The 42,747-nt window shown below is 68.3% G+C and carries 37 protein-coding genes and 1 other RNA gene; 16 read left to right on the forward strand and 22 right to left on the reverse strand.

Annotated elements, in window-relative coordinates; genetic code table 11:
* The first annotated feature begins 137 nt into the window (after positions 1-137).
* The 5 genes from C3Y15_RS23235 (at position 138) to C3Y15_RS23255 (ending at position 4,794) form a co-directional block, all read left to right on the forward strand.
* Positions 138-1,424, forward strand: a complete 1,287-nt coding sequence (locus tag C3Y15_RS23235) for a Glu/Leu/Phe/Val dehydrogenase (protein WP_011883273.1) — start codon at positions 138-140, stop codon at positions 1,422-1,424.
* A gap of 252 nt (positions 1,425-1,676) precedes the next feature.
* Positions 1,677-2,570 carry a glutamate/aspartate ABC transporter substrate-binding protein gene (locus C3Y15_RS23240; RefSeq protein ID WP_011883274.1) on the forward strand — a complete coding sequence of 298 codons (894 nt, stop codon included), beginning with the start codon at positions 1,677-1,679 and terminating at the stop codon, positions 2,568-2,570.
* Positions 2,571-2,654: 84 nt separating this feature from the next.
* Positions 2,655-3,395, forward strand: coding sequence for an amino acid ABC transporter permease (locus C3Y15_RS23245; protein WP_045578534.1), 741 nt, complete (start codon positions 2,655-2,657; stop codon positions 3,393-3,395).
* Positions 3,395-4,072: a glutamate/aspartate ABC transporter permease GltK gene (gene gltK / locus C3Y15_RS23250; protein WP_011883276.1), complete on the forward strand. Its 678-nt coding sequence runs from the start codon at positions 3,395-3,397 to the stop codon at positions 4,070-4,072. The genes C3Y15_RS23245 and gltK overlap by 1 nt, the downstream gene beginning before the upstream one ends.
* A complete protein-coding gene (locus tag C3Y15_RS23255) occupies positions 4,069-4,794 on the forward strand; it encodes an amino acid ABC transporter ATP-binding protein (protein ID WP_011883277.1) in 726 nt (241 codons plus the stop codon). The genes gltK and C3Y15_RS23255 overlap by 4 nt, the downstream gene beginning before the upstream one ends.
* 116 nt (positions 4,795-4,910) lie before the next feature.
* On the opposite strand, the gene C3Y15_RS23260 is transcribed toward C3Y15_RS23255, so the two are convergent.
* Both C3Y15_RS23260 and C3Y15_RS23265 read right to left on the reverse strand, forming a co-directional pair.
* Positions 4,911-10,160, reverse strand: a complete 5,250-nt coding sequence (locus tag C3Y15_RS23260; protein ID WP_069246135.1) for an autotransporter outer membrane beta-barrel domain-containing protein — start codon at positions 10,158-10,160, stop codon at positions 4,911-4,913.
* Between the two features lie 618 nt (positions 10,161-10,778).
* Entirely contained in the window at positions 10,779-11,690 is a 912-nt protein-coding gene (locus C3Y15_RS23265) for a class II glutamine amidotransferase (RefSeq protein ID WP_059455117.1), read from the reverse strand.
* A gap of 209 nt (positions 11,691-11,899) precedes the next feature.
* Between C3Y15_RS23265 and pyrC the strand changes: the two genes are divergently transcribed.
* From pyrC to rnpB, 3 genes are all read left to right on the forward strand, one after another.
* Positions 11,900-12,964: a dihydroorotase gene (gene pyrC, locus C3Y15_RS23270; protein WP_034194154.1), complete on the forward strand. Its 1,065-nt coding sequence runs from the start codon at positions 11,900-11,902 to the stop codon at positions 12,962-12,964.
* A complete protein-coding gene (locus C3Y15_RS23275) occupies positions 12,961-13,842 on the forward strand; it encodes a DUF3025 domain-containing protein (RefSeq protein ID WP_014722450.1) in 882 nt (293 codons plus the stop codon). Before pyrC ends, C3Y15_RS23275 begins: the two co-directional genes overlap by 4 nt.
* A gap of 12 nt (positions 13,843-13,854) precedes the next feature.
* An RNA gene (gene rnpB, locus C3Y15_RS23280) (RNase P RNA component class A) lies at positions 13,855-14,266 on the forward strand.
* Between the two features lie 68 nt (positions 14,267-14,334).
* Here rnpB and C3Y15_RS23285 read toward each other — a convergent pair.
* Both C3Y15_RS23285 and C3Y15_RS23295 read right to left on the reverse strand, forming a co-directional pair.
* A complete protein-coding gene (locus tag C3Y15_RS23285) occupies positions 14,335-14,799 on the reverse strand; it encodes an OsmC family protein (RefSeq protein WP_072465471.1) in 465 nt (154 codons plus the stop codon).
* A gap of 575 nt (positions 14,800-15,374) precedes the next feature.
* A complete protein-coding gene (locus C3Y15_RS23295) occupies positions 15,375-15,680 on the reverse strand; it encodes a DUF1090 family protein (protein ID WP_124260229.1) in 306 nt (101 codons plus the stop codon).
* Between the two features lie 311 nt (positions 15,681-15,991).
* Here C3Y15_RS23295 and rplM point away from each other — a divergent pair, with 311 nt between their 5' ends.
* The 3 genes from rplM (at position 15,992) to erpA (ending at position 17,403) form a co-directional block, all read left to right on the forward strand.
* Positions 15,992-16,420 (forward strand): 50S ribosomal protein L13, encoded by a 429-nt coding sequence (gene rplM, locus C3Y15_RS23300; protein ID WP_009687896.1) that lies wholly within the window; start codon positions 15,992-15,994, stop codon positions 16,418-16,420.
* Positions 16,421-16,431: 11 nt separating this feature from the next.
* Positions 16,432-16,824 (forward strand): 30S ribosomal protein S9, encoded by a 393-nt coding sequence (gene rpsI, locus C3Y15_RS23305; RefSeq protein WP_011883283.1) that lies wholly within the window; start codon positions 16,432-16,434, stop codon positions 16,822-16,824.
* 207 nt (positions 16,825-17,031) lie between these two features.
* A complete protein-coding gene (erpA, locus tag C3Y15_RS23310) occupies positions 17,032-17,403 on the forward strand; it encodes an iron-sulfur cluster insertion protein ErpA (RefSeq protein ID WP_011883284.1) in 372 nt (123 codons plus the stop codon).
* Positions 17,404-17,493: 90 nt separating this feature from the next.
* On the opposite strand, the gene C3Y15_RS23315 is transcribed toward erpA, so the two are convergent.
* A complete protein-coding gene (locus tag C3Y15_RS23315) occupies positions 17,494-18,642 on the reverse strand; it encodes an anhydro-N-acetylmuramic acid kinase (protein WP_034194153.1) in 1,149 nt (382 codons plus the stop codon).
* Positions 18,643-18,784: 142 nt separating this feature from the next.
* Here C3Y15_RS23315 and tyrS point away from each other — a divergent pair, with 142 nt between their 5' ends.
* Genes tyrS through C3Y15_RS23330 form a run of 3 tightly spaced genes read left to right on the forward strand, consistent with a single transcriptional unit; the run spans position 18,785 to position 21,167 of the window.
* Complete coding sequence (tyrS, locus tag C3Y15_RS23320; RefSeq protein WP_011883286.1) at positions 18,785-20,026, forward strand: tyrosine--tRNA ligase; 1,242 nt, start codon at positions 18,785-18,787, stop codon at positions 20,024-20,026.
* Positions 20,023-20,481 carry a D-aminoacyl-tRNA deacylase gene (dtd, locus tag C3Y15_RS23325; RefSeq protein ID WP_034194152.1) on the forward strand — a complete coding sequence of 153 codons (459 nt, stop codon included), beginning with the start codon at positions 20,023-20,025 and terminating at the stop codon, positions 20,479-20,481. The genes tyrS and dtd overlap by 4 nt, the downstream gene beginning before the upstream one ends.
* A gap of 23 nt (positions 20,482-20,504) precedes the next feature.
* Entirely contained in the window at positions 20,505-21,167 is a 663-nt protein-coding gene (locus C3Y15_RS23330; protein WP_059622005.1) for a histidine phosphatase family protein, read from the forward strand.
* A gap of 110 nt (positions 21,168-21,277) precedes the next feature.
* Here the strand turns inward: C3Y15_RS23330 and C3Y15_RS23335 are convergent, their stop codons facing one another.
* The 9 genes from C3Y15_RS23335 to C3Y15_RS23380 all read right to left on the reverse strand — a co-directional run bounded on the left by C3Y15_RS23335 (position 21,278) and on the right by C3Y15_RS23380 (position 31,009).
* A complete protein-coding gene (locus tag C3Y15_RS23335) occupies positions 21,278-22,231 on the reverse strand; it encodes an oxygenase MpaB family protein (RefSeq protein ID WP_046425598.1) in 954 nt (317 codons plus the stop codon).
* A 29-nt stretch (positions 22,232-22,260) separates the two neighbouring features.
* Positions 22,261-23,328, reverse strand: coding sequence for a Holliday junction branch migration DNA helicase RuvB (gene ruvB / locus C3Y15_RS23340; RefSeq protein ID WP_011883290.1), 1,068 nt, complete (start codon positions 23,326-23,328; stop codon positions 22,261-22,263).
* Between the two features lie 108 nt (positions 23,329-23,436).
* Positions 23,437-24,018 carry a Holliday junction branch migration protein RuvA gene (gene ruvA / locus C3Y15_RS23345; RefSeq protein WP_011883291.1) on the reverse strand — a complete coding sequence of 194 codons (582 nt, stop codon included), beginning with the start codon at positions 24,016-24,018 and terminating at the stop codon, positions 23,437-23,439.
* A 217-nt stretch (positions 24,019-24,235) separates the two neighbouring features.
* On the reverse strand, positions 24,236-24,778 hold the full coding sequence (gene ruvC / locus C3Y15_RS23350) for a crossover junction endodeoxyribonuclease RuvC (protein WP_011883292.1): 543 nt from the start codon (positions 24,776-24,778) through the stop codon (positions 24,236-24,238).
* Between the two features lie 151 nt (positions 24,779-24,929).
* Entirely contained in the window at positions 24,930-26,495 is a 1,566-nt protein-coding gene (gene purH / locus C3Y15_RS23355; RefSeq protein WP_014722454.1) for a bifunctional phosphoribosylaminoimidazolecarboxamide formyltransferase/IMP cyclohydrolase, read from the reverse strand.
* Between the two features lie 44 nt (positions 26,496-26,539).
* Positions 26,540-26,773 (reverse strand): Fis family transcriptional regulator, encoded by a 234-nt coding sequence (locus tag C3Y15_RS23360; protein WP_006476892.1) that lies wholly within the window; start codon positions 26,771-26,773, stop codon positions 26,540-26,542.
* Positions 26,770-27,837, reverse strand: a complete 1,068-nt coding sequence (dusB, locus tag C3Y15_RS23365) for a tRNA dihydrouridine synthase DusB (RefSeq protein WP_011883294.1) — start codon at positions 27,835-27,837, stop codon at positions 26,770-26,772. Before dusB ends, C3Y15_RS23360 begins: the two co-directional genes overlap by 4 nt.
* Positions 27,838-28,250: 413 nt before the next feature.
* Positions 28,251-29,438, reverse strand: a complete 1,188-nt coding sequence (locus tag C3Y15_RS23375) for a UbiH/UbiF/VisC/COQ6 family ubiquinone biosynthesis hydroxylase (RefSeq protein WP_011883295.1) — start codon at positions 29,436-29,438, stop codon at positions 28,251-28,253.
* Between the two features lie 173 nt (positions 29,439-29,611).
* Complete coding sequence (locus C3Y15_RS23380) at positions 29,612-31,009, reverse strand: aminopeptidase P N-terminal domain-containing protein (protein WP_059474737.1); 1,398 nt, start codon at positions 31,007-31,009, stop codon at positions 29,612-29,614.
* A gap of 172 nt (positions 31,010-31,181) precedes the next feature.
* Here C3Y15_RS23380 and C3Y15_RS23390 point away from each other — a divergent pair, with 172 nt between their 5' ends.
* Positions 31,182-31,796 carry a glutathione S-transferase N-terminal domain-containing protein gene (locus C3Y15_RS23390; RefSeq protein ID WP_069246138.1) on the forward strand — a complete coding sequence of 205 codons (615 nt, stop codon included), beginning with the start codon at positions 31,182-31,184 and terminating at the stop codon, positions 31,794-31,796.
* Between the two features lie 147 nt (positions 31,797-31,943).
* Here the strand turns inward: C3Y15_RS23390 and C3Y15_RS23395 are convergent, their stop codons facing one another.
* The 4 genes from C3Y15_RS23395 to C3Y15_RS23410 all read right to left on the reverse strand — a co-directional run bounded on the left by C3Y15_RS23395 (position 31,944) and on the right by C3Y15_RS23410 (position 36,366).
* Positions 31,944-33,563, reverse strand: a complete 1,620-nt coding sequence (locus C3Y15_RS23395; RefSeq protein WP_059896307.1) for an FMN-binding glutamate synthase family protein — start codon at positions 33,561-33,563, stop codon at positions 31,944-31,946.
* Between the two features lie 115 nt (positions 33,564-33,678).
* Positions 33,679-34,833 carry a tRNA 2-thiouridine(34) synthase MnmA gene (gene mnmA / locus C3Y15_RS23400; RefSeq protein ID WP_011883299.1) on the reverse strand — a complete coding sequence of 385 codons (1,155 nt, stop codon included), beginning with the start codon at positions 34,831-34,833 and terminating at the stop codon, positions 33,679-33,681.
* A complete protein-coding gene (locus C3Y15_RS23405; protein ID WP_011883300.1) occupies positions 34,830-35,339 on the reverse strand; it encodes an NUDIX hydrolase in 510 nt (169 codons plus the stop codon). The genes mnmA and C3Y15_RS23405 overlap by 4 nt, the downstream gene beginning before the upstream one ends.
* Before the next feature lie 106 nt (positions 35,340-35,445).
* Positions 35,446-36,366 carry a LysR family transcriptional regulator gene (locus C3Y15_RS23410; protein ID WP_059474736.1) on the reverse strand — a complete coding sequence of 307 codons (921 nt, stop codon included), beginning with the start codon at positions 36,364-36,366 and terminating at the stop codon, positions 35,446-35,448.
* 108 nt (positions 36,367-36,474) lie between these two features.
* On the opposite strand from C3Y15_RS23410, the gene C3Y15_RS23415 reads away from it, so the two are divergent.
* Positions 36,475-37,398 (forward strand): carbon-nitrogen hydrolase family protein, encoded by a 924-nt coding sequence (locus C3Y15_RS23415; RefSeq protein WP_011883302.1) that lies wholly within the window; start codon positions 36,475-36,477, stop codon positions 37,396-37,398.
* A 193-nt stretch (positions 37,399-37,591) separates the two neighbouring features.
* On the opposite strand, the gene C3Y15_RS23420 is transcribed toward C3Y15_RS23415, so the two are convergent.
* The 4 genes from C3Y15_RS23420 to C3Y15_RS23435 all read right to left on the reverse strand — a co-directional run bounded on the left by C3Y15_RS23420 (position 37,592) and on the right by C3Y15_RS23435 (position 42,722).
* Entirely contained in the window at positions 37,592-38,278 is a 687-nt protein-coding gene (locus tag C3Y15_RS23420) for a YafY family protein (protein ID WP_069246139.1), read from the reverse strand.
* A 73-nt stretch (positions 38,279-38,351) separates the two neighbouring features.
* Positions 38,352-38,768, reverse strand: coding sequence for a VOC family protein (locus tag C3Y15_RS23425; protein ID WP_011883304.1), 417 nt, complete (start codon positions 38,766-38,768; stop codon positions 38,352-38,354).
* 342 nt (positions 38,769-39,110) lie between these two features.
* The gene (locus tag C3Y15_RS23430) at positions 39,111-40,409 is read right to left on the reverse strand and encodes a class I SAM-dependent RNA methyltransferase (RefSeq protein WP_014722460.1); all 1,299 of its coding nucleotides are present in this window, start codon (positions 40,407-40,409) and stop codon (positions 39,111-39,113) included.
* A gap of 189 nt (positions 40,410-40,598) precedes the next feature.
* A complete protein-coding gene (locus tag C3Y15_RS23435; protein ID WP_034194437.1) occupies positions 40,599-42,722 on the reverse strand; it encodes a site-specific recombinase in 2,124 nt (707 codons plus the stop codon).
* Positions 42,723-42,747: the final 25 nt, after the last annotated feature.

A 42,747-nucleotide genomic window follows, 5' to 3' on the forward strand; every position in this document is an offset into this window, starting at 1 on the left:
TTCTTGCGCAAATCGCCCGTGGATTTGCGCAAAATCGCGATCATGCAAGAAACGCATAATCGAATAAGCAAACGGCATTGGATAAAAAAAACGGGTTTTTCGACAATGTGCGCAATCCGTTGAACGTTGGAGCATCCATGTCTTCGCAATTGCAGTCCATCCCGTCCTACCTGCACGCCGACGATCTCGGCCCGTGGGGCAACTATCTTCAGCAGGTCGATCGCGTCGCGCCGTACCTCGGTTCGCTGTCGCGCTGGCTCGAAACGCTGAAGCGTCCGAAGCGCATCCTGATCGTCGACGTGCCCATCGAGCTCGACAACGGCACCGTCGCGCACTTCGAAGGCTATCGCGTGCAGCACAACGTGTCGCGCGGTCCGGGCAAGGGCGGCGTGCGCTACCACCAGGACGTGACGCTGTCGGAAGTGATGGCGCTGTCGGCATGGATGTCGGTGAAGAACGCGGCCGTGAACGTGCCGTACGGCGGTGCGAAGGGCGGCATCCGCGTCGACCCGCGCAAGCTGTCGCGCGGTGAGCTCGAGCGCGTGACGCGCCGCTACACCAGCGAGATCGGCATCATCATCGGCCCGAACACCGACATTCCGGCGCCGGACGTCAACACCAACGAACAGGTGATGGCGTGGATGATGGACACGTATTCGATGAACCAGGGCCAGACGTCGACCGGCGTCGTGACCGGCAAGCCGATCTCGCTCGGCGGTTCGCTCGGCCGCAAGGAAGCGACGGGCCGCGGCGTGTTCGTGGTCGGCTGCGAAGCGGCGAAGAAGAAGGGCCTCGAAATCGAAGGCGCGCGCATCGCGGTGCAGGGCTTCGGCAACGTCGGCGGCATCGCGGCGAAGCTGTTCCAGGAAGCGGGCGCGAAGGTGATCGCGGTGCAGGATCACACGGGCACGATCTATCAGCCGGCCGGCCTCGACGCGAACAAGCTGCTCGACCACGTGGCGCGCACGGGCGGCGTCGCGGGTTTCGAGGGCACGGAGCCGATGCCGAACGACGAGTTCTGGACGGTCGAAACCGACATCCTGATCCCGGCGGCGCTGGAAAACCAGATCACCGAGAAGAACGCGTCGAAGATCCGCACGAAGATCATCGTCGAAGGCGCGAACGGTCCGACCACGACCGCGGCCGACGACATCCTGAGCGCGAACGGCGTGCTGGTGATCCCCGACGTGATCGCCAACGCGGGCGGCGTGACCGTGTCGTACTTCGAGTGGGTGCAGGATTTCTCGAGCTTCTTCTGGACCGAAGACGAGATCAACCATCGCCTCGAGCGCGTGATGCGCGAAGCGTTCGCCGGCGTGTGGGCGGTCGCGGAAGAGCACAACGTGTCGGTGCGCACGGCGGCGTTCATCGTCGCGTGCAAGCGCATCCTGATGGCGCGCGAAATGCGCGGTCTGTACCCCTGATCGTGCGTGGCCGAGCGTCGCTCGGCCCACTATGAACGATACATGACGCAATCGACCCGATTGCGTACATGAACCCTCGCGGGCGATGCCGAATCCGGCGTCGCCCGCGTGCGCATTCGGGCGCGCAAAGCGCCGCGCGAAGCCGGGAGGACGGCGACGCACAGGACGATTCGTAGTGCGGTAAACAACCAGTACTTTCAAAAATATTACTTTGATACACTGGCGCGGGTTTTAGCCAAGGAGATGACCAAAATGAAATACCAGAAGGCAGTCCTGATGATCGCGGCGCTGTGCGCGTTCGCGAGCGGCGCGCATGCACAGGAGACCGGCACGCTGAAGAAGATCAAGGACACGGGCGTGATCGCGCTGGGCCACCGCGAATCGTCGATTCCGTTCTCCTACTATGACCAGAACCAGCAGGTCGTCGGCTATTCGCGCGACTTCCAGATGAAGGTCGTGGATGCCGTGAAGAAGAAGCTGAACCTGCCGAACCTGCAGGTGAAGAACATCCCGGTCACGTCGCAGAACCGCATCCCGCTCGTGCAGAACGGCACGGTCGACATCGAGTGCGGCTCGACCACCAACAACCTCGAGCGTCAGCAGCAGGCCGCGTTCTCCGACACGATCTTCGTGATCGGCACGCGTCTGATGACGAAGAAGGATTCCGGTGTGAAGGACTTCGCCGACCTGAAGGGCAAGACGGTCGTGACGACCGCGGGCACGACGTCCGAGCGCCTGCTGCGCAAGATGAACAACGACAAGCAGCTCGGCATGAGCATCATCAGCGCGAAGGACCACGGCGACTCGTTCAACACGCTCGAATCGGGCCGCGCGGTCGCGTTCATGATGGACGACGCGCTGCTCGCAGGCGAGCGCGCGAAGGCGAAGCAGCCGGGCGAATGGGTGATCGTCGGCACGCCGCAGTCGGAAGAGGCGTACGGCTGCATGATGCGCAAGGGCGATGCGGACTTCAAGAAGGTCGTCGACGAGGCGATCTCGCAAGTCGAGAAGTCGGGCGAAGCCGCGAAGATCTACGCGAAGTGGTTCGAGAACCCGATCCCGCCGAAGGGGCTGAACCTGAACTTCCCGCTGTCCGATTCGATGAAGAAGCTGTACGCGAACCCGAACGACAAGGCGCTCGACTGACCACGCCGCCGTTGACGCAGAAATGACGCTACTGAAACGGAAGAGGCCACGCTTCTTCCGTTTCTTTTTGCTGGAGTCTTGCCCATGTCTTACCACTGGAACTGGGGCGTCTTCCTGAGCCCCGTCTCGACCGGCGAGCCGACGACTTACTTCGGATGGCTGATGTCCGGCTTCTGGGTGACGATCGAAGTGTCGCTGGTCGCCTGGGTCATCGCGCTGATCGTCGGTTCGCTGTTCGGCGTGCTGCGCACCGTGCCGAACCAATGGCTCGCCGCGCTCGGCACCGTCTACGTGTCGATCTTCCGCAACATCCCGCTGATCGTGCAGTTCTTCGTCTGGTACCTGGTCGTGCCGGAGCTGCTGCCCGCGTCGATCGGCACCTGGATCAAGCAGCTGCCGCCCGGCACGCAGTTCTTCACCGCGTCGATCGTCTGTCTCGGGCTGTTCACCGGCGCACGCGTGTGCGAGCAGGTGCGCTCGGGCATCAACGCGCTGCCGAAGGGCCAGCGTGCGGCCGGCCTCGCGATGGGCTTCACGCAATGGCAGACGTACCGCTACGTGTTGCTGCCGGTCGCGTACCGGATCATCGTGCCGCCGCTCACGTCGGAGTTCCTGAACATCTTCAAGAACTCGGCGGTCGCATCGACGATCGGCCTGCTCGACCTGTCCGCGCAGGCGCGCCAGCTGGTCGACTACACCGCGCAGACCTACGAGTCGTTCATCGCGGTGACGCTCGCCTACGTGGTCATCAACCTCGTCGTGATGGCGTTCATGCGCTGGATCGAAGGCCGCACGCGGCTGCCCGGCTACATCGGAGGCAAGTGATGCATCAGTTCGACTGGAGTAGTATTCCCGGCGCGATACCGACGCTGTGGACCGGGGCGATCGTCACGTTCAAGATCACGCTGATCGCGATCGTGATCGGCATCGTCTGGGGCACGCTGCTGGCGCTGATGCGGCTGTCCGGCGTGAAGCCGCTCGCGTGGTTCGCGAAGGGCTACGTGACGGTGTTCCGCTCGATCCCGCTCGTGATGGTGCTGCTGTGGTTCTTCCTGATCGTGCCGCAGCTGCTGCAGGGCGTGCTCGGGCTGTCGCCGACGATCGACATCCGGCTCGCGTCGGCGATGGTCGCGTTCTCGCTGTTCGAGGCCGCGTATTATTCCGAGATCATTCGCGCCGGCATCCAGGCGGTGCCGCGCGGGCAGGTGAACGCCGCGTTCGCGCTCGGCATGAACTACGCGCAGGCGATGCGCCTCGTGATCCTGCCGCAGGCGTTTCGCGCGATGGTGCCGCTGCTGCTCACGCAGGCGATCGTGCTGTTCCAGGACACGTCGCTCGTGTACGTGATCAGTCTCGCGGACTTCTTCCGCACGGCCGCGAACGTCGGCGATCGCGACGGCACGACCGTCGAGATGGTGCTGTTCGCCGGCGCATGCTATTTCGTGATTTGCTCGTTGGCTTCTGCCCTCGTCAAAGGTCTCCAGAAAAAGGTCACAAGATGATTTCCATCAAGAACGTTTCGAAGTGGTACGGCCAGTTTCAGGTCCTCACCGATTGCACGACCGAGGTCAGCAAGGGCGAGGTCGTCGTGGTGTGCGGGCCGTCGGGCTCGGGCAAGTCGACGCTGATCAAGACGGTCAACGGCCTGGAGCCGTTCCAGCAGGGCGAGATCCTCGTGAACGGCCAGTCGGTCGGCGACAAGAAGACGAACCTGTCGAAGCTGCGCTCGAAGGTCGGGATGGTGTTCCAGCATTTCGAGCTGTTCCCGCACCTGTCGATCACCGAGAACCTGACGCTCGCGCAGATCAAGGTGCTCGGCCGCAGCAAGGACGAGGCGACCGACAAGGGTTTGAAGCTGCTCGATCGCGTCGGGCTGAAGGCGCATGCACACAAGTTTCCGGGCCAGCTGTCGGGCGGCCAGCAGCAACGCGTCGCGATCGCGCGCGCGCTGTCGATGGACCCGATCGCGATGCTGTTCGACGAGCCGACCTCCGCGCTCGATCCGGAAATGATCAACGAGGTGCTCGACGTGATGGTCGAACTCGCGCAGGAAGGGATGACGATGATGGTCGTCACGCACGAAATGGGCTTCGCGAAGAAGGTCGCCCATCGCGTGATCTTCATGGACAAGGGCGCGATCGTCGAGGACGACCGCAAGGACGATTTCTTCTCGAATCCGAAGTCGGATCGCGCGAAGGACTTCCTCGCGAAAATCCTCCACTGAACGCTCCCGTGTAGCGCACGCCGCTTCGACGAACCGCCCGGCCTAGCGCCGGGCGTTTTTTTTCGGCCGCTGCCGCCGAACGGCAGCGGCGCACGGGCGTCGCGACGCGTCCTGCGTTACCAGCTGTAGCGGTAGCCGGCCTGGCCGGTGACGCCGCGCCGGTAGTCGCCGCCGATGTTGCGCGCGTATTTGACGTTCGCGTACAGCGTGCCCGACTTGCCGAAGGCCGCGGTCACGCCGAGGCCGAGCTCGTACCACGTGCGGCCCAGATGCGTCGCGAACGGCGTGCCGCCGACGACGGTCTGGCCCGGCGACAGGAAGTCGTGCAGCACGTCGGCCGTGAAATACGGCGTCGCCGCGCCCAACGCGCTCGCCCCGAGGTTCGGCCGGAACATCCGTACGCCGAGGCGTCCACGCAGCGCATGGCTCGTCGTGCCCGACACCGCCGACACGCTGTCGTTGAACCCGTTCAGCTTCAGGTACTGATACATCAGCTGCGCCTGCGGTTCGATCGCGATCGGCGTGGCGCCGATGCCGAACGGCTTGCCGGCTTCCTGCGACAGCGCGATGCCGAAGCCGTTCTGCGATGCGTCGTTGCCGTAGCTGTCGCGATAGCGGTTGCCGTAGTGCGTGACCTGCCCGACGCTGTCGAAGTAGGTGCCGTCGGCCAGATAGCGCGTCCAGTAGCCGCCGGCGCTCTGCGCGTGCATCTCGACCGAGCCGGTCGACGTCGACAGGCCGGGCGCATCGGCGCGCGCCGGATCGCTGAAGCTCGCATTCGACACGCCGATGCTCGCCGTCACGCCCGCATGCGTGCTGCCGCCGCCTGGCGCTTGGTCGAGCGTCCAGTCCTTGCCGAACTGCGCGAAGAAGGTGCGCTCGTCGGCCGCGAAGCGGCCCGCGTTCGCATCGAAGCTCTGTCCGCCGATGCGGCCCCACACGCCGTCGCGATTGCCGGGCGCCTGCTTGTCGACGTTGTACACGTCGCCGACGCGCTCGTGCAGCTTGCCGAGCGTCGAGAAGCCGTAGTCGGCGTTCAGGAGCGGCGTCATCGCGAAGCCCGCGACGCCCGGACGGTACGCGAGCGTGCCGGCGCCGCCGCCGGCGGTCAGCGGGCCGACCGCGATGACCTGGTTGGACGGATCGAGCTGCGAGCGCAGATACCAGCCGTTCGCGTCGAGCTGGCCGCCGCGATAGAGCCGGTATTCGTATGCGCCGGCCTGGACCGGGCCGGCGAGATGGAACGCGGACGCGGCCGTCGTGCCGCCGTTCGCCGTGACCACCACCGGAATGCCGTCGCCGGTCGTCTGCGCGCCGCTGCCGGCGGTGTTCGCGATCTTCAGCGCCGTCGTGCCGCTCGCGGCGCCGCCGTTCACGATCAGCCGGTCGGTCGGCGACGCGTCGGCGCCGAGATAGGTGTTCAGCGCGATCGTGCCGCCGTTGCCGACGTAGCCGCCGGTGGTCAGCGTCTTGTAGCTGCCGGCCGCCGTCGGCGCGCCCGACGGCGCGGCGAATGCGACCAGGCCCGCGTTGTTCAGGCTGCTCAGCACCGAGCTGCCGGTGAGCCGCCATGCGCTCGTCGCGTCGACGTTCAGCGCGACCGGATCGATCTTGCCGGTCAGCGTCGTGCCGTTCGTCAGCGACACGGTGCCGGTGCTCGACGCGTCCGACACGATGTCGCCGGCCAGCGTCACGGCCGAAGCGTCGAAGCGCGCGACGCTGCCGTTCGCGAGGTCGAGCAGCGTGCCGTTGCCGGCCGTCACGACGGTGCCGTTGCGTACCGCGATGTCGACCACGCCGCCGCGCGCGGCGAACGCCGGGCCGGCGACCGACGCGACGCTGCCGCCGTCGACCAGCACCGAACTCGTCGCGCCGCTCGCGCGCGAGTCGACGCTCAGCAAGCCGGCCGTCGCGCCGTGCAGCGTCGTGCCGGTCAGCGCGAGCACGCCGCCGCCGTCGACGGTCGCGCCGTTGCCGGCCGCGCTCGTGAGCGTCGAGCCGGTGTCGCCGATCCGGCCGCCGTTTTGCGCGACGACGCCGTCGGCTGCCGCGCCCGCCGCCGCGATCTTCGCGCCCGACAGCAGCGCGGTCGCGCCGCCGCCGCCGACCAGCCCATGCGCGCCGGCGCCGGTGGTCGAGACGGTGGTGCCGTCGGCGGCCAGCGTCGCATCGGCGCCGGCCACGACGATGCCGCGCGCGTTTTCGCCCGCGGTGCGCACGACGCTCGCCGCATCGGTCGCGATGCGCGTGCCCGCGCCCGTCGACGAGATGCCGTCGGCGCCGTTGCCGGTCGTGCCGATCTGCGTGCCCGACAGCACGATCGTCGTGTTGGTACCGAGGTTGTCGATGCCGGCGCCGCCGCCGCCCACCGCGATCGACGTCGCGCCGGCCGCGAGCGCGCCGTTCGCGACGCTCGAGTCGATCAGCACGCCGTGCGCGCTCCCGTTCGCGACGATGGTGCCCGCGCCCGACAGCACGACCGACGCGCCCGCGCCGGTCAGATGCACGCCGGCGACGCCGTCGTCGGCGCCGATCGTGCCCGCGTTGTTCAGCACGGCCGACGCGCCTTGCACGAGCGCGCCGGTGCCGTCCGACACGCGGATCGTCGACATGTTGTCGACCGTGCCGAGCGCGCCGATCGCGACGCCGGTCGAGCCGGCGCCGGTCAGCAGCACCGCGTTGCGGTTCTCCAGCGTGCCGAGGTTGCGCGCAACGAACCCGGTCACGCCGGCGCTCGACGACATGACGGCCGCGTCGTTGCCGAGCACCGTCGCGACCGGCGCGCCGGCGTTCGCGCCGGCCAGGTCGTGGGCCTGGCCGTCGACCACGCCCGCCGTGGCGCCCGCCGCGTTCAGGTTGATCGTCGCGCCGGCGTCGATCGTGCCGTGTGCGCCGCCCTCGACCGCCACCGCGATGCCGTTCGCGCCGCGCACGTTGTAGGTCGCGGAGCCGGTCGACAGCGTCGTGCCGGCGCCGGTCGCGAGCACGCCGCGCGCGCGCTCGCCGTTCACGTCGGTCGTCAGCGTGCCGGCGGCCGACGCGCCCGTGTAGGCCGCGCCGGCTGCGATGCGGAACAGCGTCGAGTCGTCGGTATCGACGCTCAGCCGCTGCGCGGCCACGTTGATCGTCGAGCCGGCGCCGTACACGTAGAAGCCGATCTGGTTCGTACCGGACGTGAAGCGCGGCACGGCGTTCGCGCCGACGTCGATCGCGGCGCCCGCGCGCGCGTGGGCGCCGATCGCGCCATTGCCGGTCAGGTCGAGCGCGCCGTCGAGCGTGGCCTTCGCGCGCGGGCCTTCGGCCCAGACGCCGTAATTTCGCGTGTCCGACGCCGCGTCCAGCCCGCCGGCGACGTCGATCGTGCCGGTCGACGTCGCGGCCGTGGCGGTCGAGCCGGTGCCGACCACCATGATGCCGATGCCGTTCACGCCGTTCAGCGTGATCGTGCCCGTGTTGGTCACGGTCGCGGCCGTGTCGGCCGCCAGCATCCCGACGTTCGCGAGCGGCGTGCCGGGCGCCGCACCGTTCACGACGATCGTGCCGGCGTTGCGCAGCGTGCCGGACGACGAGCCGATGCTCGCCATCGCGGCGCCGTTCTGCGTCTGCGAGCCGATCACGATCGAGCCGAGGTTCGCGGCCGTGCCCGACGCGCCGAGCAGGATGCCGTAGCCGTGCGCGGACAGCGCGACGTCGGCCGCCGCCGCGCCCGGCCGGTACTGCGCCGCGCGTCCGACGTAGATCGTGCCGCCGGCCTCGTTGGTGAACGCGCCGCCGTCCGCGAGGCCGCCGATCACCTGGCTGTCGAGCGTGGTTGCGTTGACGCCGACGTTCAGCGTGCCGGCGTTCGACGCGGTTGCGCCGTCGGTCGCCGCGATCGCGTAGCTGAGCAGGGTCGGCCGGTTGCCGTCGAGCGTCCATGCGGCGACGTTCATCACGCCGTTGTTCACGAACGTGGTGCCCGTGCCGTTCGCGTACACGCCGTTGCCCTCGGTGTAGGCGTGGAAGCCGAAGTTCTCGGGCGGCGCGGCGCCGGCGGTGTCGAAGTTCTCGCCGGCCGCGTAGCCGGACGAGATCACGCCGTTGTTGACGCCGCTCGCACCGGTGAGCAGCCGCACGAGCGTGAAGTCGCCCGACAGGCTGCCGTCGTTGACGAACTGCGCGCCGTTTTCCGCGAGCACCGCCGAGCTCGATTCGATCGCGCTGGTGCCGCGGAAGTCGATCTGGCCGTCTCGGCCGATATGCAGCGTCGCGCTCGCGCCGGTGCCGTGCAGCGCGGCCAGATGGTCGATCGGCAACGTGTTCTTGTCGCCGGCCGACACGTCGTTCGCGTACTGGAAGGTCTGCCGCGAGAACGTGACGGCCTGGCTGAACGCGCTGTCGTACGCGGCTTGCGAGCCGAGCGCGCCGCTGCGGACCGAGCGTACGAGAAAGTCGTTGTATGCGGCGAGCGACGCGGCGTCGTCGACGCGCCAGCGGCTGCCGTCGAACGCGGTGAAGGTGCCCGCGTAGGCCGGCACGTCGAGCTGCAGGTTGCCCACCGCGCCGCCGGCCTCGACGTAGTCGCCGGTCGTGAACAGCACCTGGTTGCGCGAGTTCCAGTTGACGACGCTTGACGCGGTGCCGGTGCCGTCCGCGAAGGCGAGGTCCGTCTGCTTCGCCGCGATCGTGATCGCGTTGCCGGCCGCGTCGGGCGCGTTCGCCGCGTTGCCGAGCGACACGTTCAGCGTGCCGCCCGAGCGCTCGACGGTGCCGATCCGCGTGTTCAGGTACTGGTTGCCGTCGACGTCGTGATAGAGCGGCACGTAGGTCGCGCCGAGCGTCGATCCGGCGAACGCGGACGAGTTGTAGGTCGCGACCGATGCGTGGGTGCCGGTGATCGAATCGGGCGTGCTGACGCTCTGCGTCTTGCCGCCGAGCGAGACCAGCGGCTGGTCGGGATTGCCGGTCACGATCGTGGTCGTGCCGAGCGGGACGCGCGTGTAGCCGGCGTCGCCGCCGTTCTGGCTGGTCCATGCGCCGGTGGCGGCGACGGTATCGCCGCCCGTGACGGTCGTCGCCCCGGCCAGGTTGTCGTTCACGGTCGGGCTGAAGCTGCCGACGGTGCAGCTGCCGCCGCTCGCGACCGCCGACCCGTTGCCGCAGGTCGATGCATGTGCGGCGCCGGCCGACAGCGCGGCGAACGCGGCGCCGGCCATCGCGGCGCGCAGCGGCGCCAGCCGGATCGCGTCGCGGCTCGCGCGACGGCTCGTGGCCGATGTGCCGACAGATGTGCTGCCCGAGCGCTTGCCGCGTGCCCGGGCTGTCTCCGCAACCGCGACCCAGCAGCCGGCGGCTTCGCTCCATATCGATCGAAATGAGTGATTCACGACAACCCCTCTTTGCTTTTTTTGAAGTGATATCCACCGCGGCGCGGTGAAAGCGCATTCCGCGGCCGAAAATGGTTCGAGCCGGCGTGCGCGCCATTGGCCGCATTGCCGTCGTCACGTGAATCGCTTTTCGATATACCGAGGATGAGCGGAGTCTACTGATCTGAATCGCGAAGGATTATCAAAAAAATGAGTGCCGTTGTGATAATGTCGACTCGGTCCGGTATTTTTGAATTATGTGATGAATCGAACCGAAAGCCTTTCTGGTAAAGGCTTGAGTGATATCGTGCGAGGCGGGGTAATCCCGTCGCTCGACGGTGGGCTGGCGCACTGTTCCAAAACGGCGCTGCGATAGAATATGGCTTCCGGAAGATGGGCGGGGATTTAAAAGGCGTTCCGTTTTATTGCGTATATATTATTTTCGCGTGAACGTTGATTAAATCAAGTTAATGCTGCGTTGCCGCGGTTTGGCGCGCGTCATTGTGGTTTGATTGAAACGAAAAAACTACTTGCCGGCAAAAGAGGGGCGCGCTGTTCGGCAATGGCTCGTCGCGCGGCCGGCCGGGCCGCGGTCGCTTCGTCATGCTGCGACGGTGAAGGAAGGGCGGCGCGTGCGGCTCAGAAATCGATCGCGTCGTCGGCGTCGTCGGCGGCGGCCAGCGCCTCGCGACGCATGCCGCCGCACGGCGCGGAGGCCGACGCGTCGAGCGCCGGGTTGCGCAGCTTCTCGAGCACGCGCTCCGGCACCGGAATCCGCGTCCGCGCGGCGACGTCGCCGCACTGGAACATGATCAGCTCGCCGGGCTCGAACGACGTCCAGACTTCGTTGTCGGTCAGCGGCTGCGTGGCGATCACCGCGACGCGATCTTCGGGCGTCGTGTATTTCGCGAAGTCGATCGACAGGTCTTCGTCGACCAGATGCGCGGTGGAGAACGGCCAGCGCCGCACGATGTAGTGCAGCCGCGTCGAGCAGTGTGCGAACAGCGCCTGGCCGTTCGACATCAGGAAGTTGAATACGCCGTGATCGGTGATGTCGCGCGTCAACTCGCCGACGCGCTCGAACAGCTCCGGCAGCGGCGGCTGTGCGCCGGGGAATGCCTCGCGCAGCCCTTGCATCAGCACGCAGAACGCCTTCTCGCTGTCGGTCGTGCCGACCGGGTGGTAGACGCTGCCGTCGAGATCGGGTTCGTAGTCCTGCAGATCGCCGTTATGCGCGAAGATCCAGTGACGCCCCCACAGCTCGCGCATGAAGGGGTGGCTGTTCTCGAGCAGGATATGGCCTTGCGTGGCCTTGCGGATATGCGCGATCGTGTTCTTCGACTTGATCGGATAGCGCTTCACCATTTCGGCGATCGGCGACGTGGCCGAGGCCTGCTGATCGATGAACAGACGGCAGGCCTTGTCCTCGAAGAACGCGATGCCCCAGCCGTCGGCGTGGTGATCGGTGAGGCCGCCCCGGGCCGCGAAACCAGTGAAGGAGAATGTGACGTCCGTCGGCGCGGCGCAGTTCATTCCTAGGAGTTGGCACATTTTACTTGGGGCGGGGGCGGAAGCAGGGTAACCAACCGGGTGAACCCCGGTACAATATGGCTCCTAGCATATCACCGAGCCTCGAGCGGTAAAAAGCGGATTCCGCCGGCCCAAGGCCCCGTGTTGCGGTTTGCCGTCAGTCGGCCCGTGCACGCGTGCTCCGGCCCCGCCGATCCTCGATGGCCAGCCCGTTCCTCACGACGCCTCCTATGACTGCCTCGAACGCTTCCTCCCCGGCGACGCTCACGCTCGCCCGTCCCGACGACCTGCATCTGCACCTGCGCGACGGCGACATGCTGGCCGCGGTGCTGCCGCACACCGCACGCCAGTTCGCGCGCGCGATCGTGATGCCGAACCTGAAGCCGCCCGTCACGACGACCGCGCACGCGCAGGCCTATCGCGACCGGATCCTGGCCGCGCTGCCGGCCGGCAGCGCGTTCGAGCCGCTGATGACGCTGTACCTGACCGACAACACGGCGCCCGACGAAGTTCGTCGCGCGCGCGACAGCGGCTTCGTGCACGGCGTGAAGCTGTATCCGGCCGGCGCGACGACGAACTCGGATCACGGCGTGAGCGACCTCGCGAAGTGCGCGAAGACGCTCGAGGCGATGCAGGAAACCGGCATGCCGCTGCTCGTGCACGGCGAGGTGACGGACCCGTCGATCGACATGTTCGATCGCGAGAAGGTGTTCATCGACCGCGTGATGACGCCGCTGCGCCGCGATTTCCCCGCGCTGAAGGTCGTGTTCGAGCACATCACGACGAAGGATGCGGCCGACTACGTGCGCGACGCCGATGCGGCGCCGGGCTTGCTCGGCGCGACGATCACGCCGCAGCATCTGCTGTACAGCCGCAACGCGCTGTTCGTCGGCGGCATTCGCCCGCATTACTACTGCCTGCCGGTGCTCAAGCGCGAGACGCACCGCGTCGCGCTCGTCGAAGCGGCGACCTCCGGCAACCCGCGCTTCTTCCTCGGCACCGACAGCGCGCCGCATGCGCGCGGCGCGAAGGAAACCGCCTGCGGCTGCGCCGGCTGCTACACGGCGCTGCACGCGCTCGAGCTGTATGCGGAAGCGTTCGACCAGGCCGGCGCGCTCGACAAGCTGGAGAATTTCGCGAGCCGCTTCGGCGCCGATTTCTACGGCCTGGCGCACAGCACCGACACGGTCACACTGCGCCGCGAGACCTGGGAGCTGCCGACCGAGGTGTTCGCGGGCGATACGCCGGTCGTGCCGCTGCGCGCTGGCGAGACGATCGGCTGGAAGTTCGCGTGAGCGTCGCGCCGCCGTGCGCCGCCGCTCACGCGGCCGACGGCGGGGCGGCGCAATTCGCGCGGATCGACTGGTCCGCGCCGTGGCTCGCGCAGTACGACGAGCCGGGCCGTTTGCTGCAGGTGGCCGCGCTCGCGGGCGAAGCCGCCTTGCTCGATGCATTGGGCGACGCGGCCGGTGCACGCACGAGCGGGCGCGGCAGGCCGCTGCGCTTCGTGCCGCAGGCCGAACTGCCGCCCGGCGTCGCATACGAAACCCACATCGCCGACACGGGGCGCGTGCCGACCCGCCACAATCTTCACGACTTCTTCAATGCGCTCGTGTGGCTCGCCTATCCACGCACCAAGGCCGCGCTGAACGCACGGCAGGCCGCGGCGATCGACGCCGCGGGCGGCGTCGGGCCGGTGCGTGGGTCGCTGCGCGATGCGCTCACGCTGTTCGACGAGAATGCGGCGCTGTTCGTGACGGCCGAGCGCGCGCTCGCCGACGCACTGCGCGGCTTCGACTGGCAACGTCTGCTGGTGAGCTCGCGCGCCGCGTGGGGTACGCGCTGCGAGGCGCGCCTCGTCGGCCATGCGCTACTCGAGAAGCTGGTGGCGCCGTACAAGTCGTGTACCGCGCACGCGTGGATCGTCGAAGTCAGCGACGACTACTTCTCGTGGCCCGACGCGCGCCGCGCCGCGCATCTCGACGCACGGATCGCCGACGAACTCGCGACGCGCGCGCTGACGAGCCGCGATTTCGCGCCGCTGCCGGTGCTCGGCGTGCCGGGCTGGTGCGACGCGAACGCCGCGCCGGCGTTCTACGACGACCCGGCCGTGTTCCGCAGCGGTCGACGGACGGACGCCGCGCGCGCTGCGGGCGGCGGCGCGCAGTGCTAGAATGCGCGTCGCAAAGCAGGCCAGGCAGTCGCGGCCTCGCCGCCTTCGGGCAGGCGGGGGCGAGGAAAGTCCGGACTCCACAGGGCAGGGTGATGGCTAACGGCCATCCGTGGCGACACGCGGAACAGGGCAACAGAAAGCAAACCGCCGATGGCCCGGCGCAAGCCGGGATCAGGTAAGGGTGAAACGGTGCGGTAAGAGCGCACCGCGGCGACGGCGACGTTCGCCGGCACGGTAACCTCCACCCGGAGCAATTCCAAGTAGGCAGGCGCGCATTTTCGGATGCAGGATGGGGCCCCCGTCTCGTCTGCGGGTAGGAAGCTTGAGCGCGTCAGCAATGGCGCGCCTAGAGGAATGGCTGCCACGCGCGGCGCGCTTCGGCGTGCGGCGTGCACAGAATCCGGCTTATCGGCCTGCTTTGCCGTTCGAATGCACAAGGGCCGGCGCTCCATCGGGAGCGCCGGCCCTTTTTGTATCGTCGGCGCAGCGCGCTTAGTCGGCGACGATGTCGAACGAATGCGTGAGCTCGGCCGTCTTCGCGATCATGATCGACGCGGAGCAGTATTTGTCGTGCGAGAGGTTGATCGCGCGCTCGACCGTGGCCGGGTTCAGGTTGCGGCCCGTGACGGTGAAGTGGAAGTGGACCTTCGTGAACACCTTCGGGTCCTCGCTTGCGCGCTCGGCCTTCAGCGTGACCGAGCAGCCGGTGACTTCCTGGCGGCTCTTCTTCAGGATCAGCACGACGTCGTACGCAGTGCAGCCGCCGGTGCCGACCAGCACCATTTCCATCGGGCGCGGAGCGAGGTTATGTCCGCCGCCTTCCGGCGCGCCGTCCATCGCGACGAGGTGCCCGCTTCCGGTCTGGGCCGAAAACGCCATCCCGTCCTGACCCATCCAGCTTACTTTGCATTCCATGCTTGCGCTCCAGCGTTGCCTGATTCGGATTCGATCCGGCATTGTAGCCCGCTGCGCAACGGTCGGCTGATGCACTGCACGACGCGAAACGGCGAGCCGGCCTCGGCGGCGTCGCGTCGGCCATTTGGCTGGTATTTCCCTGCTGGCTTTAGGGGTTTTACTCTAGGCGGGGCGGGACGATTGGCGCGGCGTTTTCGGCTATGCAACTGATTTGAAAGGGGAAATCCATGAGGCCCAGTGTGCGTCGGGGATTCCGCATTATGGTTTTTGATTTCGTAATGCAGATTTTCTTGTGAAGTCGGAGGGGCATTCGTATAATGAGCTCCATTGGTTGTCGCGCTGCGGCAACCTCCGAATGTCTCCTCCACCCTCCTCCAAAGGTGGATTAAGCCCGAACCAAACGTTCGGGCTTTTTTTCGTCCAATGCAAACATCGGCGCGCGGGTTGCGCGGTCTGAAAGCGCTTTGAGAGCGGTGAATCCGCGGCGCTTTTGCGGCGGTTGGGCGGCGCTTCGGCAGCGGGCGAGCGCGCCAACATTGGTTCTATAGCGGTTCGACAGGTGTTCGACACCGGCTCGAGGCCGCTATGGCCCCCGCTCGACAGCGGTTCGACACCGATCAGACGGGCTGCCTCGCCGCCGGCCGCGGCGTCGGCCGTGCCGGCGTGCTGGTCGGGTGCGTCGGCGTTGCCTGGGCGTCGCTGGCCGAAACGTCGCCCTGTTCGTGTGCGCAGAAATGGCGTACGCGCTCGCGCACCGCGCGCAGGCGGGCGACGCGTTCCTCGGTATGGGATTCGCGCGCGTCGGCGATGCGCGCGTCGAGTGCGGCGAGCTTGGCCTCGCAGGCCTGCTGGGCGGCGCTCGCGGGGACGGCGGCCGCCAGCAGGGCGGCCGTGAAAATGGGCATAAGTCCTTGTTTCATCATGCTTGCTTGTTGTTTTTTCGTGGTCGGCCGGTCGCGCGCGGCAAGGTCATGTGCAACGCGCGACGGGTGCGCCGCCGGGCGCTCGGATCGCCCGGTGCGGCACGGCACGCCGGAATTTTCGCCGATTTCGGGCGCCGCCGGCGCGGGCCACGGATTCTCTTTGACCGCCCTGTGGTATTTCCTTTATAATTCAGGGCTTTTCCGCATTCATGCCCACGGAAAAAGAACAGGGAGAGCCTGCACCGCGCCTCGAAGCGCACTCAGACAAGCAGGAAGAACACATCGGGCAAAGCATTTTTTTTGGATCGATCATGAAGACGTTTTCCGCAAAAGCCCATGAGGTGACGCGCGAATGGTACGTGATTGACGCGACGGATAAGGTTCTCGGCCGTGTTGCCAGCGAAGTGGCACGCCGTCTGCGCGGCAAGCACAAGCCTGAGTTCACCCCGCACGTCGACACTGGTGATTTCATCATCATCATCAACGCGAGCAAGTTGAAGGTCACGGGCAACAAGACGCTGGACAAGAAGTACTACCGTCACTCGGGCTACCCGGGCGGCATCTATGAAACGACGTTCGGCAAGATGCAGGAACGCTTCCCGGGCCGTGCGCTCGAGAAGGCGGTCAAGGGCATGCTGCCGAAGGGCCCGCTCGGCTACGCGATGATCAAGAAGCTGAAGGTCTACGCAGAAGCGACGCATCCGCACTCGGCTCAACAGCCGAAGGCGCTCGAGATCTAAGGGGAGCCCACATGATCGGTAACTGGAACTACGGTACGGGCCGCCGCAAGAGCGCAGTCGCACGTGTCTTCATCAAGGCTGGCAAGGGCGACATCATCGTCAACGGCAAGCCCATCGCTGACTACTTCTCGCGCGAAACGTCGCTGATGATCGTGCGTCAACCGCTGGAACTCACGAACCACGGCCAGACGTTCGACATCAAGGTCAACGTCAACGGCGGCGGTGAGACGGGTCAGGCAGGCGCAGTGCGTCACGGCATCACCCGTGCACTGATCGACTACGATGCGACGCTCAAGCCGTCGCTGTCGAACGCAGGCTTCGTCACGCGCGATGCGCGTGAAGTCGAGCGTAAGAAGGTCGGTCTGCGCAAGGCACGCCGCGCAAAGCAGTTCTCGAAGCGTTAATTCTGCTTCGTGGCCACGCCGCTTTCGGGCGGTGTCTGCCGAAAAAACCGCCAGCTTTCACGCTGGCGGTTTTTTTATGCCCGCTCGACGCGGGTGCCCATGGCGTTCGCTTTACCGAAATCAACAAGAACCTATTGATTTCATGGACATCGGCACGATCTTCTGATCCGCCCTACAATAGCGGCTAAAGCTTTTTGGAGAGTTCGCATGAACGCTGTTAACGAATCCGCAGCAACGACGGCCGAAATGCCGGTCCCGTTCGTCTTCACCGACGCCGCGGCCGACAAGGTCAAGCAACTGATCGACGAAGAGGGCAATCCCGACCTGAAGCTGCGCGTGTTCGTGCAAGGCGGCGGCTGCTCGGGCTTCCAGTATGGCTTCACGTTCGACGAGGAAGTCAACGAGGACGACACCGTGATGGACAAGAACGGCGTCCAGCTCCTGATCGACTCGATGAGCTACCAGTATCTGGTCGGCGCCGAGATCGACTACAAGGACGACCTCAACGGCGCGCAGTTCGTGATCAAGAACCCGAACGCCACGACCACCTGCGGTTGCGGCTCGTCGTTCTCGGTCTGAGCGCGACTCGGATCCTGTCCGGTTCGCCGGAATAAGAAACGGGGCTTGATGCCCCGTTTTTCATGTCCGCGCGCCGTGCTCGTCATCGGATCAGCGCGGATACAGCGCGCCGAGCACGCGCTCGCCGGCCGCGCCCGTCACGCTGGCCAAATTGCCGGGCAGGCGCGCGGTGAAGCGGTACGCGAGCCATGCGAACGCGAGCGCCTCGACCTGTTGCGGCGGCACGCCGAGCGCGGCCGTCGTGTCTACCGTGGCTAATACGCCGGCTTCCTGCAGCGCGCGACGCAGCGCGTCGAGTAGCACGGGATTGCGGGCGCCGCCGCCGCAGACGAACACGGCCTTGCAGCCGGCTGCGTGCCGCGCGATCTCGCGAGCGACCGACACCGCGGTGAGCGCGGTCAGCGTCGCCTGCACGTCCTCCGGCGCAACCTGCGCAAAGCCGGCCAGCTTCGCGTCGAGCCACGCCGCGCTGAACAGGTCGCGCCCGGTGCTTTTCGGCGGTGGCGCGGTGAAATAGGGTTCGTCCAGCAGCGCGTCGAGCAACGCCGCATGCACGGTGCCGCGCGCGGCGAACTTGCCGCCGTCGTCGTACGGCTTGCCGAGGTGGCGCGTCGCCCATGCGTCGATCAACGCGTTCGCCGGCCCGCAGTCGAAGCCGCGCACGTCGCTGCCTTCAGCCGGCAGGATCGTGATGTTGCTGATGCCGCCGAGGTTGCAGACGACGCGCGTGTCGCCCGGCGCGCCGAACACCGTCGCATGAAACGCCGGCGCGAGCGGCGCGCCGTGGCCGCCGGCCGCGACGTCGCGCATGCGGAAGTCGGCGATCACGTCGACATGCGTGAGCTCGGCGAGCAGCGCCGGATTGTTCAGCTGACGCGTGTAGCCGCGTTCGGGACGGTGCCGGACCGTCTGGCCGTGCACGCCGATCGCGCGCACGTCGTCGCGCGACAGGCCGGCCGTACGCTGCAACTCGTGGCAGCACACCGCATAGCGCGCGACGAGCGCATTCGCGGCGACCGACTCGCGGTCGATCTCGTCGTCGCCCGGCTGCTGTAGCGCGAACAGCGCGTCGCGCAGCGATTGCGCGAAGCCGACGAACGCTTCGGCGAGCACGACCGGCGCGCGGCCCGTTTCGAACCGGACCGCGACGCCGTCGACGCCGTCCATGCTGGTTCCCGACATGAGTCCGAAGTAGACGCCGTCGGCCGGATGGGCGGGTTGCGGGTGTCGTTGCGGCACGTTGGGTTCTCCTGGATCGAGCGGCGCGGGCCGGTGCCGCGCGCCTCGCACCTGATTATCCGCGCAACCTGACGCGTCGTTAAGCGATGCGCGCGCAAGTTATGGGAAAATCCCTGTCTTTGCGACATTCTTCCTGGCACCGATGAGCACCGAACCCAGTTCCAAGCCCGTTTTCCCGATCACCGACGAAGTCCGCCACGCGCTCGCCGTCACGAAGCGCGGTGTCGACGAACTGCTGATCGAGGAAGAGTTCGCGCAGAAGCTCGCGCGCAGCGCGGCCACCGGCAAGCCGCTGCGCATCAAGCTCGGGCTCGACCCGACCGCGCCCGACATCCACATCGGCCATACGGTCGTGCTGAACAAGATGCGCCAGCTGCAGGACCTCGGGCACACGGTGATCTTCCTGATCGGCGATTTCACGTCGCTGATCGGCGATCCGTCCGGCCGCAACGCGACGCGCCCGCCGCTCACGCGCGAGCAGATCGAGTCGAACGCGAAGACTTACTTCGACCAGGCCGCGCTGGTGCTCGACCGCGACAAGACCGAGATCCGCTACAACAGCGAGTGGTCGATGCCGCTCGGCGCCGACGGGATGATCAAGCTCGCGTCGCGCTACACGGTCGCGCGGATCCTCGAACGCGAGGACTTCACGAAGCGCTTCCAGAGCGGCATCCCGATTTCGATCCACGAATTCCTGTACCCGCTGATGCAGGGTTACGACTCGGTCGCGCTGAACGCCGACCTCGAGCTCGGCGGCACCGACCAGAAGTTCAACCTGCTGGTCGGCCGCGAACTGCAGAAGCAGTACGGCCAGGAACAGCAGTGCATTCTGACGATGCCGCTGCTCGAAGGGCTCGACGGCGTCGAGAAGATGTCGAAGTCGAAGGGCAACTACGTCGGCATCAGCGAGAAGCCGACCGACATGTTCGGCAAGCTGATGAGCATCTCGGACACGTTGATGTGGCGTTACTTCGAACTGCTGTCGTTCCGCAGCCTCGACGAGATCGCCGGCTTCCGCCGCGAAGCCGAAGGCGGCCGCAACCCGCGCGACTTCAAGGTGCTGCTCGCGCAGGAAATCGTCGCGCGCTTTCACTCGCAGGCCGACGCCGAGCGCGCGCTCGAGGACTTCAATCACCGCGCGAAGGGCGGCGTGCCGGACGATATCCCGTCGGTCACGCTCGCAGGCGCGCCGCTCGCGATCGGCCAGTTGCTGAAGCAGGCGGGCCTCGTGCCGTCGACGAGCGAAGCGCTGCGCAACATCGAGCAGGGCGGCGTGAAGATCGACGGCGCGACCGTGTCCGACAAGGGCCTGAAGGTCGACGCCGGCGAGTTCGTCGTGCAGGTCGGCAAGCGCCGCTTCGCGCGTGTCACGCTGACCGCATGATCGCGCTGATCCAGCGCGTGAAGCGCGCCGACGTGCAAGTCGGCGAGCGTACGACCGGCGAGATCGGCGCGGGCCTGCTCGCGCTGGTCTGCGCGGAGCGCGGCGACACCGAGGCCGCGGCGGACAAGCTGCTCGCGAAGCTGCTCGGCTATCGCGTGTTCAGCGACGCGGCCGGCAAGATGAACCTGCCGGTGTCGAACATCGACGGCGCGGGCCGCGCGGGCGGCCTGCTGCTCGTGTCGCAGTTCACGCTGGCGGCCGACACCAACAGCGGGCTGCGGCCGAGTTTCACGCCGGCCGCGCCGCCCGATGAAGGCAAGCGCCTGTTCGATTACTTCGTCGCGGCCGCGCGCGAGCGTCACCCGATCGTCGAGACCGGCGAGTTCGGCGCCGACATGCAGGTATCGCTTGTCAACGACGGCCCCGTGACGTTCTGGCTGCAAGTGCGGCCCTGATTCTTTCCCGGAGGCGCGCCGCGATGGCGACCACGCAGATCCTGTTCATCCGTCACGGCGAGACGGCCTGGAACCGCATCAAGCGCATCCAGGGCCACATCGACATTCCGCTGGCCGACTCGGGGCTCGCTCAGGCGCAGCGGCTCGCCATGCGGCTTGCGCGCGAAGCGCGCGAGGGGCAGCGCCTCGACGCCGTTTATTCGAGCGACCTGATGCGGGCGCAACAGACCGCGCAGCCCTTTGCCGACGCGCTCGGCTTGCCGCTCCAGTTGCGCGAAGGGCTGCGCGAGCGCGCATACGGCGTGTTCCAGGGCCATGACAGCACCGAGATCGAGACGCTGTTTCCCGATGCATACGCCGCATGGCAGACCCGCGACCCGGGCTTCGCGCCCGATGGCGGCGAGTCGCAGCGCGCGTTCTATCATCGCGTGCTGCATGCGCTCGAACCGATCGTCGCCGCTCATCCGGGCGGCCGCATCGCGTGCGTCGCGCACGGCGGCGTGCTCGACTGCGTGTACCGCTTCGCCAACGGTCTCGACCTGGCGGCGCCGCGCAACTATCAATTGCTCAACACGAGCATCAACGTCGTCGATTACGCTGACGGCCGCGCGCAGGTCGTGCAGTGGGCCGACGTGGCGCACCTCGACGCCGCGAGCGACGACGACGGCTATCGCAAGGTGCTTTGAGGCGGTCGCATCGGCGTGACGGGTTGACGGGCGTCAGTGCGTTGCCGGCATCCGGCCGCGCGTTGGTGACTCTGACCTACTGAGCGACTGAGCGACTTACCGACTCACCGTCACGCAGGCGGCTCGCCGCCCGACGGCGCTGAGCTGGCGCGGCGCCGTGCGCGTTTCGATACGCCGTTCACGAGCGCCCAGCGCAGCACCGGCGCGACTGCGCGCACACCGGGCCGGACCACCGCCCGCCGCAGCGGCGCGAACCGTGCGAGGCCGAGCATCTGCTGCGCCCACGGCGGCAACAGGTCGATCCCGGCGTGCATCACCAGCGTGGCGGCCGGCCGCAGCGCAGGCTTCGCGAGCGGCGCGTTCAGCAGGATGCGGATCACTTCGAACGTGCGCGGGCCGGCTTCGAGCTCGGGCTGCATGCGCGCGAGATAGGCGGCGACCTCCGCGCGCGAGCGCGGCACGGCCTGCGCGCCGAGGCGCTCGGCGATCTGCGCGGTTTCCGCGTAATAGCGATCCTGACATTCGCCGCTCAGCGCCGGATTCACATAGCGCAGATGCGCGGCCAGGAAGCTCGATACTTCCGCGACATGCACCCACGTGAGCAACGCCGGATCGTCGGCGCGGTACGGGCGGCCGTCGGGCGCGGTGCCCGATACGCGCGTGTGAATGGCCTTCACGCGCTCGATCAGCGCGAGCGCGTCCGCGCGATTGCCGAACGTGGTGCCCGATATGAACGTCGCCGTGCGGCGCAGGCGGCCGAGGATGTCGGTGCGAAACGACGAATGATCCCAGACGCCCGCCAGCGCGAGCGGATGAAGCGCCTGCAACAGCAGCGCCGAGACGCCGCCGGTCATCATCGACGCGAAATCCGCATGTACGCGCCAGCAGACCGCGTCCGGCCCGAACAGCCCGGGGTCGCCGGGCGGTGATGAATAGTCGATCGACGGGCCGCCGCTGCCGGTCGTCAGGTGCGTGACGCCGGCCGCGAGCCGCTTGCGCAGCGGCTCGATCCAGCGCGGGCCCGCGCTCGGCGCGGCGTGATGACGACGGGGCGGCGTGGTCATGGCTGGTTGGCCGGGAGCGACGCGGCGGGCTACGCGCCGTCGGGCGTGTTCCACATGCTGCCTTCCGCACTGCCGGCCGCCGGCGCGGACAGCCCGAAATGGCGGTAGGTGAGCAGCGTCGCGACGCGCCCGCGCGGCGTGCGCTGCAGGAAGCCTTGCTGGATCAGGTACGGTTCGAGCACGTCCTCGATCGTGTCGCGCTCCTCGCCGATCGCGGCCGCGAGGTTGTCGATGCCGACCGGGCCGCCGTCGAACTTGTGCAGGATGGCCTCGAGCAGCTTGCGGTCCATCAGGTCGAAGCCGACCGGATCGACGTCGAGCATCGCGAGCGCGGCATCGGCGACGGCCGCGGTGATCTGTCCGTCGGCCTTCACTTCCGCGTAGTCGCGCACGCGGCGCAGCAACCGGTTCGCGATCCGCGGCGTGCCGCGCGAGCGCTTCGCGATTTCCAGCGCGCCGTTCGGGTCGATCTGCGCGTTCAGCAGTGCCGCCGAGCGCCGCACGATGCGCGACAGCTGCTCGGCGTCGTAGAACTCCAGCCGCGCGACGATCCCGAAGCGATCGCGCAGCGGATTGGTGAGCATCCCCGCGCGCGTCGTTGCGCCCACCAGCGTGAACGGCTGCAGATCGAGCTTCACGCTGCGCGCGGCCGGACCTTCGCCGATCATGATGTCGATCTGGTAATCCTCGAGCGCCGGATACAGGATTTCCTCGACGACCGGCGACAACCGGTGGATCTCGTCGATGAACAGCACGTCGTTCGCTTCGAGATTGGTCAGCAGCGCGGCGAGGTCGCCGGCGCGCTCGAGCACCGGGCCCGACGTCTGGCGCAGATTCACGCCCATTTCGCGCGCGATGATGTGCGCGAGCGTGGTCTTGCCGAGGCCCGGCGGGCCGAACAGCAGCACGTGGTCGAGCGGCTCGGAGCGGCGTTTCGCGGCCTCGATGAAGATCTCGAGCTGACCGCGCACCTTCTCCTGGCCGACGTAATCGTCGAGCTGGCGCGGCCGCAGCGCGCGTTCGAACACCTCCTCGTGCGACGAGGCGGGCGTGGCGGCGATGATCCGCTCGGCGGCGAGTTTGTCGGTTTCAATCATGCGGGCATTGTACCGCGCGCCGTCGCGCGCCCGAATCGGCCGAACGGCCGACTGGCGCACGCCGCCCGGCGGCGCAACACTGGCTCCGACAGCCCGGCCGCGCGGCCGTTACGCCTTCGACAGCGCCTTGAGCGCGAGCTTGATGCCGTCGGACACGCCGGTGCCGGCCGGCACGTTCTTGATCGCCGCGAGGCCTTCCTTTTCGGAATAGCCGAGCGCGACGAGCGCGTTCAGGATGTCGGCCGCGTGGTCGGACGGCGACGCGGCGCCGGCGAGCGCACCGAGGTCCGCGCCGAGCTTGCCCTTCAGTTCGAGCAGCAGGCGTTCGGCGGTCTTCTTGCCGATTCCCGGCAGGCGTGTGAGGCGGGCGGCGTCCTGCATCGTCACGGCTTGCGCGAGCTCCTGCACGCTCATGCCGGACAGCACCGCGAGCGCCATGCGCGCGCCGATGCCGGTGATCTTCAGCAGCTCGCGGAAGGTCGTGCGCTCCTGCGGCGTCAGGAAGCCGTACAGCAGGTGGGCGTCCTCGCGCACGATCTGCTGCGTGAGCAGCACGACGCGCTCGCCCGTTTGCGGCAGGTTGTAGAAGGTGCTCATCGGCACGTCGATTTCATAGCCGACGCCGTTGCAGTCGACGAGCAGGTGAGGCGGGTTCTTTTCGAGCAGGATGCCGGCGATGCGACCGATCATGGATGGCGGGATGCGAGGAAGAAAGCGCGAGTGTAGCGCAGCTGCGGCGCGATGCCGATGGGAGGGTGGCGGGGGGGCTTGCGCAAGGCGCGCGAGTTGCGCAAGGCCGGCCAAATGGCGAACCGGCGACACGGCGAAACGGCGCATCGCGACTACGCACACGTTTCGTGCGAGACGATCCGCCGTGTCAGGTGCCGGACCGACGAGGCCGCCCACGTCAGCCGACGAGCCGCCCGCGTCGCACACGCAGCCCCTTGCGCGCGAGCGCGGGCGCGAGGCCGCTGATCGTGCCGAGCGTATTGCCGCTGTGTGCATGGCAGATCGCCATCCCGAGCGCGTCGGCCGCGTCGCTGCCCGGCTGGCCCGACAGATTGAGGAGCCGCGTGACCATCTCCTGCATCTGCGATTTGGTAGCGCGGCCGTAGCCGACGACGGCCTGCTTCAGTTGCAACGCGGTGTACTCGGCAACCGGCAACCCGCCCGCGACGAGCCCGCAGATGGCGGCGCCGCGCGCCTGGCCGAGCAGCAGCGTCGACTGCGGGTTGACGTTGACGAACACCTGTTCGATCGCGGCCTGGTCGGGCGCGTGTTCGCGCACGAGCGTCGACACGCCCTGGAAGATCGTGCCGAGCCGCGTGGCGAGGTCGGCGGTTGGCGTGCGGATCACGCCGCTCGCGACATACGCGAGCCGATGGCCGCTGACGTCGATCACGCCGAAGCCGGTGACGCGCAGGCCGGGGTCGATGCCGAGAATTCGCATGAGTGAGGAGAAAGACGGGATGCAGCGATACTACAACGAACGGTGCGCGGCGCCGGCCGCACGACAGCGTGCATCGGCGCCGCGCAATAAAAAACCCGGCGCGCAGGCTGCCGCCGGGTTCTCGAGCCGCGGCCGCACGGGCCGCGAGCGATCAGTGACGGAAGTGACGCACGCCCGTCAGCACCATCGCGATGCCGTGTTCGTCGGCCGCCGCGATCACTTCGTCGTCGCGCATCGAGCCGCCCGGCTGGATCACGCAGGTCGCGCCCGCGGCCACGACCACGTCGAGACCGTCGCGGAACGGGAAGAACGCATCCGACGCGACGGCCGAGCCGGCCAGCGTGAGGCCCGCGTTCTGCGCCTTGATGCTCGCGATGCGCGCGGAGTCGACGCGGCTCATCTGGCCTGCACCGACGCCCAGCGTCATGCCGTTGCCGCAGAACACGATCGCGTTCGACTTCACGTACTTCGCGACGCGCCATGCGAACAGCAGGTCGTCCATTTCCTTCGCGCTCGGCTGGCGCTTCGTGACGACGCGCAGCTCGCTCGGCTGCACGTTCCGCGAATCGAGCGACTGCACGAGCAGGCCGCCGCCCACGCGCTTCAGGTCGAATGCGTTGTGGCCGTCGCCGAGTGCGATCTCGAGCAGGCGCACGTTCTGCTTCGCGGCGAATACCTGCTGCGCGGCGGCCGAGAACGACGGCGCGATCAGCACTTCGACGAACTGCTTCGCGACGGCTTGCGCGGCTGCCTCGTCGACTTCGCGGTTGAACGCGATGATGCCGCCGAACGCCGACGTCGGGTCGGTCTGGAACGCCTTCGCGTATGCGTCGGCCGGGTCGTTGCCGACCGCGACGCCGCACGGGTTCGCATGCTTGATGATCACGCACGCCGGTGCGTCGAACGTCTTCACGCATTCCCACGCCGCGTCGGAATCGGCGATGTTGTTGTACGACAGTTCCTTGCCCTGCAGCTGGCGGTAGTTCGCGAGCGCGCCGGCCGGCGCGGCCAGGTCGCGGTAGAACGCAGCGCTCTGGTGCGGGTTCTCGCCGTAGCGCAGGTCCTGCACCTTGTCGAACGCCAGGTTCAGCGTGGCCGGATACGTGCTGCGCGAGGCGTGCTGCAGCTCGTCGGTCAGGCTCGTCAGGTAGTTCGTGATCGCGCCGTCGTATTGCGCGGTGTGCGCGAACACCTTCGTCGCGAGGCGGAAGTTGGTCGCGTAGCCGATCGCGTTGCCGTTCGCCTTCATTTCATCGAGCACGACCGCGTAGTCGGCCGGATCGACGACGACGGTCACGTCGCGATGGTTCTTCGCGGCCGAGCGCAGCATCGTCGGGCCGCCGATGTCGATGTTCTCGATCGCGTCGGCGAGCGTGCAGTCGTCCTTCGCGATCGTCGCGACGAACGGATACAGGTTCACGACCAGCAGGTCGATCGTCGGGATGCCGTGCTGTTCGAGCGCCTGCATGTGCTCGGGCAGATCGCGGCGCGCCAGGATGCCGCCGTGCACCTTCGGGTGCAGCGTCTTCACGCGCCCATCGAGCATCTCCGGGAAGCCCGTGTAATCGGCCACTTCGGTCACGGGCAGGCCGGCGTCGGCGAGAAGTTTCGCGGTGCCGCCGGTCGACAGCAGCTTGACGCCGAGGTCGGACAGCGACTTCGCGAAGTCGACGATGCCGGTCTTGTCGGAAACGGAAATGAGCGCTTGCTTGATCATGATGGAACCACCAATAGCCAGGGAAACGGGGACGGGACGGCCGGCTACAGCAGGCCGTGCTGCTGCAGCTTCTTGCGCAGCGTATTGCGATTGATGCCGAGATACTCCGCGGCGAGCGACTGGTTGCCGCCGGCCTGTACGAGCACGACCTCGAGCATCGGCTTTTCGACGCAGGACATCACCATTTCATAGACGTCGTGCGGATTGGAGCCGTCTAGATCCCGGAAATACACGTCCAGGCTCTCGCGGACACATTGTTCGATGTTGTGCTTGCTCATGCTGCTAACTGGTTATGGTCGTCCGACTCGCGCTGGCCGTTTTCGGGTTCGTCGTCGACGTACACGAGGCGGTCCGACAGCGCCTCTTGCGCGTCGAAGAATGCGTTGACGGCGGCGAGCTGCTCGCGGGTGGAATCGAGCGTGTTCATCCTGTGCCGGAACCCGTTGGCACCGGAAAGGCCGCGAGTGTACCAGCCGATGTGCTTGCGCGCAGTACGGACTCCGGTGAATTCGCCATAGAACGCGTAGTGATCTTCCAGGTGCTCGTTCATCACCTGCCGGATCTCGTCGATGCGCGGCGGCGGCAGCAGCTCGCCGGTTTGCAGGAAATGATCGATTTCGCGGAACAACCACGGACGGCCTTGCGCGGCGCGACCGATCATCAGCGCGTCGGCGCCGGTGGCGTCGAGCACGGCCTTCGCTTTTGCCGGCGACGCGATGTCGCCGTTCGCGACGACCGGGATGCCGACGGCCGCCTTCACGGCCGCGATGGTTTCATACTCGGCGTCGCCGTGGTACAGGTCGGCGCGCGTGCGGCCGTGCACGGTCAGCATCGAGATGCCCGCGGCTTCGGCGAGGCGGGCGACGGTGACCGCGTTCTTGTGTTCGCGATCCCAGCCGGTGCGGATCTTCAGCGTGACGGGCACCGCATCCGGCCCCGTGCCGACCGCCGCGACGACGGCCTCGACGATGCGCTGCACGAGCGGCTCGTTCTGCAGCAGCGCCGAGCCGGCCGCGACGTTGCAGACCTTCTTCGCCGGGCAGCCCATGTTGATGTCGATGATCTGCGCGCCGTTGTCGACGTTGTAGCGGGCCGCTTCGGCCATCATTGCCGGATCGGCGCCGGCGATCTGCACTGCGATCGGCTCGACTTCGCCCTCGTGGTTGGCGCGCCGCATCGTCTTCGCGCTCTTCCACAGCTGCGCATTCGACGCGACCATTTCGGACACCGCGTAGCCGGCGCCGAGCCGCTTGCACAGCTGGCGGAACGGACGATCGGTGACGCCGGCCATCGGGGCGACGAACAGGTTGTTGCGCAGAACGTGAGAGCCGATAACGGGCATCGCAATGGCACCGCCCGCGAGCGCCGGGACGTCGCGGGCCAAAAAGGGCGGAGGGAAAACGCGCATTTTACCGTATTCCCATGCCCCGCCGATTTGACCCGGTTTGACCGGGTTCGACCGATCATGTCGAACGCGCCGAACGCGCCGAATGCGCCGAATGCGCCGAATGCGCCGAATGCGCCGAACGCACCGAACGCACCGAACGCACCGAACGCACCGAACGCGCCGAACGCGCCGAACGAGCCGAACGAGCCGAACGAGCCGAAGGCGCCGAACGCATCGAACGCACCGAACGCACCGAACGCACCGAACGCACCGAACGCACCGAACGCACCGAACGCACCGAACGCACCGAACGCACCGAATGCGCCGAATGCGCCGAATGCGCCGAATGCACCGAACCCGCCGCCCGCTCAGCTGCGCTGGCCGAACATCATCTGGCGCGCGATCGCCTTCTTCAGCGGCGGCACGAATTCGAGCGCGGTGAGCGCCGCGCCGCGCAGCAGCGGCAGCGGCCCGGCATCGACGGTGAACAGGCGCGCGAGCGTGTCGGTCGCGCCGATCGTGAAGCGCCGGTCGAGTGCGCGCCGCGCGTTGAAGGCGGCGAGCGCCGTCGGTTCGAAGCCCTGCGCCGACACCGCGTCGACGAGCGTGTGTGCATCGCGCAGGCCGAGGTTCAAGCCTTGGCCGGCCACCGGATGCAGCGTCTGCGCGGCGTTGCCGACAATCGCGACGCGGCCGTTGACGAGCGTTTGCGCCGCGGCCAGCCCGAGCGGGAACGATGCGCGCGCGGCGATCGCGACGAAGCGGCCCATGCGCTCGCCGAACGCGCTGCCGAGCTCGTGCAGGAACGCATCGTCGGGCAGCGCGACGCGGCGCGCCGCCTCGTCGGGCGCGCAGCACCAGACGAGCGCATAGTCGGCCTGGCGCGGGCCGCCGAGCGGCAGCAGCGCGAGCGGCCCTTCGTGCGTGAAGCGCTCCCACGCGACGTTCGGGCGCGGCGAGGACACGGTGACCGTGCCGACGATCGCGGTCTGCCCGTAGTCGCGCCGATGCTTGTCGGCATCGGCCTGCCGCTCGTGGAACAAGCCGCCTTCGGCGTTGATGACGATCCGGGCGCGCAGCGTGCGCTCGCCGTGCGGGCCGTCGAGCGTCAGCGTGACGCCGTCGGCGTCCTGCTGCGGCGCGCGTGCGGTGGTCGACGTGAGCCAGTCGACGCGCGTGCCGTGCACGGCCTGCGCGAGCGTCTGCACGATCGAACCGTAGCGCACCACGTAACCGAGCGCGGCGACGTCGTGCTCGTCGCGGTCGATCAGCGTGCGGCCGAAATGACCGCGCTGCGATACATGGATGTGTTCGATCGGCGTCGCATCGGCCGGCCAGCCGAGCGTGTCGAGCAGCACGCGGCTGCCGTGCGACACGGCGATCGCGCGCGGATCGTTCGCGCTCGCAGCGGGCTCGCGCGCGTCGATCAGTGCGATCGACGCGTGCTGCGTGGCGCTGCGTCGGGCGAGCCAGCCGGCCAGCGCAAGCCCGACTGGGCCCGCGCCGACGATGGCAAGGTCATATTCCGGCGTGGCCGGGGAGGAAGCGGTCGTCATCGGTGTTCGTGAAACGGGGTAACTGGGAACGGCGTATCAATGGCAGATCAACGGCGAGGCAACGGCGAAGCGAGGGCGACGCGACTGTGAAGCAACAACGAAGCAACAACGAAGCAACAACGAAGCAACAACGAAGCAACAACGAAGCAACGACGAGCCCCGCGCCTGCACGCTCACCCACCGTGCGCCGCGCCCGCGCGCATCAGCGCCTCGATGTCGGCGGCCGCGACCGGCACGTCGCGCGTGATCAGCTCGCAGCCGTGCTCGCGCACGATCGCGTCGTCCTCGATGCGGATGCCGATGTTCCAGTATTCGGGCGGCACGTCGTCGGCGGCGCGCACGTACAGGCCGGGTTCGACGGTGAGCGTCATGCCGGCCGCGAGCGTGCGCCACGGCAGCGCGCCGTTGGCGTCGCGCGCGGCGAGGCGCTCGCGGTAGTCGCCGCAATCATGTACGTCCATGCCGAGCCAGTGGCCGGTGCGGTGCATGTAGAAGCGCGCATACGCGCGCTCGGCGATCACGTCGTCGACGCTCGAAAAGCGCGTCTTCGCGATGATCCCCGTGTCGAGCAGCCCTTGCGCGAGCACGCGCACGGCCGCGTCGTGCGGCGCCTCGAACGGCACGCCGGCGCGCGTCGCGTCGATCGCCGCCTGCTGGGCGGCCAGCACGATGTCGTACAGCGTGCGCTGCGCGGGCGAGAAGCGGCCGTTCGCCGGGAACGTGCGGGTGATGTCCGACGCGTAGCCGTCGAGCTCGCAGGCGGCGTCGATCAGGATCAGGTCGCCGTCGCGCGCGGCCGCGTTGCCGGCCGGATAGTGAAGCACGCACGCGTTCGCGCCGGCCGCGACGATCGACCCGTACGCTGGCGCCTGCGCGCCGTGCTTGCGGAACGTGTACAGCAGCTCGGCCTCGAGTTCGTATTCGCGGATGCCGGGGCGGCACGCCTGCATCGCGCGGCAATGTGCGAGCGCCGAGATGTGCGCGGCGCGCGTCATGATCGCCAGCTCGTGTTCGTCCTTCACGAGCCGCATGTCGTCGAGCAGCGGCGTGAGGTCGCGCAGCGCATCGGGCGCGGCGACGCCCGCGCGCGCCTGCGCGCGCACCGCCTCGAGCCAGCCGGCGAGCTGGCGCTCGAACTGCGTCGACGCGCCGAAGCGGTAGTGCACGGTGCCCGCGTCGGCGAGCAGGCGCGGCATTTCGGCGTCGATCACGTCGACCGCATGAGCCGCATCGAAGCCGAACGCGTCGCGCGCGGCGTCGGGCCCGTAATGGAAGCCTTCCCAGGTTTCGCGGTCGGCGTTCTTCGCGCGGCAGAACAGGATGGATTGCGGGCTGCCCTGCGGGCCGGCCGCGTTCAGCACGAGCACGGCATCCGGCTCGGTGAAGCCCGTCAGGTAGTAGAAGTAGCTGTCGTGCCGGTACGGGTAGGCCGTATCGCGGTTGCGCAGCATTTCGGGCGCGGTGGGGACGATGGCGACGCCGCCGCCGGCGGCGCGCAGTGCGGCAAGCACGCGTTCGCGGCGCTGGCGGTAGACGTCGACGGCGATGGCGGTATCGAGGGGCGCATTCATTCGTGCGATTGTAGCGCCGCCGGACGCGGCGCGTGAGACAGGAGTCGGCGGCGCGCCGGCGTCGGCTGTTGCAAACCATCCACAGGCAGGACGGCCGATTTTCTACCCCGTCGCACCGGCCGGTTATGATCGGCGACAACGTATACTCTCGGCGGTTCCCTTAAAAAGGCAGATGATGAAATTAATCGGTTCGCTCAGCAGCCCGTACGTCCGAAAGGCGCGGATCGTGCTCGCTGAAAAGAAGATCGACTACAAGCTGGAGCTCGAGAACGTGTGGGCGCCGGAGACGAACATTCAGGCATCGAATCCGCTCGGCAAGGTCCCGTGTCTCGTGATGGAAGATGGTGCGGCGGTGTTCGATTCGCGCGTGATTTGCGAATACGTCGACACGCTGTCGCCGGTCGGCAAGCTGATTCCGCCGTCCGGGCGCGAGCGCGTCGAAGTGCGCTGCTGGGAAGCGCTCGGTGACGGCGTGCTCGACGCGTCGGTGGCGATCCGTCTCGAGCACACGCTGCGCGAGGAAGGGCAGCGCAGCGCGAGCTGGATCGCACGCCAGCAGCGCAAGATCGACGACGGTCTGGTCGCGATGTCGCAGGGCCTCGGCGGCAAGACCTGGTGCGTCGGCAATCACTACACGCTCGCCGACATCGCGCTCGGCTGCACGCTCGGCTACCTGGACTTCCGGATGCCCGAGCTGAACTGGCGCGACCGTCATCCGAACCTCGACAAGCATTTCGCGAAGCTGTCGCAGCGGCAGACGTTCGTCGACACGCTGCCGCAGGGCTGAGCGACCACGCGCCGCGGATTGAGCAGACAAAAGAAAAGCGCCGCTCGGGCGCTTTTCTTTTTTGCGGATGCGGCGACCGATCGATCAACCGATCAACCGATCAACCGATCAACCGATCAACCGATCAACCACCGCGCCGCGCTGACGTCATTCGATCGACGCGTACGCATTCTCGCCGAGCACGAACGAATCGCTGCGCGCGATCGGCCACCACTTGTCGTACAGCGTATAGCCGCAGGTCCGGCCCTCGAGCAGCGCGCCCGGCTTCAGATACTTCAGCAGCTGCGACATCAGCCGGACCTCGTGCGGCGCGACGCGCTGCACGATGTGATGCGCGCGCAGCTCGGACGGATGCCCGAGGCCGGCCGCCTGCACGAGCTCCTGCAGCGCATGCAGCGTGTTGCGATGGAAGTTGTACACGCGTTCGGCCTTGTCGGGCACGACGAGCGCGCGCTGGCGCACCGGGTCCTGGGTGGCGACGCCGGTCGGGCAGCGGTCGGTGTGGCAGTGCTGCGCCTGGATGCAGCCCACCGCGAACATGAAGCCGCGCGCCGAATTCACCCAGTCCGCGCCGATCGCGAGCGTGCGCGCGATGTCGAACGCGCTGATGATCTTGCCGCTCGCGCCGATCTTCACGCGGTCGCGCACGCCGATCCCGACGAGCGTGTTGTGCACCATCAGCAAGCCTTCCTGCAGCGGCACGCCGACGTGGTCGGTGAATTCGAGCGGCGCCGCGCCGGTGCCGCCCTCCGCACCGTCGACGACGATGAAGTCCGGCACGATGCCGGTCTCGATCATCGCCTTCGCGATCCCGAAGAACTCCCACGGATGGCCGATGCACAGCTTGAAGCCGGTCGGCTTGCCGCCGGACAGCGTGCGCAGCCGCTCGACGAATTCGAGCAGCCCGCGCGGCGTCGAAAACTCGGAATGCGTCGCGGGCGAGATGCAGTCCTTGCCCATCGGCACGCCGCGCGTCTCGGCGATTTCCGGCGTGATCTTCGCGGCCGGCAGCACGCCGCCGTGGCCGGGCTTCGCGCCCTGCGACAGCTTGATCTCGATCATCTTGACCTGCGGGTCGGCCGCCTGCTTCGCGAACTTGTCCGGGTTGAACGTGCCGTCGTCGTTGCGGCAGCCGAAGTAGCCGGAGGCGATCTCCCAGATGACGTCGCCGCCGTGCTCGCGGTGATACTTCGACAACGAGCCTTCGCCGGTGTCGTGCGCGAAGCCGCCTTTCTTCGCGCCGAGGTTCAGCGCGCGGATCGCATTCGCGGACAACGACCCGAAGCTCATCGCCGAGACGTTGAGGACCGAGATGTCGTACGGCTGCGCGCGGTTCGCGCCGACGCGCACGCGGAAGTCGTGGTTCGGCAGCCGGGTCGGTGCGAGCGAGTGGCTGATCCATTCGTGCGCGACCGACTTCACGTTCAGCTCGGTGCCGTACGGGCGGTTGTCGGCGACGTTCTTCGCGCGCTGGTAGACGAGGCTGCGCTGCGCGCGCGAGAACGGCTTCTCGTCGGTGTCGTCCTCGACGAAGTACTGGCGGATTTCGGGGCGGATGAACTCGAACAGGAAGCGGAAATGGCCCCACAGCGGATAGTTGCGCAGGATCGCGTGGCGGTCCTGGTTCAGGTCGTACAGGCCGAGGGCGACGAGGGCGACGGGGACAATGATCCACAGCCAGGACAGCGCATGGATCGACGCGAGTGCGGCTGCGGCGGCGAGCAACAGCACGGCACCCCACATCGCGAGGTAACGTCTGGAAAGCATGGGGGAACTCCGTGAAAGTAGGCCGCCATGCGTACGCTGCGACGGCGGCGCGCCGGCCTCGGTGCAATCGTGTTGCGCCGGGCGCGGCGTGCCGCAAGTCTAAACCGAATGGGTGTCAGCGTGCTTCGACGAGTGCCGCTGCGGGGGCCGCAGCAGCAGCATCGCGGCCGCTGGCCGCGTGCTCGATGATGCCGCCGCCCAGGCAGATCTCGCCGTCGTACAGCACGGCCGACTGGCCGGGCGTGACGGCCCATTGCGCGTCGTCGAACGCGAGCGTGAAGCGCGCCTCGCCGGCCGGCCCGGCTGCGGCCGCGCCGAACCGGCATGCCGCGTCGGCCTGCCGGTAGCGGGTCTTCGCGCCGCACGCGAAGCCGTCGGCCGGCGGCTCGCCGGCGACCCAGCTGACGTTGCCCGCGACGAGCTCGTGCGACAGCAGCCACGGATGGTCGTGGCCCTGCACGACGTACAGCGTGTTCGACGGGATGTCCTTCGCGGCGACGAACCACGGCTCGCCGCTGCCGTCCTTGCTGCCGCCGAGCCCGATGCCCTTGCGCTGGCCGAACGTGTAGAACGCGAGGCCGATGTGCTCGCCGACGCGCTTGCCGTCGGGCGTCTTCATCGGGCCGGGCTTGGTCGGCAGATAACGGTTCAGGAAGTCGCGGAACGGCCGTTCGCCGATGAAGCAGATGCCGGTCGAATCCTTCTTCTTCGCGTTCGGCAGGCCGATCTGCGCGGCGATCTCGCGCACCTTCGTCTTCGGCATCTCGCCGAGCGGGAACATCGTCTTCGACAGTTGCGCCTGGTTCAGCCGGTGCAGGAAGTACGACTGATCCTTCGTGTGATCGAACGCCTTCAGCAGCTCGAAGCGGCCGTCGCGCTCGCGCACGCGCGCGTAGTGGCCGGTCGCGATCATCTCGGCGTCGAGCGACATCGCGTGATCGAGGAACGCCTTGAACTTGATCTCGGCGTTGCACAGCACGTCCGGATTCGGCGTGCGGCCGGCCGAGTACTCGCGCAGGAATTCGGCGAACACGCGGTCCTTGTATTCGGCCGCGAAGTTCACGGCTTCGACGTCGATGCCGATCAGATCGGCCACCGACACGACGTCGATCCAGTCCTGGCGCGTCGAGCAGTATTCGCCGTCGTCGTCGTCTTCCCAGTTCTTCATGAACAGGCCGACCACGTCGTATCCCTGTTCCTTCAGCAGCCACGCGGTCACCGACGAATCGACGCCGCCCGACATGCCCACCACTACACGGCGCTTGCTCATTTGTTCACCGCCTGACGGTCGAATGCTTGCGGCCGCGGCGCGACCGAATGCGTATGCACGAAATCGAGCGGGATGCGCCGCCCGGCGAGATAGTCGTCGACGCAGCGCATCACCGCCGGCGAGCGGTGACGCTCGCTGCACGCGCGCAGTTCGTCGGCGCTCAGCCACAGCGTGCGGACGATGCCGTCGTCGAGCGCGTGACCGGGCAGCGGTTCGCCCGCGGTGCCGCAGAACGTGAAGCGCAGATAGGTCGCGCCCGCGCTGCCGGGGCGCTCGTAGTGCGCGAGGTAGACGCCGACGAGCGCCGTGGGGACGAACGGATGCGCGGTTTCTTCGAGCGTCTCGCGGATCACGGCGTCGGCGAGCGTTTCGCCGGCCTCCAGGTGGCCGGCCGGCTGGTTGATGCGCAGGCCCGTCGAGGTTTCTTCCTCGATCACGAGGAAGCGGCCGTCGCGCTCGACGAGCGCCGCGACGGTCACATGCGGGGTCCAGATTTCGGGTTTCATGGTTCGGCATTTTACCGGTTGCGACCGGCGGGTGCCGGGCGGTCGGGTGATCTATCCGACCCTTTTGGACCCGAAACGTCGCCGCGTCGCCAAGTCACCCCGGCCGTCACGCCGCGACGATCGTCGCGACGCACGCTGCGATCGCGTCGCGCACCCGCACGATGGCCGGGTCGCGTTGCGCGCTCGTGCGCCAGCCGATCTCGACCGGATAGTGCGGCAGCTCGACCGGGCACGCGAGCGCGCGCAGCGACGTCGCGCGCGCGATCGCGCGGGCCGCGTGCGCCGGAATCGTGGCGACCGCGTCGGAGCCCGCGAGCAGGTACGGCAGCGCGGCGAAGTGCGTCGTCGACGCGGCGACGCGCCGCTTGTGGCCGAGCGCCGCCAGCGCCTCGTCGACGATCCCGATCACGCCGCCCGACGACACCAGCACGTGATCGCGCCGCAGAAACTCCGCGAGCGACAGCGTGCGCGGCGCGCGAGCGCTGCCCGCCGGATCGATCACACATGCGTAGCCGCCGGTCGCGACCGCGCGCCGGCTGAGCCCGTGCGCGGAAAACCCGCCCGACGTGATCGCGAGATCGACGCCGTGCCGCAGCAGCGCGTCGCCGGCGATCCCGCTGTGCGTCTGCCGGAAGATCAGGCGGATGCCCGCGGCGTCGCGCGCGACCGCGTCGATCAGCGCGCGGCCGAGCGCGATCTCGAAGTCGTCCGACAGCCCGACCGAAATCGTTCGGCCGATTCGCTCGCCCGCGTCGGCGGCGATCGCGAGGCTCGCGCGGCAGCGGTCGAGCGCGTCCGACAGGATCGGCTTCAATTCGTCCGCGCGCGGCGTCGGCGCGAGCCCGCGGCCGGTGCGCACGAACAGCGGATCGGCGTAGATCACGCGCAGCCGCGCCAGCGCCGCGCTGGCCGCCGACTGCGTGAGACCGAGCCGCAACGCCGCGCGGCTCGCGCCACCTTCCTCGTACAGCGCCTCGAAGACCTTCAGCAGGTTCAGGTCGAGCCCGGCGATATCATCCGCATTCATGTCAGTTATCGTGCTATCGATTTGATCGATGACATGATATCGGCAAAGATGGCGTCTTCCATTCGATCCCTTTCCATCCCGTTCGACACCTTCACCGGAGACGCCTTCATGTCCACCTCAGTCATCGCCGCGCTGCAGATCGGCGCATCGCCGGCCGGCACGCGCGCCACGCTCGACGCGATCCTCGCTTACGAAACCGCGATCCGCGACAGCGGCGCATCGCTCGTGGTGTTGCCCGAGGCGGTGCTCGGCGGCTATCCGAAAGGCGAGACGTTCGGCACGCGGCTCGGCTACCGGCTGCCCGAGGGCCGCGAGGCGTACGCGCGCTATGCGGCGCAGGCGATCGACGTGCCGGGACCGGAAACCGACGAACTGGCCGCGCTGTCGCAGCGCACGGGCGCGAGCCTCGTGATCGGCGTGATCGAGCGCGGCGGCAGCACGCTGTATTGCACCGCGCTGTTCTTCGATCCGCGCGACGGGCTCGTCGCGAAGCACCGCAAGCTGATGCCGACCGGCACCGAGCGGCTGATCTGGGGGCAGGGCGACGGCTCGACGCTGCCGGTGGTCGACACGGCCGCGGGCCGCGCGGGCGCCGCGATCTGCTGGGAGAACCACATGCCGCTGCTGCGCTGCGCGATGTATGCGAAAGGCGTGCAGATCTGGTGCGCGCCGACCGTCGACGAGCGCGATCTGTGGCAAAGCTCGATGCGCCACATCGCGCACGAAGGCCGTTGCTTCGTCGTGAGCGCGTGCCAGGTGCAGCCGTCGCCGCGCGCGCTGGGCATCGACGTGCCGGGCTGGGACCCGGAGCGGCCGCTGATCCGCGGCGGCAGCGTGATCGTCGGGCCGCTCGGCGATCTGCTGACCGAGCCGCTGATCGGCGAGCCCGGCCTCGTGACGGCGCGCATCGATACCGACGAGCTGGTCCGCGCGCGTTACGACTTCGACGTGGTCGGGCACTACGCGCGCGCCGACGTGTTTTCGCTGCACGTCGACGAGCGCCCGAAGCGGCCGGTCGTATTCAACGGCTGACGGCGGGATGCGAAGCGCCGCTCCGCCGGCGCACGGAGCTCGCCGCGCGGCCGCGCTTCAAGGCCGGGCGGTGGGCGCGATGTGCGAACGCGGCGCCCGTCCCGGCCGACGCAGCCGGCGGCGCAGTGAACCTGGCGGGTCGCGATCGCGATGGTGGTTGCGCGCGGCGCGCTTCGTGCGCGCGCCGCGCGCGTCAGCACCTCGGCGCCTGCGCGATCCGCATGTAGTCGGCGATGCGCCGGCCTTCCATGTCGGGAAACTGCTCGTGCAGCGTGATGTCGCCCATCCGCGCGATGTCGAACGTGCGGAAATCGTCGCGCAGCTCGCACCACGCGCCGATCGTCCAGCGTCCGCCCCAGTACACGAGCCCGAGCGGCCACACGCGGCGCTTCGTGTGCGCGCCCAACCGGTCGCGGTAGTCGAAGCTGACGATGTGGCGCGTATCGACGGCCTGATGGATCGCATCGACCTTCGCGCAGAACGTCTCGTCGATGTGGAACGACGGCGCGAACACCGGCAGGCGATCGAGCGCCGTGCGCTTGTCGGCGGGCATCGCCGACGCGATCTTCGCGAGCGCCGAGCGCGCGCCGCCGGCGAAGCGGGCGCCGCCCCAGGTTTCCAGCATCCGCGCGCCGACCGCGAGCGCCGCGAGCTCCTCGGCGGTGAACGTGAGCGGCGGCAGGCTCGCGCTGCGGTTCAGCCGGTAGCCGATGCCCGCTTCGCCTTCGATCGGCACGCCCGACAGCTGCAGGTCGCGCACGTCGCGATAAACCGTGCGCGGCGACACCGACAACCAGTCGGCGAGCTGCTGCGCGGTCGTCAGGCGGCGCCCGCGCAGCAGCTCGGCGATCTGGAAAAGGCGGTCGGCACGGCGCGTCATCGCGGCACCTCGACTCCTGCGGTGAGGGGATTGCCGCGATGATAGCGCCGCGCCGGCCCGCTCGCGGCTGCGCTCAGTGGCATTTCGGCGCGTGCAGGCCGACGCGGTTGCCCTCGGTATCGATCAGGTAGCCGATGTAGCCGTAGTTGTTCGGCAGCTCGACCACCGAGCCCTGCACGACGCCGCCCGCGCGCTTCGCACGCTCGAGCGCTGCGACGACCGATTCGCCGGCGTTCAGGTACACGAGCACGCCGTTCGCGCTCGGCTTCATCTGCTGCGGATCGAACACGATGCTGCCGCCCGTGTTCGACGCCTCGTGATCGAACACGGCCATCGGCACGCCGCCGATCACGTCGCGATGCAGCGTCGTCTGCAGCACGGTTTCGTAGAAGCGGATCGCCCGGTCGAAATCGAGCGACGGGATGTCGAACCATGCGATGGCACGGTCGAGGGTTGCGGGTGCGTTTGCGTTTGCAGTCGCGGACGTCATGACGAGCTCCTTGTTGTTCGGATTCTTGATGGAAACCAGCCTTGCATTGCGCCGGGATTGCAGTGTGAACGCGGGCTCCTGACAGCGTGCTGTCAGTAGTGATGGCGGTACTGACAACGCACCGCGCGCCGGTGTGGAAAGCGCCTGCCCGTTCGCGCTTCGCGCGTCGCGCGGCGGCAGCCGGCGCGCAGCGCAGCGCCGAAGCGGACGGTGGGGTGGAAGGTACGGCAGACGAAGCGGCGCACGCATCGGCGCCGCAAGTAACAACGCCCGGCGAATGCCGGGCGTCGGGGACTGGCTGTCAGCAGCCGGCCGCAGCGGCCGGTGCGCGGGAGCGGCGCGTCACGCGTCGCCTTCCGCAGCGGCCGGGCGCGCCTTGACGCTGCCGGCGATCAGGTCGAAGCGGAACAGCCGGCATTCGAGCGCGCCGTTGAACAGCGGCGTCTTCGCCGATTCGCGCAGGCGCAGCTGGCCCGGCAGCGAGCGGTCGGAGCTCAGCAGGAACGCTTGCCAGCCGGTGAAGCGCTGCTTCAGCGCATCGCCGAGCGCGTTGAAGAACTCGCTGTCGGGCGCGTCGGTGTGCGTGCGGCGGAACGCGTCGTCGTTGCCGCGGTTGCGGCCCGTCTCGCGCACCTCGCCGCGCGCGCTGCGGCCGCGCACCTCGATCCGCTCGCCGTACGGCGGGTTCGCGAGGATGATGCCGGGGCCGTCGCACGGCGGCGTCATCGCGCGGGCGTCGATCTGCTTCAGCCATACCGACGGCACGCCGGCGCGTTCGAGGTTCGCGCGCGCCTTGTCGAGCATGTCGCCCGAGATGTCGCTGCCGTACACGCCGAGCGGATCGCGCTTGCTGCGCGCGGCGCGCTTCGCGTCGAGCGCGGGGACTTTCAGGCCCTGCCATGCGGTGATGTCGTACTGCTTGAGCTTTTCGAAGCCGAAGCGGCGCTCGACGCCCGGTGCGACGCCCAGCGCGATCTGCGCGGCTTCCGCGAGGAACGTGCCGCTGCCGCACATCGGGTCGTACAGCGGCGTGCCGGGCGTCCAGCCGGTCAGACGCAGGATGCCGGCCGCGAGGTTCTCGCGCAGCGGCGCCGCGCCCTTGTCGAGCCGCCAGCCGCGCTTGAACAGCGGCTCGCCCGACGTGTCGAGATACAGCGTGCATTCGCCGGCCGTGAGGAAGGCGAACACGCGTACGTCCGGCGCGCCGGTGTCGATGCTCGGGCGTGAGCCGGTCTTCTCGCGCATCCGGTCGCAGATTGCGTCCTTCACGCGCAGCGTCGCGAATTCGAGGCTCTTCAGCGGCGACTTGATCGCGGTGATGTCGACGCGCAGCGTCTGCGTCGACGCGAACCAGCGCTCCCACGGCTGCTCGAGCGCGAGCGCGTAGACGTCCTGCTCGTTGCGGTACGCGCGGTGCGCGATCTTCAGCAGGATCCGGCTCGCGATGCGCGAGTGCAGGTTCGCGGCCATCCCGGCGGCCCAGCCGCCGCGGAAGTGCACGCCGCCCGGCACCTGCGCGCCCGCGGTGAACGGCGCGCCGTTCAGGTGGCGGCCGGCGATCTCGGCCAGCTCGGCGGCGAGCGCCGCTTCGAGGCCGCGCGGGCAGGGAGCGAAGAATTCGTACAGGGTAGGCGAGGACATGAGGCGGGTGAGGACGTGCAAAAGTCCACCATTGTACGCGGCGCGGGCGGCCTCAGCCGGCGCCGCGTCCGTTTTGGCGTCCGTTTCGGCGTGCGGCCCGCGCGCGGCCGGTGCGCGCGCGCCGGCCGACCGGACGTCGCGGCGGGCCGGGCGGCCCCGCCGCGCGTGCGCCGCCGGCCCGTCGAACCGTCAGTGCGAGCCCGGCTGGCCCGCGCGAGCGGCCGGTGCGCCGGCCGGCCAGAACAGCGCCGACGGCTTCGCCAGCACCGTGCGCACGATCGCGCCGACCAGCGCGCGCACCTTGGTGCGGCGCAGGCTGCGCGAGCGCACGGCCATCGTGAACGCGAGCACGAAGCTCACCAGTACGTTGAGGATCGCCATGCTCAGCACGCCGGCGCAGGCCCACCAGAGTTCGGGCGTGCGCAGCGCGTCCTGGCCGAGCACGCCAATCGCGACGCCGATCGCGCCGGCCGACAGCGTCACGTGGCGCACCTCGAACGGGAACAGGAACACGGTGACGATCGCCGGGACCAGGCCGAGCATCAGCCCGAGCCCGACGTTGGCGACCACGCCGGCGACGTTCGAGCGGCAGAAGTGCGCGAGCTTCGCGGCGCCCGCCGCGCCGAGCGTGAGCCGCAGGCGGCGGTTGTACGTGAGCGCGTCGCCGACGCGGTGCAGCACGAACCAGTTGTCGGCCCAGCCGGCGAGCAGGCTCGACGTCCACAGCAGCACGCCGGTCAGCGCCGCGTAGAACGGCGTCGGGCCGAGCAGCGAGAACGAATGCAGGGTCGCGTGCGCCTTGGCCGGCGAGATCACGTTGGCGTGCAGCAGGTTGCCCGCGAGCAGCTGCACGAGCAGGCAGACGGGGAACACGACGAGCACGTTGCCGGAGATCGCCGCGGCCTGCGTGCGGATCAGCGCGATCACCGACGCGACGAACGCCTTCACGCCTTCGTCGTGGCCGGTGTCGTCGAGTTCGCGCGCGAGCGTGGGCGCGGTCATCGCCGGCTGCTTGGTCGCGAGCGTGAAATGCAGGAAGTGCATCAGCATGAAGCTCGCCGCGTAGTTGACACCCGCGAGCAGCCCTTCGAGCATCGACTGCAGGTGCGAGCCGGTGATCGCGAACTTCACGCACACCGTCGCGACCGTCACGAGGCCGCCGCCCGCGGCCATCCGCAGCATCTTCAGGTATTCGGCGCGGCCGCGCGAGATGTAGTGCTCGCCGGTGTCCGCGTTGGTCTCGACGAGCTTGCGCGCGAACAGCGAGAAGTTGCTGCGCATCAGATGCGAGACGCTCTGGCTGTTCTGGTTCGCGTCGACCAGCTCGGCGGTGAGCCGTGCCATTCCGCGTAGGTCGTCCCGCGCCATCCATGCGTTGAGCAGCAGTTCCGCGCGCTGGATGCGCATGCGCATCCGCTCGACCTGGAACACGATGTCGACCGACACGCCGTTGCGGTACAGGTGCGCGAACACGTCGTCGACCGCGGTCCGGCATTCGTCGAGCAGCACGCGCAGATAGTTCACCTCGTGCAGCAGCTTGCTCGGATCGCCGCCGTCCTCGGCGGCCGCATGCGCGGTCTCGACCGCGAGCAGCGCGCGCGTGAGGCGGTAGAACGGCTGGCCTTCGAGCGGCTTGCGCGCATCGTCGTCGGACAGGCGGCTGCGCACCGTCTGCGACAGGCCGGTCGAGCTGATCTGGCAGGTCAGGTTGTGCAGCGCGGCCAGCAGGTCGCGCGAGAACGAGCCGGGCTCGTGGCGCTCGGCGTCGGTGACGTCGAACGTGAACAGTTCGGCGAAGCGGCCGAGCAGGTCGTCGGGCAGCGCGTCGATCCATTGCGCGTCCTCCGGCGTCGGGAACATCAGCGTGAACAGCGCCGACAGCTCGCGGCGGTTCGGCGCGGGCGGGATCAGCGACGAGTCGATCCGCTCGAACAGCGCGCCAAAGAAGCCGGAATGCACGGGCATCCCGGCGTCGCACAGCAGCGAGATGCCGTCGCATTCGCGCAGGATCCCGCGCAGGATGCGCGCGGCGTGCGACTTCCACGCGGGATTGCGGTCGAGCACGTGGAACAGGTAGCGCAGTCGCGCGTGGGCCGGATACGCGCGCGCGTCGGCGTCGCGCTCGGCCGGGGCGTCCTGGCCGGGCTGCATCGCGCCGTTGCGGCGCAGCCAGTGCGCGAGCTCGATCAGCCATTCGCTGCGTTCGGCGTACGACGCGTGCGCGTCGGCGTGCGCGAGCAGCGCATCGAGCTGGTGGCTGGCATTGCGCGACGCGCGCCACTTCTTGATCAGGGTCGTCAGGGAACGAAACATAAACGGAATAGCGAAAGCCCACGGG

Origin of the sequence: Burkholderia sp. B10, assembly GCF_004368385.1 — a bacterium.
Lineage (GTDB): Bacteria > Pseudomonadota > Gammaproteobacteria > Burkholderiales > Burkholderiaceae > Burkholderia > Burkholderia vietnamiensis.

What these genes read in the sequence shown, in the direction of transcription:
- C3Y15_RS23375 (WP_011883295.1), bottom strand. Translation starts at nt 29,438, where the DNA reads ATGACGACCGCTTCCTCCCCGGCCACGCCGGAATATGACCTTGCCATC.
- C3Y15_RS23415 (WP_011883302.1), top strand. Translation starts at nt 36,475, where the DNA reads ATGTCCACCTCAGTCATCGCCGCGCTGCAGATCGGCGCATCGCCGGCC.
- pyrC (WP_034194154.1), top strand. Translation starts at nt 11,900, where the DNA reads ATGACTGCCTCGAACGCTTCCTCCCCGGCGACGCTCACGCTCGCCCGT.
- rplM (WP_009687896.1), top strand. Translation starts at nt 15,992, where the DNA reads ATGAAGACGTTTTCCGCAAAAGCCCATGAGGTGACGCGCGAATGGTAC.
- C3Y15_RS23410 (WP_059474736.1), bottom strand. Translation starts at nt 36,366, where the DNA reads ATGAATGCGGATGATATCGCCGGGCTCGACCTGAACCTGCTGAAGGTC.
- C3Y15_RS23430 (WP_014722460.1), bottom strand. Translation starts at nt 40,409, where the DNA reads ATGTCCTCGCCTACCCTGTACGAATTCTTCGCTCCCTGCCCGCGCGGC.
- ruvB (WP_011883290.1), bottom strand. Translation starts at nt 23,328, where the DNA reads ATGATTGAAACCGACAAACTCGCCGCCGAGCGGATCATCGCCGCCACG.
- C3Y15_RS23285 (WP_072465471.1), bottom strand. Translation starts at nt 14,799, where the DNA reads ATGCCGGATCGAATCCGAATCAGGCAACGCTGGAGCGCAAGCATGGAA.
- purH (WP_014722454.1), bottom strand. Translation starts at nt 26,495, where the DNA reads ATGATCAAGCAAGCGCTCATTTCCGTTTCCGACAAGACCGGCATCGTC.
- C3Y15_RS23405 (WP_011883300.1), bottom strand. Translation starts at nt 35,339, where the DNA reads ATGAAACCCGAAATCTGGACCCCGCATGTGACCGTCGCGGCGCTCGTC.
- C3Y15_RS23425 (WP_011883304.1), bottom strand. Translation starts at nt 38,768, where the DNA reads ATGACGTCCGCGACTGCAAACGCAAACGCACCCGCAACCCTCGACCGT.
- mnmA (WP_011883299.1), bottom strand. Translation starts at nt 34,833, where the DNA reads ATGAGCAAGCGCCGTGTAGTGGTGGGCATGTCGGGCGGCGTCGATTCG.
- C3Y15_RS23330 (WP_059622005.1), top strand. Translation starts at nt 20,505, where the DNA reads ATGGCGACCACGCAGATCCTGTTCATCCGTCACGGCGAGACGGCCTGG.
- erpA (WP_011883284.1), top strand. Translation starts at nt 17,032, where the DNA reads ATGAACGCTGTTAACGAATCCGCAGCAACGACGGCCGAAATGCCGGTC.
- C3Y15_RS23295 (WP_124260229.1), bottom strand. Translation starts at nt 15,680, where the DNA reads ATGATGAAACAAGGACTTATGCCCATTTTCACGGCCGCCCTGCTGGCG.
- gltK (WP_011883276.1), top strand. Translation starts at nt 3,395, where the DNA reads ATGCATCAGTTCGACTGGAGTAGTATTCCCGGCGCGATACCGACGCTG.
- ruvA (WP_011883291.1), bottom strand. Translation starts at nt 24,018, where the DNA reads ATGATCGGTCGCATCGCCGGCATCCTGCTCGAAAAGAACCCGCCTCAC.
- dusB (WP_011883294.1), bottom strand. Translation starts at nt 27,837, where the DNA reads ATGCCCGTTATCGGCTCTCACGTTCTGCGCAACAACCTGTTCGTCGCC.
- ruvC (WP_011883292.1), bottom strand. Translation starts at nt 24,778, where the DNA reads ATGCGAATTCTCGGCATCGACCCCGGCCTGCGCGTCACCGGCTTCGGC.
- dtd (WP_034194152.1), top strand. Translation starts at nt 20,023, where the DNA reads ATGATCGCGCTGATCCAGCGCGTGAAGCGCGCCGACGTGCAAGTCGGC.
- C3Y15_RS23335 (WP_046425598.1), bottom strand. Translation starts at nt 22,231, where the DNA reads ATGACCACGCCGCCCCGTCGTCATCACGCCGCGCCGAGCGCGGGCCCG.
- C3Y15_RS23265 (WP_059455117.1), bottom strand. Translation starts at nt 11,690, where the DNA reads ATGTGCCAACTCCTAGGAATGAACTGCGCCGCGCCGACGGACGTCACA.
- C3Y15_RS23240 (WP_011883274.1), top strand. Translation starts at nt 1,677, where the DNA reads ATGAAATACCAGAAGGCAGTCCTGATGATCGCGGCGCTGTGCGCGTTC.
- C3Y15_RS23360 (WP_006476892.1), bottom strand. Translation starts at nt 26,773, where the DNA reads ATGAGCAAGCACAACATCGAACAATGTGTCCGCGAGAGCCTGGACGTG.
- C3Y15_RS23380 (WP_059474737.1), bottom strand. Translation starts at nt 31,009, where the DNA reads ATGAATGCGCCCCTCGATACCGCCATCGCCGTCGACGTCTACCGCCAG.
- C3Y15_RS23245 (WP_045578534.1), top strand. Translation starts at nt 2,655, where the DNA reads ATGTCTTACCACTGGAACTGGGGCGTCTTCCTGAGCCCCGTCTCGACC.
- C3Y15_RS23420 (WP_069246139.1), bottom strand. Translation starts at nt 38,278, where the DNA reads ATGACGCGCCGTGCCGACCGCCTTTTCCAGATCGCCGAGCTGCTGCGC.
- C3Y15_RS23255 (WP_011883277.1), top strand. Translation starts at nt 4,069, where the DNA reads ATGATTTCCATCAAGAACGTTTCGAAGTGGTACGGCCAGTTTCAGGTC.
- C3Y15_RS23435 (WP_034194437.1), bottom strand. Translation starts at nt 42,722, where the DNA reads ATGTTTCGTTCCCTGACGACCCTGATCAAGAAGTGGCGCGCGTCGCGC.
- C3Y15_RS23395 (WP_059896307.1), bottom strand. Translation starts at nt 33,563, where the DNA reads ATGCTTTCCAGACGTTACCTCGCGATGTGGGGTGCCGTGCTGTTGCTC.
- tyrS (WP_011883286.1), top strand. Translation starts at nt 18,785, where the DNA reads ATGAGCACCGAACCCAGTTCCAAGCCCGTTTTCCCGATCACCGACGAA.
- C3Y15_RS23235 (WP_011883273.1), top strand. Translation starts at nt 138, where the DNA reads ATGTCTTCGCAATTGCAGTCCATCCCGTCCTACCTGCACGCCGACGAT.
- rpsI (WP_011883283.1), top strand. Translation starts at nt 16,432, where the DNA reads ATGATCGGTAACTGGAACTACGGTACGGGCCGCCGCAAGAGCGCAGTC.
- C3Y15_RS23390 (WP_069246138.1), top strand. Translation starts at nt 31,182, where the DNA reads ATGATGAAATTAATCGGTTCGCTCAGCAGCCCGTACGTCCGAAAGGCG.